Here is a 55,018-nt window from a genome sequence, read left to right on the forward strand (position 1 = left end):
CGACGCCGGTGCCGGATGACGACCCGGCGGGTGTCCCGGACGACTGGGCGGGGGGCGACGACGCGGCCGAAACCGGCCGGGACGGCCCGTTCGTCACGACGAGCGAGGGCGTCGCCGTGCCGGACGAGGGGACGGTGGACCGCGTTCAAGACGCACTCCGGGCCGCCGAACGGGGCCTCATCGTCGCCGGGCCGGCCGACCAGGGACTCAGTGCCGACTCATTGGAACGACTGGCATCTGCCACTGGTTTTCCGGTCCTGGCGGACCCGCTGTCGGACCTGCGGTTCGGTCCCCACGTCGACCGACTCGACGTGCCGGTCTGTGGCGGCTACGACGGCTATCTCGGCAGCGATAGCGTTGAGCAGTGGGGTGACCCTGATGTCGTCGTCCGCTTCGGCGCGTCGCCGACCTCGAAGCCGCTGCGGCAGTACCTCCGGGACGCCGACTGCCGGCAGTTCCTCGTCGACCCGACCGGCGGCTGGTCGGAGGCCGAATTCACGGCGACGGACCTGCTCGTTGCCGACCCCGACGCCACCGCGGATGCGCTCGCGGGCGAGACACTGGATGGCGTTGCAGCGTCGTGGCGCGAACAGTTCGCCAGGGCGGAACGAGTTCACTGGGACGCCGTTGACGATACCACCGCGGAAACCTACTGGGAAGGCGGCGTCCTCTCTGACGTGGCCGCGCTGGCCCCGGACCCGGCCACGCTGTTTGTCTCCAACAGTATGCCGATACGGGACATGGACCGGTTCGGCCGGCCCCGTGACGCCGACCTGACCGTGCTTGGAAACCGCGGGGCGAGCGGGATCGACGGCATCACCTCGACGGCGCTCGGGGCCGGCAGCGCGACGGCGGACCCGCTCGTGCTCGTCACCGGCGACCTGGCGTACTACCACGACATGAACGGCCTCCTCGCGCTCGGTCGCTGTGCGGTGGACGCGACGGTCGTCCTCATCAACAACGACGGCGGCGGCATCTTCCACATGCTCCCAATCGATGACCACCCCACCTTCGAGGACCAGTTCCGAACGCCACACGGGCTCGATTTCGAGCCGACGGAGGCGCTCTACTCGCTGGAGTTCGAGCGGGTGGCCGACCGCCGGCAGTTCCGCGAGCGGTTCGCCGAGTCGGTCCGGGCCGATGGAACACAAGTCATCGAGGTCCAGTTCGACGCGGGCGACAGCCACGCGGTCAGAGACCGGCTTGCCGAACAGGTCGCCGAAACCCTCGCTGGCGACTGATTTTCAGAGCCGCAACACGGACGCCGTCAACAGCGACAGTCCGAACGGGAGCCACGTCCCAGACAGCGCGAGCGCCCCGATGAGCGAGAACGCGCTGATGTTCAGCGTGACCAGCAGCACCGTCGTCGTCAGGCTCCAGCTCCCGAATACCATGATCGCGATAGTGGGCTCGGACTGGAGATAGCCGATCATGAAAAGGGTACAGACCCCGATTGTCAGGTTGACCCACAGCGGGAACGCCGGGAGCAGCGCGCTGAACAGCATCACCGGATAGAGCGCAAAGGTAATGGCAAATAGTGTCAGCCCCCGGCCGGTTGGCTTCTCCAAAAGCGATCCGCGGGAGGGAGTGTCGGTCTGGCGGACAGAGTACGCGGACGACGAACTCCAGGTGGCACCGCCGCCGGCGTTGTCGCTGAAGCCACTGGTCGCGGTGGTTCCGGATTGCCAGCCCGAATCTGACTCAGACGCTGTCGCCGTCTCGCTGGTCGTTTCGCTCGATTTGTCGTCGCTCGACGACGCCTCGGTGTCGTCCGTCGAGCGCTCGTGTCTGTCCTCTGCGACGCGGTCCCTGGCGGCCCGTTCGCGGCGTGCCCGCTCCCGGGCGCTCGTCCGAGATGTACTGCGGTCAGTGCTCGCTTCGGCCCGGTCGCCGGCCGACGCAGACCCGTCGTAGCCCGCGCGCCGTGCCGCTTCGGCCGCGTCACTGCCGCCGCCGTCCGCTATATCGCTCTCGCCCGCGACGTAGGCGTCGTGACCCACCCGGTCGTATCGCGCCCGCTCGTCCTCGTCGGTGAGTACGTCGCGGGCTTCGATGAGTCGCTGTGTCGCCTCGCCGGCGTCGGCCGCGTCGCTCACGTCGGGATGGGTTTCCTTCAGCCGCTCCCGGTACGCCGCTTCGATAGCCGCCGTCGAGGCGTCGGTTGAAACGCCCAGTACCTCGTAGAACGTCTCCGTCATGCCGGGCGTAACACCTGTAAGCGCGCGACCGACGTTCGCTGCCAGCTACCGCACTCAATCACTCGTTCTCGACGCCCCCTTCGGTCTCCGTACCGCGTTCGTACGACTCGGACGGTCGCTGGTAGTCTCCAGCGGATCCAGACCCAGCCGACTCCGACTCACGGGCGCGCGCTGTCGCAAGTCGTTCCAACGCCGTCGCGATCCGTTCAAGCGTGAGAATGAACCGTACGACCAGATACAGGAGCCAGGGGACCACAGCCACGATCAGTCCGAGCAGAATCTGCTGGACGATGATGAGACTGTACAGGACAACAACGATGGAGAGGCCCGCGAGTATCCCCACCATTGCTTTCTTGTTCGATGTGGAGGGCATCGCTAGTCGGTTCAGGTGCGCGACACCAAAGGGTTTCCTCCGCTGTGGTAGCACGTACGAGGAATCTTTTTGCGAGGGCCGTCCCGAGCCACGGTATGGTCTCTGAAATATTCGACCCGGAGCGGTGGACGGCCATCGACCGGTTCGACTTCGCCGACATCACCTATCACCGCTCGACCGACACGGGCGCGGTGCGTATCGCCTTCGACCGACCGGGGAAGCGCAACGCCTTCCGCCCGGAGACGGTCGACGAACTCGCGACGGCACTGGATCACGCCAAGCGCCAGACTGACGTGGGCTGTGTCCTCCTGACCGGGAACGGCCCCTCAGAGAAGGACGGCGGCTGGGCGTTCTGTGCCGGCGGGGACCAGAGCATTCGGGGTGAAAGTGGCTACGAGTACAGCGGGTCCGAAGAAACAGATGAGAGCGACGGCGTGGCAGACGACGCGCCAGAGAACGTCGGCCGCCTCCACATTCTCGAAGTCCAGCGTCAGATCCGCCACATCCCAAAGCCCGTCGTCGCCGTCGTCCCGGGGTGGGCCGTCGGCGGCGGCCACTCGCTGCACGTCGTCTGTGACCTCACGCTCGCCAGCGAGGAGCACGCGAAGTTCCTCCAGACGGACCCCGACGTGGGGAGCTTCGACGGCGGCTTCGGCTCGGCGTATCTCGCTCGGCAAGTCGGCCAAAAGAAGGCCCGGGAAGTGTTCTTCCTCGGCAAGACCTACGATGCCGACGAAGCCGCTGACATGGGAATGGTCAACGACGTGGTGCCCCACGAGGACCTGGAAGACACCGCCATCGAATGGGCCAAGCGGATGAACGAGAAGTCACCGACGGCGATGCGGATGCTGAAATACGCGTTCAATCTCGACTCCGACGGGATGGTCGGCCAGCAGGTGTTCGCCGGCGAGGCGACGCGGTTGGCGTACATGACCGACGAGGCCCAGGAAGGACGGGACGCGTTCAACGAAGGGCGCAAGCCGGATTTCGACGACGTGCCGTGGCACTACTAACGGGCGCGGGCAGTTTCGGGACGATACCGCCAGCGACGGTCAGTCCTCGTAGGCGAGGGTCATGACCCACTGCGAGAAGGTGTCGTCGTGGGGGTCCACCTCTTCGTCGCCGATGAACGGCGAGAGCTGGTCACCGGCCATCAGAAGCGAGAAGTCGAGGTCGCGGGCCGCGGGCGTCAGGTAGTACGTGTTGTGCCCCTCGTACACCGTCTCCTCGCGCTGGATGAGGTCCTTCTCGAACAGGGACTCGACGATGCGACTCCCCTTCCGCGAGGAGACGTCGAGTTCCTTCCAGAAGTCGCTCTGGTGGATGCCACCGGACTCCCGAATCAGTTCGAGCCCGGCCCGCTCGCCGTCAGAAAGGTCCGCCTCCGACGCTGCTGAACTCATGTATTGTGTACACCGTGAGTCGGCCGCTTAAATCTGACCTTCGACCGGGCGGTAGGGCGTCCGGCACGGTGGCCCATCTGCGTACCGGTACTCCCTGTCGGCACCCAGCGTGATGAGCGACGACGACCGCGTCCCAAATCCGTCACCGTGGACGCAGACGCCGTACTCGTGGTCGCTGATGGTTTCGCCTGCCCGGTCAATCCATTCGCCGGCGGATTCACAGGGCTCCGGAACCAGCGCCTCGCGCAACCGCGTCGCGTTGTTCGCTTGCTCCTCGCCCGCGTCGGGCCGATGGGCCGGAATCCGGTAGTCGCCGTCCGCCCCGACGTTGACGACGACGTGGACGCCGGGCTGGAAGTTCCGGACTGCGAGTTGGCCGTCCCATTCTAGCAGGACGGCGGCGTTCTCGTCGGCTAGCAGGAGATTGAAACCCGAATACTCGGCGTCCCTGGTCGCCTGTTCGACGGCGCGGGCAGCGGACTCCGCGCTCTCGTGACTCAGCGTGTCCCGGACGAGGAGCCCGCGCGAGCGCTCGCCGGCCAGGTCGGCGTCGACCCAGCGGTTCGTCACCGCCGCCAGCAGCCCCTGCTCGTTGTAGCCGATCCACGTCCCGTCGGCCTCCTCGTCGGCCGGCGCGACGACGTGACTCCCCCAGTGGCGCTGTTGTGGCGGCTGCGATGGCCTTTCAAGCCGCTCGTCGCGGTTCGCCGCGACCGCGACCGGCGTGCCGTCGAAGACCTGCCACGCGAGGACGATTGTACACACGGGACTGCATAAACTGCGGACGTAGAAAACCGCTTGGCTCGGCATCCCGAACTACCGGATCGAGTCGCTCGGTTCGTCATCCTCGGAAAGAAGCGACCGAACGGCGGACCGGTCGACAGTCCCGGACGCCGTCCGCGGAAGCGCGTCGGCAATCCGAACCGTCTTCGGGACTTCGTACGGCGCGAGTCGCTCGGCGCAGTGGTCGCGAACCGCCGCGGGCGAGATGTCCCCGACGACCAGCGCGGCGACGCGCTGGCCCCATTCCTCGTCGGAGAGCCCCACGACGGCAGCTTCGGCAACTGCTGAATGGTCACGAATCGCCGCGGCGACCGTGCTCGCGTCGACGTTCTCCCCGCCGGTCACGATCTGGTCGTCGACGCGGCCCTCGACCCAGAGGTGGCCGTCCGCGTCCCGGTAACCGATGTCGCCGGTCCGGAAGCCGTGGTCGCCGAACGCGCCGCCGTCGCCGTTCAGGTAGCCCGGTGTCACCGTCGGGCCGTCGACGACGATTTCTCCTCGCTCGCCGGAGTCGCAGGGTTCGCCGTCCGCGACGACCGTTACGTCAGTGAAAACGAGCGGCTGGCCGACGGTTCCGGACCGCTCGAATGCTGTTTCAGGCCGTGCTGTCGCTATCTGGGACGCCGTCTCGGTCATCCCGTAGGTCGGACAGACAGGAACGCCCCGCTCCCGACATCGCTCGATGAGGCTCTCGCTGGCCGGCCCGCCACCGAGCAGGACGAAGCGGAGCGAAGACGGCGGTTCCCAGCCAGCGTCCAGCAGCCGCGAGAGCATCGTCGGCACCAGCGAGACGCCCGTTACCGCCCGGTCGGCGATGACCTGCTGTGTCGTTTCGGCGTCGAACGACCGCTGAACGACAACGGCGGTGCCATACAGCGCGCTTCGGACGAACGGAGCCAGCCCGCCCATGTGGTAGGTCGGTAAGCAGACCAGCCAGCGGTCATCCGGAAGCACGCCGAGGCGGTACGACGACGCGACGGCGCTAGCGACGAGGTTGCCGACGGTCAGTCGGACGCCTTTCGGCTCGCTGGTCGTCCCCGAGGTGAAGATGACCAGCTGGGTGTCCGTGCGGGAGAGGGGTGCCGGGGTCACGTCGGTGGCTGTTTCACCAGCCGAACCCGCCGCTGCTGTCTCGTCGGCGACGGCAGCCGCTGACAGTTCCCTGTCGACCGAAACGGTGGGACAGCCGTCGATGTCGGCCGCCAGCGACGCGGTGCCGTCTCCACAGACCAGCAGGTCCGCGTCAACTGTCGAGAGCTGGCTTTGGAGCGTCGCCGCGTCGAGTTCGACGTTCAGCGGCGCGAGTGTCGCCCCCAGTCGCATCGCCGCAAACAGGAGCGTCCCGACTGCGGCCGTGTCGGCAGGAGCGTCGCGACGGTGGCGTCCGGGGCGTCGACCCGCCGGTCGAGTTCGGCAGCCACCGCATCGACGGCAGCATCGAGTTTCCGGTAGGTGACCGCGTTCCCGGAGGCCGCCGCGACCATCGCCGTTCGGTCGGGTGTCGTGTCGGCGCGGTGCGTTACGAGGTCCTGTGTCGGCCAATTGAGGGGGTCACGCATCGGTCCCCACCTCTGTCGGATCGATTCCCAGACCGGTCGACTGGGGGACCGACATCGCACCATCCGTTACTGTCGTCGGGTCCGTCGCGAGGTCGGCCGCCAGTCGGTCGCCGGTCGCCAGACCGCACGCGGCCACGTCGGGAATCGCGGCGGCGACGTGCAGCGCCGCAAGGCGGGCAACGACGGCGTCGATGGTCGTCGTGACGACCGGCTCGACACCCTGTTCGCGTGCCCGGAGTGCCAGCGTGTGGGCGTTGCCGGGGCCGCCCAGCACCATCGGCTTCAGTATCAGCACGTCGGCTGCGTCGGCATCGAGGACGCTGTCGACCCGGCGGTCGACGAGGGACTCGTCGAGCGCAACGCCGACCCCGTTGCCTCGAAGCCCGGCGTGTCCCGTGAGGTCATCGGCCGGGAGTGGCTGTTCAACGTAGGCCACGTCCAGCGGTGCGAGCCGGTCGAAGGCGTTAGCGGCCTCCTTGCGGGACCACGCGCCGTTGGCGTCGGCGCGAAGCGTCACGTCGTCGCCCACGCGCTCACGGACGGCCCGAACGCGCGCGACATCTTCATCAACGGTGTGCTTTCCCACTTTGAGCTTACAGCAGTCGTAGCCGGCCTCGACCGCCTGCTCGACGGCGTCGGCTGTCTCGGCCGGTGACCCGTCGCCGACCGTCGCGTTGACCGGGACCCGGTCGCATCGCCTGTCGGGCTCGAACCACTGGTACAGCGGCACGCCGTCGGCTCTGGCGTCGGCGTCCAGTAGCGCGGTCGCAAAGCCGTGTCGGGCGGCGGGGACGGACGCGGCGTCCAGCGACAGGAGAATGTCGGTGTGGCCGCCGTCAATTGCAACCGTGGCAGCGTCGTTGAGCCCGCGCCGACAGTCGTCGACGGACTCAGTCCAGCCCGGAAGCGGCGTGGCTTCGCCGACGCCGGTTTCGCCGCGGTGGTCGTAGCGGACGACGAACCCCGAGCGCTGGCTGATGGTCTCGCGGGCGGTGGCGAGCGGACTCGACAGCGGGAGCGAGAACGGGTCGACCTTCATAGTAGCTGTGGGACGGCGAGTCCCAGCGCGAACAGGACGGAGTGGACAAAGAGTGTCTGCCCGACCCGTTCGAGTGTCGGATTCAGTGCCTCGCCGTCGGTCTGTGTGAGGACTGTCTTCGAAATAGTCGCCGCCAGTGGGAGGGTCAGCAGCGGGGCCAGTGCGGGCAGACCGTATCGGCTGTCGAGGGCGAACACGACCGGGACGACGTAGGCCATCCCGACCATCAGGAGGAACTCGACGCGGCTCCACCCGTAGCCCAGATAGACGGCCAGCGTCTTCTTGCCCGTGGCGCGGTCCGTCTCCCGGTCGCGGATGTTGTTGACGACGAGAATCGCGGTCGACAGGCCGGCCGCCGGGAGACTCGCTGTAATGGCGGCGGCAGTGACCGACCCCGCCGGAAGCGTCATCGGGAACGTGCCGACGCCGCTTGCGCTCGCAACGGCCTGCACGTAGTACGTGCCGGTAACAGCGACGAGGCCGAAGTAGACGAACACGAACAGATCACCCAGACCGCGGTAGCCGTAGGGGAACGGACCGCCGGTGTAGAGAATCCCGGCGGCGATACCCGAGAGGCCGACGACGACGATGGGAAGGCCGCCGACGGCGACGAGATAAACACCGATGACGACGGCGAGCCCGTAGGTCGCGATCATCGCTCGTTTGACTTCGTCGGCGTCGATGAGACCGCCAGCGGTCACGCGGGTAAACCCCTCGCGCTCGTCGGTGTCGGCCCCCTTCACCGCGTCGTAGTAGTCGTTCGCGAAGTTCGTACCTATCTGGATGAGCAGCGCGCCCACCAGCGCTGCGACCGCCGGCAATGGAGCGAAGACGCCGGCGTGGACTGCCAGCCCCATCCCGACGATGACCGGCGCGGCCCCGGCAGGTAGTGTCTGTGGCCGCGCGGCCATCACCCACGCCTGCCGCTTCGAGACGTCCGCCGTCGCTGTACTCATTGGTGAAATCTGGGGACGCTATCCCCAAAGCGACTGCGGTTCGACCGATACCCGAAATATGACCCGTCGCGTGACAGCAAGATCAGGGGTGTATCACAACCACTTTATCATGATTAACCATACGATAGTCTGAGATGCATAAGCCACTGCTGACCACGGATTTTCTCGACCGTGCGCGGGAATACTACGGGGACAAAGAGGCTGTCGTCGCCACGACCGGTGAACGCTTCACGTACGACGAGTTCGGGGAGCGAGCCGACGGGTTCTCGGCGGCGATGGCCGCCCGTGGCATCGAGAAGGGGGACCGGGTGGCCGTGCTGGACCCGAACACGCACTACCAGCTCGAAGCGGCCTACGGGACCATGCAACTGGGTGCGGTCCACACGCCGCTGAACTATCGGCTCGTGCCGGACGACTTCGAATATATCCTCTCGGACGCCGAAGTCGACGCCGTTTACGCGGACTACGAGTACGCGGACAAGATCGAGCCGATCCGTGACGAGGTGCCCACCGACATCTTCGTTACTAACGACACGGATGCCGTCGACGCGACTGGGAGTCCTTCGACGAAATCATCGAGGAGGCGGGAACCGACTACGAGCGGCCCGAGATGGACGAGGACGACCTCATCACCATCAACTACACCTCGGGGACCACCGGCGACCCGAAGGGCGTCTGCCGGACCCACCGGACGGAGACGCTCCACGCGTACATTGTCGCGCTCCATCAGGAGATCTCGGACGACGACGTGTACCTCTGGACGCTGCCGATGTTCCACGTCAACGGCTGGGGCCACATCTTCTCGGTTACCGGCATGGGCGCGAAACACGTCTGTACCCGCGGCGTTGACGCCGAGGGCATCTTCGACGCCGTCAGGACCGAGGACGTCTCCTATCTCTGTGGCGCGCCGACGGTGCTGAACATCCTTGCGGACCGCTACGAGGACCATGACGGGGAGATCGAGACGACCGGTGCCAACGACGTGCGCATCGCGACGGCCGGCAGCGCGCCGCCGGAGGCCGTCATCCGAACCGTCGAGGACGACTTCGGCTGGTACCTGAAACACGTCTACGGCGCGACCGAAACCGGCCCGCTCGTCACGACCTCGGACGCTCGCCGCTTCTTCGAGGACGGCAGCGACGCCCGCTTCAGCGTCAAGAAGCGCCAGGGCATCGGCTACCTCGGGACCGATGTCCGGGTCGTCGACGAGGACGGCAACGACGTGCCACATGACGACGAGACGCTCGGGGAAGTCGTCGTCCGCGGCAATCAGGTGATGGACCGCTACTGGAACAAGCCCGAACAGACGGAGGAGGCCTTCTCCGACCGCGTCGAGGGCTACTACCACATGGGAGACCTGGCGACAGTCGACGAGGACGGGATGATCGCCATCCGCGACCGCAAGAAGGACATCATCATCTCCGGCGGCGAGAACATCTCCAGCATCGAACTGGAGGACACCCTCTACGAACACGACGCCGTCAGCGATGTCGCAGTTATCCCCGCGCCGAGCGACGAGTGGGGCGAGACGCCGAAGGCCTTCGTCGTCCCGAACTCCGGTGACCCCGACAACCCGGGCGTGACGGCCGAGGATCTCCGGAACTTCACCCGAGAGGAACTGGCAACCTACAAAGTCGTCCGCCGCGTCGAGTTCGTCGAGGAACTACCCACGACAGCGACCGGGAAAGTCCAGAAGTACGAACTCCGCGAACAGGAGTGGGAAGACGAGGACGAGATGGTCGGCCAGGGATAGAAACAGCCAACAGACGGAAAAACATCAGAAAGGTGTAATATTCTTCGGGACGAGATATAGTCCAGACTGACCATTAACGGCGTCGATATGTCACCTTCTGAGTACAGAGACGGTCTTTTAATTCGGCGTCCTGTAATGTGTGACTACTGGGCAAAGTTATGACTGATATCGCTGGGACGATGCGTATTCTCCACGTCGACGACGAGCCGGGATTCGCCGACATGACGGCGACGTTTCTCGAACGCGAGGACGACCGGCTGGACGTGCAGGCCGCGACGAGCGTCGCGGCGGGACTGGAAATCCTGACCGACACCGACATCGACTGCGTCGTCTCCGACTACGACATGCCTGACCGGAACGGGATCCAGTTCCTCGAAACCGTTCGCGAGGAGTACGGTTCGCTCCCCTTCATTCTCTACACCGGCAAAGGCTCGGAGGAGATCGCCAGCGATGCGATTTCGGCCGGTGTCACCGACTATCTACAGAAACAAAGCGGCACCGACCAGTACGCGGTGCTCGCGAACAGAATCACGAACGCTGTGGAGTCACAGCGCGTCAAACGCGAGCGCAACCGCCAACTCGACGCCATCGAGACCGCACAGGAAGGAATCAGCATTCTCGACGAAGACGGGACGTTCATTTTCGTCAACGAAGCCTACGCCGACCTCTACGGCTACGAACCGGACGAGATGGTCGGTGAGCACTGGGAGCTACTGTATCAGGCGGAGGACATCCCGCGAATCTACGACGAGATCGTCCCGACTGTCGATGAAACTGGGTACTGGAGTGGGACGACGACCGGGCTCCGTGCCGACGGGAGCACGTTCACGGAAGACCACGTACTCGCCCGGACCGACCGCGGTGAACTGGTCTGTACTGTCCGGGATATCTCCGACCAGCGAGACGGCGAAGAGGAACTTTCCCGGATCAAACGTGCCATGGACGAGGCACCGGTCGGGATCACGATTACCAGCCCCGAACAAGATGATAACCCGATCACCTACGCCAACAGGCAGTTTCTGGAACTGACCGGCTACACGGAGTCGGAGGTGTACGGCCGTAACTGCCGGTTCCTGCAGGGTGAGGAGACCGAGTCAGAGCCAGTCGACGCGATGCGAGCGGCCATCGACGCGGACGAACCCGTGTCGGTCGAACTCCGGAACTACCGGAAGGACGGAACGATGTTCTGGAATCAGGTGACTATCGCCCCAGTCCGCGACGACGACGGAACAGTCGTCAACTACGTCGGGTTCCAGCAGGACATTACTGAACGGAAGGAACACGAACACCGCCTCAGAGCTCTCAGTGAGTCTGTACAGAACCTCCTTCAGGCAGACACACGCGAGGAAGTCGCCGAGATCGGCGTCGACACGGCGTGCACTGTGCTCGGGCTCGAAGCGAACACGATCCACCTCTACGACGAGGGCGACCGGACCCTCGAACCGGTCGCCGCGTCCGACGCGATATACGACCTGCTAGACGATTTGCCGACCTTCACGCCCGGAGGCAGCATCGCGTGGCGTGTCTACGAGTCCGGCGACGCGCTCGCCGTCGATGACGTCCATGCCGACCCCGACATCTACAACCCGGACACGCCGATCAAGAGCGAGCTATATCTCCCGCTCGGCGAGCACGGAATCCTGCTGGCCGGTTCGGAGACGGCCGCGGCGTTCGACCAGCGGGACGTCGTCCTCGGTGAGATCCTGGCCGGACACGTCACCAGCGCGCTCAAGCAGGTCGAAGGGACCGAACAGTTGCGCGACCACCAGCAGGAACTCGAACAGCACAACGACCGGCTCGAAGCGTTTACCAGCGTCGTCTCCCACGACCTGCGGAATCCGCTGACCGTCGCCGAGGGACGACTGGAACTAGCACGCGAGGAGTGCGAGAGCGAGCATCTGGCCGCTGTCGAGCGGGCACACGAGCGGATGGACACGCTGATAACGGACCTGCTCACGCTGGCACAGGACGGGGAGACGGTGACCGACCGCGAACCGGTCGCGCTCGCATCGCTCGTGGAAGATTGCTGGACGAACGTCGAGACAGCCGATGCCACGCTCGTCACCGACATCGACCGGACCGTCCTGGCAAACGAGAGCCGTCTGAAACAGCTATTCGAGAACCTCGTTCGGAACGCGGTCGAGCACGCCGGGGCGGACGTAACCGTGACGGTCGGGGCGGTAGACGACGGGTTCTACGTCGCGGATGACGGCCCCGGCATCCCCGAAGCCGACCGAGACACCGTGTTCGAAGTCGGCTACTCGACGAGCACGGAGGGGACCGGGTTCGGGCTGAGTATCGCCCGGAAGGTCGCGGAGGCCCACGGCTGGGAAATCAACGTTCGCGATAGCGCGGACGGTGGTGCACGCTTCGAGGTTACCGGTGTCTCGTTTGACGAGATGTAGCGACTGGCGGGGAGTCCTGTCGGGATCTTGCTGGCACCCACTGGGAGCCGGTCGTCGCCCCGCCACTGTTCGACGGTGGGGTGACGCTATCTATCTTGAGGAGATGTCACTGCCCCGTTCGTCCGCAAAAACGTCGGCAAGTCGTGTTCCGTTAGTCTTCGAGCGCGTCGGCGATGCGGTCGAGCGAGCGTCGCATGTCGTGGACTTCGTCCCGGAGCTTTCGCATCTCACGGGTAAGTTCCTCGTTGTCGTTGCCGCCCGATTCCTCGTGCTGCCCTGGCGGGCCGCCGCCCATGCCGCCGGGGCCGCCCGGACCGGGACCGCCGGGGCCGCCGCCCATCATGCCGCCCATCATCTGCGCGAAGGGGTTGCCCCGCCCATACCGCCGGGGCCGCCGCCACCGCCCATCATTTCTTCCATGCGCTCTTCGCGGCTCATCTCGTCGCCGTCGCCCTCGCCTTCTTCGCGCTCCTCGGCGCGCTGCTGTCGGATCTCCTCGACCCGCTCGCGGAAGGACTTCTCCTCGCCGCCGTCCTCGGTCGCGTCCGCCGATTCGTCAGCGTTTTCGGGTTCATCGTCTGCCATACGCCCGGTTTTGGTTGGCCCGCTGAAAAGGGTTGTCGTCCGAAGACAGGCCGCGTAAACGGCCGGCCAGCGGGGGACGCTGGTCCGGAGAATCGCGCTGTCTTCGGGGGGTTCGTCGCCCCGATACAGTTAGCCGGACTCATATCAGCGATGGCGCTGCAACTCGCCTGAGACCTCGGAACACTGAAACGGCGACTGCGGGCGCTTGATATGGGCGGTGCCGGCTCAGGCGAGCCGTCGGACCAGTACCGAGAGGCCGAGGCCACAGGCGAGCACCACGGCGAGGTTGAACGCCGCGTTGAAAAGCGGTCGATACCGGTCAGTGACGAACGTATCAATCGCCGACGACGCGGAGAAGTAGAACTGCAGTGTCGCGATGAGCGCAACGAGCGTGAGAATAGCGAACACTGCCCACTGCGCGTAGACAGCTATTGCCGGACCGGAGTCGTCGTCCGACTCGTCAACAGTATCGCCGGTCTCCGCGTCGATATCCTGTGCCACTGTGTCGGTATTGGAGGTATCACTCATTGGTCTGTCTCCGTGCGATGAGGAGCGCGCTTGCGAGGACCGCAATCAGTCCGATCAGCGCCGTGAAGCCGGGACCTTCCCCGGCCGCGGTCTGCTGTGGTCCGTCCATCTCTCGTTCTTCGGGGCGGTCCTGCTCGAAGTCGCTGGACTGGAAGCCGACTTCCTGTCGGGTTTCGTTCTCCTGGAGACGCTCCGTCGGATGGAGGTTCGCCGGGGAGCTCTCCGTCCCGACGATGACGCTGTCGGAGAGCAGCATACCGTCGAGCCAGTAGTTGTAGCCGTCAGGCACCGTCAGTTGGGTTCTGACGATCTCAGTCCGACCGGGTCGAATCTGGCCGACCCGCACGGTCGACTCGTCGGCGATGACGTTCGAGTCGGCCTGCCGCGCTCGGAGCCGGAGCGAGAGGTCATCAGACGGGTCGTTGCCGGCGTTCGTGACGTACACTGAGACGTTCAGTGTCGTCCGGTTGTCCGAGACGCCGTCGATTCGGTAGGTGATGGAATCGAGCGGGACGCCGGCGTTCTCGAACCGCTGGAAGGTCACGGTACTGCGGGCGTACGCCGGCGTGAGCGCGTCGACGTTCTGAACCGACTGCTGACCGGTCTCGACGCGGTTCCCGTCCTCGTAGACGATTGTGTCGATGCGATAGCCGCCCGCGCGCTCGACCGTGATGTTCGACCGCACCGATACCTCTCGTTCCCCTTCGATTGTGCCGACCGACTGCCGCGTCGTCGTCGCGACGAGGCCAGTGTCCGCGTCGATGGCCCGCGTCTCGACGGTGACGTTCTCGGCGGGACCGCCGCGGTGCGAGAGCCGAGCGTCGATAGAGAGCGTCACTGTCTGGCCGTCGACCGACGCCGGTTCGATGGTCGTCTCGCGGAGGTCGAGATAGCTCTCGCGAACGTCGTCCTGTGGTTCGGAGAGCGCGCCGGGGACCGCTGTTGCACCGATGAGCATGGTCAGGACGACCACGACCACGCCACCGGTCAGGAGGGTTTCACGTCGCACACGAGGATGGGCAACAGCCGCCACTAAATGTCTTCTGCACGGACAAGTACGGATTACAGCGACGCCAGTCTCGCGTGTTACCTGAACGCACCGAGACTCGACTGGAGGTTGCGGTCCGTTCCGCCGTCTGTGAGTTCGTAGCCGACGAGCTGTCGGAGGTCGACGGCGTAGACGCTGCTGTTGTTCTCAAGCACAGCGACTCGCCCCTTCGTCCCCCGGACAGTCCCCGTCGCCAGGGTTTCGGCCATCGGACGGTCCGAAAGGGACAGGTCGTACTCGAAGTCGTAGGTCGCCAGCGGGTCGTAGCGCTCACAGAGCGACGCCCACCAGTCCGTGTCGACGGACTGGTCGAATCCCGATATCTTCGTGGGAACTCTGACCCGGTCTCCCAACTCAACGGCGATGTCGGCCTCGACTTGCCGGGCGATACGGCCGTCGGCGACGGTCCGGAGGTGGGCGGCCCTGTCAGCCCCCTGCTCACGGAGCCGTGTTTCCAGCCGCCAGGAGCGGGTGACGCCGACCTTGATGACATCCGGCGCGAACGCCGCCAGATACACCGCGTGTTCCTCGTCGCAGGTGTCGAGGGGCTTGTTGCAGTCACCGGTACAGCGGGCACACGGCCAGATGTCGGTGTGTTCCGGGCAGTACGGCGCAGAGTCATTGTCGCAGTGAAAATGTCGGTCGCCGTCGACCGCGCCGGCGCAGTGGCGCTCCCCGAGCGTATAGGAGAGTTCGGTTCCCGGGTCAAGTCGCTCAGTAGTGACGCTCCCGCCCTCGGCTAACAGGAGCGCGGCGTGTTCGTCGACCCGCGCATGGTAGCCCACGACCTGCACGTCCGGCGGTTCGGTGCGGAGCCGCAAATGGCTGCCGGGACGACGTTTTTGTGTTTGTCTGTCATATCTCCCGACATGGCAGACCTACAGCTCCGAAGTCCGGCCTTCGACGACGGCGAGCGCATCCCCGAGGAACACGGCTACTCGGCAGCGAACACGAACCCCCCGCTGGAAGTCGAGAACGTCCCGTCAGCCGCGTCGTCGCTCCTCCTCATCGTCGACGACCCGGACGCCGAGGAGCCGGCCGGGAAGGTGTGGGACCACTGGCTCATCTGGAACATCCCGCCGGATATCGACCGGATTCCAGAGGGATGGGCACCCGACGAGGCCACAGAGGGACAGAACGACTTCGGCGAGGTCGGCTGGGGCGGTCCGAGCCCGCCGGACCGGGAGCACACGTACCGTTTCCTGCTGTACGCGCTAGACACGACGCTCGACCTCTCCCCGGCAGCGGACAAGGACGACGTGTACGACGCGGCCAGCGGCCACGTCGTCGAAAAAGCACAATTAAACGGTACGTACCCGGCCTGACGCCGCGCTCAGAGTTCTTCGAGTAGTTCGCGGGTCGACTGCCGCACCGCGTCGTCGCTCGACTGTTCGGGCTCCCAGCCCAGCGCCGAGAGCTTGTCGACGGAGAGGCGCATTCGCGGCACGTCACCCGTCCAGCCGCGGTCACCGCCGGTGTACTCGTACTCGGGGTTGATGCCCATCTCGTCGGCGACGATGCTGGCGATGCGGTCGACTGACGTGGTGGTCCGCGTCCCGAGATTGAACACGTTGTGGTCCTTGTCGGCGTGTTCGACGGCGAACAGCATCGCGTCGATGCACTCGGAGATGTGCATATAGGACTTCTCTTGACGGCCGTCACCGAGAATCGTCAGCGTCGACGGGTCCTCGGTGAGCTTCTCGATGAAATCAGGAATGACCGCGCCGCGCAGGCGGGGGCCGACGATGTTGGCGAAGCGGAACACCCACGACTGGATGTCGTGGCTGTGGGCGTACGTCGAGACGAGCGACTCCTCGGCGAGTTTCGTCGCGCCGTAGACGCTGATTGGTTCGAGCGGCGCGTAATCCTCCGGAGTCGGCCGCGGCGCTTCGCCGTATACAGTAGATGACGACGTAAACACGAGGTTCTCGACGCCGACTTCCTGCATCCGTTCGAGGATGTTGTAGGTGATGTCGCTGTTGTCCTCGAACTGTCGGCGGGGCGTGTCCGTGTCGACCAGTTTCGACGCCGCGAGGTGGACGACGAGGTCGACATCGCTCGTGATGGCCTCGGCGACGACGTCGGGGTCGGTGAGGTCACCATCCAGATAGGTCGCGTCCTCATGGACCCACTCGGATTGCCCGTTCGCTTCGTTGTCGACGACCACTACGTCGTTGTCCGGACCGAGGCGCTCGACCAGATGCGACCCGATAAAGCCCGCCCCGCCGGTGACGACTATTCGCTTCTCTGATACGTCCATAGGTGCGATGCTTCCCATGCGAGAAAAAACGTTGTGGTCGCGGCCGATTCCAGGGGAATCCGTACCCCAGTAACGGATGACAACGTCGTTTTATAGCTTCCCCTGTGAGAGTCGGCTATGACTCGATTCACTCGTCGCGGGCTGCTGGCGGCCACCGTCGGCACTGTCGGCGCGATGGCCGGCTGTGCCGGCGGTAGCTCGGAGTCGGAATCAGCCGGGACAACGGAGACGCCGACGCCCCTCCCGGGCCAACCGCTCTCAACGCCGGTTGCGGGCGACCCCGGGGCCGACGTGACCGTTGCGGTGTACGAGGACTACGCCTGTCCACATTGTGCGACCTACTCGGAATCCGTTTTCCCGCAACTCCGCGACGACTACCTCGCTGACGGAACCGTCCGCTACGAGCACCACGACTTCCCGATTCCGGTCGACGAGGAAGTCTCGTGGCAGGCCGCAAGCGCCGCGCGCGCCGTGCAGGACAACGTCGGCGCGGCGGCCTTCTTCACGTATTCCAAGCGCCTATTCGCGAACCAGAACCAGCTGGGCCCGGACACCTACGCCGAACTGACGGAGGGACTGGACGTCGACGGCGAAACGGTTCGAGCGGCCGCGACGGGGGAACTGTACCGCCCGACAGTCTCCGGCGACCGCGATGCCGGTATCGACCGTGGCGTCCAGGGGACGCCGACCGTGTTCGTCAACGACGAGCGGGTCGAGTGGAGCGAAATCGCCTACGAGCCGGTTCGGTCGGCTATCGAAGCGGCACGGAGCGACGGATGAAAGAGTCGCCGCAGGTGACGGTGCTTCGACTGGGCCACCGGCCCGGCCGGGACGAGCGGATGACGACCCACGTCGGTCTCACCGCACGCGCGCTCGGGGCTGACAAAGTCGTGCTGGCCAACGCCGCTCGCAATCAGGCCGACACGGTGATAGACATCACCGACCGCTTTGGCGGCCCCTTCGACGTGGCCTCGACAGAGAAACCGAAGCGGCTCATCCGTGATTTCGAGGGCCGCGTGGTCCACCTGACGATGTACGGCGAACCGGTGCAAGATATCGAGGGTGATGTCCGCGAGGCCCACGCCGAGGAACCGCTGCTGGTCGTCGTTGGCGCAGAGAAGGTCCCGTTCGAAGTGTACGAACACGCCGACTGGAACGTCGGCGTCACCAACCAGCCACACTCCGAGGTCGCTTCCCTGGCCGTCTTCCTCGACCGCCTCTTCGAGGGCCGGGAACTGGACCGCGAGTGGGAGAACCCCGAGAGAGTCGTCGTCCCGCAGGAAACCGGCAAACGAGTCGTCGACCCCGACGAGTAGCGATACCCACGCAGTTGTGCCGCGGGCCTTTTATCGCTCGACGCTAACTGTGGTGCAGATGTCGCGTCATAACGTGTTGCTCGTCGTCGCTGACAGTCTCCGCGCCCAGAGCACCTCCGTACTGGGCTATCGCCGGGAGACGACGCCCTTTCTTGACGCCTTTGCCGAGGAGGCGACGGTGTACACGCAGGCTCGCAGCCCGAGCAACTGGACCGTCCCCAGCCACGTCAGCATGTTCACGGGCCACGAGACCCACGAACACGGCGTCGACCACACCGCTAGACTCGACGCCGGCCACACAATCTTCGAAGAACTGGCTGAAGCGGGCTATGACACGGGGTTGTTCTCCGACAATCCGTTCCTGACCGACCACGAGTCAGGGCTCGACGAGGTGTTCCAGACGGCGGTCGGCTCGCCCGAGCAGTATGACTCGGCCTACGAGACGAACGGCTCGCTGGGCGACTGGCCAAACGGCTTCTGGTACGCCGACCGAACGCTGGAGTGGATTGACGAGCGTGAGAACGAGTGGGCCGCCTGCATCAATCTGATGGACACCCACCGCCCGTACGAACCGCTCGCCGACTACGACGAGTGGAGCGACGAGCGCTCCCGCGAACTCCAGGAGTCGATGGGGTTCAAGTGGCACTGGGAGTTCCTCTCCGGGAACCTGTCGCTTGGCTTTGCCGGCATTCTCGAACAGATATACGACGGCGCGGTCCGGCAGGCCGACGCCATCTTCGAGACACTGATCCGCGGACTGGACGAACAGGGCGTCCTCGACGACACGCTGGTCGTCTTCGCCGGTGACCACGGCGAGGGCTTCGGCGAGCCAACGGCAATCCTCGAGGAACCGCCGGCCGTCAGCCACCGCATCGGGACTCACGACAGTATGTATCACGTCCCACTCGTCGTCCGTGCCCCCGGCCAGCGGGAGGGACACCGCGTCACCGATCTGGCGACGCTCAGCCGGTTCCCCGACGCCGTCCGCGCGATGGCACTCGGCGACGGCAACGCGGACGGCCCGGCGTTCGCCTCGCCGAACGGAACCGTCGTCGCGTCCCAGGCCCCCATCGGCCCGGCGATGCGCGAGGAGGCCGAACGGGTCTGTGGCGACGCCGCACCCTTTGCGAAGCACGCCCGACTGGTCTACCACGACCGGCCCGGCGACGAGGTCCGAAAGCGGGCGGCGTGGGGCGACAGCGCTCACGAATCCGTCATCAAGGGCTGTGGCGGCACGGCCGAGGACAGCGATATCGCCGCCGCCGTCGTCCGGAACCACTTCGACAGCGACCGGTACGCCGACGTGGATATCGCGACGCTACTCGATGGCTACACCGAGTTCGAGGACGCGTCCGACACACAGTTTGCCGGGGCGCTCGACGACCGGCTGGAGGCACTTGGTTACAAATGACAGCACCCCACACCGAACTAGTCCTCGTAGTCGCAGCCGACGAGAACAACGTCATCGGCCTGGACGGCGGCGTCCCCTGGCACTATCCCGAGGACGTGCGCCAGTACAAGGACCGCATCGCGGGTCACCCGGTCATCCTCGGCCGCCGGACGTTCGATTCGATGGACCCGCTAACTGACTGCTACACTGTCGTTCTGACGACCGATGATAGCCGGAGCGCCGACTCCGAGACGGTCGAGTACGCCACGACGCCGCAGATAGCCGTCGATGCCGCCGCCCGCGCTGGCGCAACCGAAGCGTTCGCTGGCGACGACTCAGCCGAACCGAGCGACTCGCCACCCGTCACCTACGTCATCGGTGGCGAGGCGGTGTACGACCTGTTTCTCCCGTTTGCCGGCCGGATTTTTCTCAGCCGCATCCACGAGCGAAACGAGGGGGACCGCTACTTCCCGGACCTGGGAGCGGAATGGACGGAATTGTCCCGGGAGTTCCACGACGGGTTCGACGTTATCGAATACGAACAGGCGTCGCCGCGACCGCTCGACGACCTCTGACTGTTCATCAGGGGAAAACCGACTAGAGTTGTCACTGTCTGGGAAATCACAGCTATTAAAGTAATACAAGTGACTAGTATATTGTAACAACTCGCGATGCTAGACAAAATCAAAAAATCCGTATCGGACGTACTCTCGGGTGGGAAACGGCAGTCGGACAGCGGACCACAGGCCGGAGCAGTGACGGAGAAACGAGTCAAGGCCAGTTCTGCCGGGGATAGCGGTACGGACGCGGCCGACGGACCTGAATCGAATCTCTACGAGTGCCCCTCCTGTGACTCCGTCTTCGTCGCTATCGACAAAGAGACCTGTTCCTCCTGCCGGACCTCGGTCGAGAAAATCGAATAGCGGGGTTGTCGAGGTCGTCGCAACGGGTTCCAGTGCTGGTGGTATTACAAAGGGACTGCTGTCCGTCGTTGTGGCCCGTTTGCGGGCACATCGGGAACTCCCCGACAGCATCATGGCCCCGGCCTCTGCGTCAGCGTTCGAGAGAGGACGACCCGATGGTTTTAACCACATGACTCCCGGATGTGCGGGTAATGGCTTTTGAGGAACTCTTGGAGGACCCCGTCATACAGAAGTACCTCCACGAGCTGGTCGGACCGAAAGGGATGCCGGTCGCCGCCGCGCCGCCGGACGGCGAAGTGACCGACGAGGAACTGGCCGAGGAGCTCGGGCTCGAACTGAACGACGTGCGCAGAGCGCTGTTTATCCTCTACGAGAACGACCTCGCGACCTATCGTCGGCTCCGCGACGAGGACTCCGGGTGGCTCACGTACCTCTGGACGTTCCAGTACGAGAAGATCCCCGAACAACTGCAAGAGGAGATGCACCGCCTGCTCGACGGCCTCGAAGAGCGCCGCGAGTACGAGCGGGAAAACGAGTTCTACCTCTGTGAACACTGCGGCATCCGCTTCGAGTTCGGCGAGGCGATGGAGTTCGGCTTCGAGTGCCCCGAATGTGGCAACCAGGTCGAGACGATGGAGAACACCCGTCTCGTCACCGCGATGGAGAACCGCATCGAGGAGCTCAGAGACGAACTGAACGCTGACGTGGACGTGGAAGCCTGATGGTCGTCCTCGGTACAAAAGTGTACGTCGCCGGCGACGCCCGGGACCGTACGCTCGACGGCCTGCGCTCGATGGTCGGCAACGAACTCGGTGACCTCGACGTGGCGTACGACATCGGCCTCCGGGACGACGAGTTCCCGTCAGTGACCGTCGACGGCCCCGACGAGACGGTCGCGAAGAACCTGCTGCGCGAGGAGTTCGGCGAGATGGTCGCCGACCACGAGGACGGCGAGACGTACGTCGGAACGCTCGATAGCTGGGACGAGGACGGCTTCGTCCTCGATGTCGGCTTCGGGCAGACGGTCCGAATTCCGGCCGATCAGCTCGGTCTCGGGCAGGGGACGCCCAGCCAGATCCGGAAGCGGTTCGGACTGGTCCAGCACCTTCCGCTCCGGTTCGTCGCCGGCGACCCAGCACGCCTCGCGGAGGTCGAACAGGACCGACTCTACGAGTGGACCCGTGGCGACAACGGTCGTATCAACGCGAACAGCGTCACGCGCTCCGAGGCGCGTGCAACAGTTAACCGTGCCGGCCACGCACAGGACATCGTCACTGTCGAACGCATCGGCCTGTTAGAACAGAGCATCATCTGCAACCCGGACACCGACCCGCCGGGGCTGCTCGCCGACATCGGGCAGTACATGCCGTCGGAGCTGCTGGCAATCGTGCCCTGACTTTCGAGCTATGAAACGCCGCCATCTCCTGTTGGTCGCCGTTCTCGCACTGGTCGCCCTTTCGGGGTGTAGCGGCTTCTTCGGCTCCGAAGAGGTCGACCCGGAGCGGCTGAACGAGAACGCGAGCTACGACTGGAATACCTCGGCAGACGGAACAATCGTCATCGAGGAATCGAGATACACCGCCGTCTACGCCGTGGAGAACGAGACCTCATTTGACGTGTACACCGTCGACGGCCTCGGGCGCGAGCGGAGTGTCCCTATCAGTGCGCTTCGGTTCCGGTACGCGAACGGGACGGTCGTTAGCGCCGCAAACTCCTCGCTGAGCGCTTCGGAGAGTCGCCAGCGAACGACAGTCAATCTCTCCGGGAACGTCTCCGGAAAGGTGGGCTACTCGGTCGCTCGGACCGGCAAGCGCTTCGCTTCCCCCACGCTCGTCGAGGACGGCTCGTACACGGTCGTGCTCCCGCCCAACACTGGGGCCGGGATTCCGTTCCTCTCGCGAATCAGCCCGGGAGGCTACGAGTCGGAGACCGTCGACGGCCAGCAGGTCATCCGCTGGGACGAGGTGACCTCCGACCAGATTGTCGTCCGGTACTATCTTGACCGCGACCTGTGGCTGTTCGGCGGCCTGTCGGCCATCGCCATCGTCATCGGCGTCGTGGGGACGCTGTACTACTATCGGCAGTTGCAGGAAGTGATTCGCCGACGCAAGGAGGCCGGTATCGACCTCGAAGAAGAGGACGGTGACGACGACCCGCGGGACCGTGGTCCGCCGCCAGGGATGCGTTGAGGCCGGATCGAAAGCGAGATCCGACGCGTTTCGCAGGCGCTAACCGGGTCACTTTTTCGCGTCGGGCGTACACACACGGCTATGAGCAACGGGTGGTTCGCCGGGCTGGACCCGGACGACGACGCGGCCGCTGTCGAACAGATAGAGGCCGGGCGAGCCGACACGCCGGAGGACTGGCCACAGCAGGCAGTCGAGGCGGGGTTCGCAGACGACGAAGCGGACTACTACGACCGTCTGCACGAGGTGACGATGGCGGCCACCAGCGCGGCGGTCGCCGAACGAGAGGGCGCTGACGACCAGCAGCTCGTCCACGCGGTCCGGGCGATGGCCGACTGCGAGCGCACGGCAAACGAACTCGCCGAACGGGTCGCCGAGTGGGGCGGGAGCCGGCACGGTGATAGCGGGAGCGGCGTCGAGTACGCTCGCTCGCTGGCCGACCGAGACGACGAGGACGAGGGAGACACTGCCCTCCGGTCGCTCGCCGGGCAGACGGCCGAGCTGGCCGACGAAGCGGACTCGCTTCGGGCATACATCGAACGGACCGCGCCCGCCGTCGCGCCGAACCTCTCGATGCTGGCCGGGCCGGTGCTTGCGGCCCGCCTGATTTCACTGGCTGGCGGCCTCGAAGCGCTGGCGAAGAAACCGAGCGGGACGGTACAGGTCCTCGGCGCGGAAGACGCGCTGTTCGCACACCTCAAAGGGAACGCGCCGTCCCCGAAACACGGCGTCATCTTCACCCACGAGTACGTGCGCGGGACCCGTCGTGCGGACCGCGGGTCTGCCGCGCGGGCGCTGGCCGGGAAGCTCTCAATCGCCGCTCGCGTCGACCACTACAGCGGCGACCGTCGGCCGGACCTGCAGGCGGAACTCGACGGGCGTATCGAGCGGATTCAGGCCCGGGCCGAGGAGGGCGACGAATGACGCTCCCGACTGGCGTCGAGCGCCACGACTTCGACGGCGAGACGAGCCTCGCCACGCAGGGTCAGCCGGTGTACGGCGAGCGGACCGACGGCGACTGGCGGCGGTGGGACCCGCACCGCTCGAAGCTCGGCGCGATGCTCGAACAGGGGATGGACACCGGTCTGGAGGGCGGTGAGACCGTCCTGTACCTCGGTGCGGCGGCCGGGACGACCGTGAGTCACGTTGCCGATTTCGGCGGCCCGACCTACGCCGTCGAGTTCGCGCCCCGGCCCGTGCGGGAACTGCTGGACGCCGCGGAGAGCCGGCGGAATCTCTTCCCGCTGCTCAAGGACGCACGCAAGCCTGAGAGCTACGCCCACGTCTCGAACCGGTCGACGTCGTCGTGCAGGACGTGGCGACCAGGGGGCAGGCTCGGGTGGCGACGCTCAACAAACAGTTCTTGACTGACGACGGGCGGCTCCTCGCGGCTATCAAGGCCAGAAGCGAAGACGTGACCGCCGACCCCGACGCCGTGTTCGACAGTGTGCGTACGGAACTCAGCGCTGAGTACGAACTGCTTGAGACGGCGCGTCTGGACCCGTTCCACGAGGACCACCTCGGTATCGTTGCCCGGCCGCGAGAGGACTAGTTGGGATTGGTACTGCCCGCGATAATCGTCCGAGACGGAATCCAGTTGTGCGGGCTGAGCGGGCGGGGACGGAAGGCTTTACCGGGTCGATTCCGATGTGCTGAGTAATGGACGCGACGGGATCTGCCGAGCATTTTACCCGGATGGGGACGCTCGGCATCGAAGAAGAGTTCTACGTCGTCGACGAGTTCGGTCGCCCGACGTCTGGCACGGACGAACTCGTCTACGAGACGGAGCCGCCTGCGGTTCTCGACGGCCGGCTCGACCACGAACTGTTCAAGTGCGTTATCGAGACGCAGACGCCGCGTATCGACGACCCGGCGGACGCCGGGAAGCACCTTCGGTCAGTCCGGGATGCGCTGGTCGACCACGCCGAAGCGAACGGGTTCGGTATCGCCGCTGCTGGACTGCACCCGCTGGCGAAGTGGCGCGAACTCGAACACGCCGAGAAGCCCCGGTACAAGTCCCAGCTAGACCGAATCCAGTACCCACAGCACCGCAACACGACCGCAGGCCTGCACGTCCACGTCGGCGTCGACGACGCCGACAAGGCCGTCTGGGTGGCGAACGAACTCCGCTGGCATCTCCCGCTGATGCTTGCACTGTCGGCGAACTCGCCGTACTGGAACGGCTTCGACACCGGGCTGCAGTCCGCCCGCGGGAAGATATTCGAGGGCCTGCCCAACACCGGGATGCCGACAGCGTTCGACGACTACGACGCCTTCGAGACCTACGAACGGCGGATGCTCGAAACTGGTAGTATCGACGACCGCGGCGAACTGTGGTTCGACGTGCGACCGCATTCGGGCCACGGCACCGTCGAGGTACGTGCTCCGGACGGGCAAGCCGACCCGGACCGGGTGCTGGCCTTCGTCGAGTACGTCCGCGAACTCGTCGTCGATCTCGCCGAGCGCTACGAAGACGGGGAGTCCGGCCGGCGACTCCGCCGGGAGTTCCTCGACGAGAACAAGTGGCGTGCAATCCGCCACGGCCAGTCCGCAGAACTGATATCGCGTGACATCTCGACGACACGCTCGGTCGAGGAACTGGTCGAGATGGAGAGCGACCGGCTGGGTATCGACGGACTGTGGGAGCTGTACGACCGCGAAAGCGGGGCCGAGCGACAGCGCCGGCTTCGTGCGGAGGAGGGGGTCATGGCGCTCGCTGACTCGCTTCGCCTGTCCTGATCTGGGCTGTCGTCCGCGGCCGGACTTGCCTGCTCGATACTGCGGAGCGACAGGAGAGTCTGAGCCAAGGGTTTTTATCCAGCTGTAGCTTTTGTCCTCACAGAGACAACGCATGTCTGCAGACGACAACGATCACGACGACCTCGAGGACACAGGCGATGTCCGTGAACGAATCGAACAGGAGGCGGACCGCGCGGTCGAGCAGTTCGACGAAGGGATCGTCGACCTGCTGGCGTGGGTGCTCGACACGGAGACGCGGGCGCGGATCTACGTCCACCTAAGACAGCATCCCGAGAGCACCAGCGAGGAGATAGCCGAGGGGACCGGTCTGTATCCGAGCACGGTCCGCGAGGCTCTGGCGGCGCTCACCGAGGAGGAAGTCGTGACCCGCCAGAAGCGTGAGAGCGACGGCGCGGGCAACAACCCCTACGAGTACAGCGCTATTCCGCCGAGCGACCTCGTCAACACCATCGTCGGAGACATCCAGTCGGAACTGAACACGGTGTTCAACCTCGACGACCATATCGGCGGCGGCGAGACGACGCTGGAACCCGACGACGAGCCGGTAACGATTTCGGTCGAGGATGCGAACGACGGCACGAACGACACCGACGCAGCGAGGACACTGGCGACGAAGGAAACGGGTCCGAGGGCGGCGACGACGACGCCGACGTGTAGTCAAAACGGGTTCCTGCAAGCCGTTTCGCGAGTCGATATTACTAAACCTACCCGCGCCGTTGCCCGGGATATGAATGTCGCGCTGGGGGGAACGTTCGACCCGATTCACGACGGACACCGCGCGCTGTTCGAACGCGCATTCGAACTCGGGGACGTGACAGTTGGCCTCACCAGCGACGACCTCGCGCCGAAGACGCGCCACGACCAGCGCCACGTTCGGCCGTTCAGCGAACGGAAATCTGCACTCGCCGACGAACTCGCGACGCTCGCCGCCGACCAGGGCCGCGAATGGGCGGTCCGGGAACTCACCGAGCCGACCGGTATCGCCACGGAGCCGCAGTTCGACACGCTCGTCGTCTCGCCCGAGACGGAGACCGGCGGCCGCCGCATCAACGAGATCCGCGAGGAGCGGGGCCACGACCCGCTCGAAATCGAAGTCGTCCCGCACGTCCGCGCCGAGGACGGCGACATCATCTCTTCGACCCGGATCGTCGAGGGCGAAATCGACGAACACGGGAACCTCACGCCGAACCGCACCGGCCGTCAGAACATTTCGTAGCTACCAGCCCGGCGCTTCCAGCCCGGCCGTCTCCAGCAAGTCCTTCCAGCGCTGTTGAATCGTCAACCGGGAGACGCCAGTCGCCTCCGCGACAGCGGACTGGGACCGCTCCTCACCAGCGACCAGCGCGGCGACGTACACGCTGGCAGCCATTGTCGCCTGTTTCGAGCGGTCTTCGTCCGGAACTGTCGAGAGAAACAGGTCGACCGCGTGGGACCGCGCCTCCGTCCCGAGGTCGAGCCTATCCGACGCGGCTTCGATGTCGGAGAGCCACTCGTCGTGCTCGATTCGGTCGCTGGCGCGGTACATACGAGTTCGTTGTTCCCCATCCTACCTAAACCTTCGTCGCCCGCAAGCGAAGGGTTCTTGATGCCAACGCGGATACCGACTGGTGCGCGCGGGTTGCCGAGCCAGGCCAAAGGCGTAGCGCTTAGGACGCTATCCCGTAGGGGTCCGCCGGTTCGAATCCGGTCCCGCGCATTCTTGCTGCGAGCAAACCGCGAGCAGCAGAATCGCCAGCGGATTCGAACCACGGAACGAGCGAACGAAGAGAGCGACGTTCAGGCGGTTCGAATCCGGTCCCGCGCAGTCATACTACAAACTCAAGCGATAGCATCCACCGCCTCTACCGACTGATTCTCACACCGCAGGAATCACAACTGCCGCTTATGAGGAGTGTCCGCGTCGTTCCAAACGAGGGACTGACGATGTCGGTGTATGACCCACTCCGTGACCCGTCTGCTCGCCCCGCGGGATCGACTCGGTTTGAGTATGCGGTCGACGATGCGGACAATCCGACCGAGCTCACCGTCTTCAGCGATCAGGACGATGAGCTCCCCACCCACTGGATTTCGGTCGACATCGAGCACGCCGTCGCGCTCGACGAGATGCGGTGAGCGAGGAGTGGGCTCGCTCAGGGTCGTGTCTGTTTGTTTTTGACGACAGAAGGGACAGCGAACGCTCTGGAAGCGTTGTGTCCGAAGTAAGTTTGCGTGGGTGCAGTCCCAAGGGAATGCACCTGCACTCTGAGAGTGCGTGGGACCGGATTCGAACCGGAGCAAGAAATGCTCGCTCACAGCAGTTCGCTGTGCGTTCCTTGCAGGGTTCGAATCCGCTCTGTTCGATTAGCAGAGCGCTCACGATTTGTTCGCGCTCAAAGAAATGCGTGGGACCGGATTCGAACCGGCGGACCCCTACGGGACAGCGCCCTCAACGCTGCGCCGTTGGCCTGGCTTGGCTACCCACGCGCGCTCTTGCTGAGTGCATTCAATCGTTCCCGGTGGGATAATAAAAGCGCTTTCGTTTGGACCCGCCCCGGGAGGGTGTGTCACTCGCGCGAACCGGACGTTTGAAATATCACGAAACCGCTACGGGGGGCATGGCCAAATACTCGACCGGCAGTAGTGGCGATAGCGCCGGCGGGAGCTGTGAGCTCTGCGGTAGCGACGGCGGCGACCTCCAGACCGCGAACGTCGCTGGTGCGACCCTCCAGGTGTGTGACAGCTGTGCGCGTGACCACGGGGAAAACGAGCGAACGACGGGCAGTGACAGCTCGCGCGACGAGCAGAACCGGAAACGCAAAGCCGCGCAGAACGCGGCGAAGATGCAAGACGCACAGCAGGCCGATGCCTCCCACTGGGAGGACGGCGCTGATTACGACGACGACCAGCTCCCGTATCTGGTCAGCAAGTACGGCGAGCGCGTGACGGAGGCGCGTCAGGGCGAGGGCCTCCAGACAGGTGAGTTGGCCGAGGAGCTCGATCTTGACGAAGCGGACATCCTCGCTGTCGAGCAGGGGCGCGCGACGCAGGCGAACGTCGGTGGGTCGACGATCAAGGCGCTCGAACAGTACCTCGACATCGACCTCGTCGAGTCCAACTGACCCCGAATATTTTCGTGACTCCGCTGTAACGGTCGGTATGGATCTCTCCGCTGCACAGCGAGCCATCCGAGACACCGTTCGAGAGTTCGCGGTCGAGGACATCCGTCCGAAAGCCGCCGATGCCGACCGCGAGCAGTCCTTTCCCGAAGAGTGCTGGGACGGGCTCGCGGATATCGACATCACTGGGCTGACGACACCGGCCGAATACGGCGGCTTCGACGCCGACAAGCCGACGTACGCGCTGGTCAACGAGGAACTCGCGTACGGGTCGCTCGCGGTCGCGACGGCGCTGTCGGTCCACTGCCTCGCGACATCGTGTATCGCACAGTTCGGCTCCGAAGCCGTTCAGGACGACTGGCTCCCCGACATGGCCGACGGCCGCCCGGTCGGCGCGTTCGCGCTCTCGGAGCCACAGGCCGGGTCGAATCCGCGGGAGATGTCGACCACCGCCCGGCGCGACGGCGACGAGTACGTCATCGACGGCGAGAAGCAGTGGATTACCAACGGCAAGCGGTCGGGCGTCGTCATCGTCTTCGCGAAGACCGACCCCGACGACCCGGACTCGATAACGCAGTTTCTGGTGCCGAAAGACACCGACGGGCTCACCGTCGGCGAGAAAGAGGACAAACTCGGCCTCCGCGCGAGCGACACGACTCCGCTCCAGTTCGACGGCGTCCGCGTGCCCGAGCGCTACCAACTGACCGAGGAGGGCAAGGGACTGGCCGCGGCGCTGTCGATTCTGACGACCGGTCGGGTCGCCATCGCCGCGCAGGCCGTCGGACTCGCACAGTCCGCGCTCGACGAGGCCCTCGACTACGCGCAGGAGCGCGAGCAGTTCGACCAGCCGATCAGCGAGTTCCAGACGATTCAGCACAAGCTCGCGGACATGGCGACGAACGTGCAGGCGGCGCGGCTGTTGACGTGGGACGCCGCAAAGCAACTGGAACGCGGCGAGCGAGCGAGAGCGGCGGCGAGCATGGCGAAGTACTTCGCGAGCGAGACGGCGGTGGACGTAGCCAACGAGGCGATTCAGATCCACGGCGGCTACGGCTACACGACGGACTACCCCGTCGAGCGCTTCTACCGCGATGCGAAGGTGACGACCATCTATGAGGGGACCAGCGAAATCCAGCAGAACATTATCGCACAGGACTTGCTGGAGTAGGCTCGACGGGGCGAAGCGGTTTTGCGGGCGTCGGCCCTATCGCTTGGTGTGACACACGACGCCGTCATCTACGACCTCGACGGGACGCTCGTCAGGCTGGCCGTCGACTGGGCTACGGTGACCAGCGACGTCGCGACGGTCCTGCGGGAACGAAACGTCGACCCCGAGAACCGCGACCTCTGGGAGATGCTGACGCTGTCCTCGGAGACCGGCCACCGTGACGCCGTCGAGGCGGCGATCACCGACCACGAGCGGACCGGGGCGCACGAGTCGGAGCGACTGACCCTCGCCGACGGCCTCCCACACAGCGTCCCCGTCGGCGTGTGCTCGCTCAACGCCGAGGAGGCGTGTCGGGCCGCGCTGGATGTCCATGGCCTCGACAGTCACGTTGGGCCGGTCGTCGGCCGTGACACCGTCGAGTCACCGAAACCTGACCCGGAGGGTCTGCTGGCGATTGCCGAAGAAATCGGGGTCGACCCTGGCGCGGCCGTGTTCGTCGGCGATTCAGAGAGCGACGCGACGGCCGCCCGGCGGGCCGGGATGGCGTTCGAGTGGGCGAGCGAGTTCGATCAAGCCCGGTATCGCGCGTAGAGGTAGACGCAGACGGCCGTCAGGAACCAGATGAGCGCGCCGACGCGGACCGCGAACATCGCCCGCGCGGTCCAGGTCTGGAGCGTGACCGCGGTCGACGCGAGCACAACGAGTGGCGAGCCGACCAATATCGTCGTCACGAACGTGACCTGCATCACCCACCCGAAGTCCACGCCGTCCGGGTCCGTCTTCTCGACTGTTGGCACGACCTGTGGTACAGCTAGGTGCGGCAAGCACCTTGCGGTTTCCTGTGCGAACTGCGCAACCCGAACAGGTAAGGCGCAGGCGCGCCCCCGCTCGGATATGCCAACTGTCCGGGATCTGCAGGCGATGGCTGGTGAGGAGCCGATCACGATGCTGACAGCGTACGACGCCGTGACCGCGAGCATCGTTGACGACACCGGCGTGGACGTCATTCTCGTCGGCGACAGCATGGGGAACGCCGTCCTCGGCCACGACGACACGCTCCCGGTCACGCTCGACGAGATGGCCTCACGGGTCGGCGCGGTCGCACGCGGTGCGGACGACGCGCTGGTCGTCGCCGATATGCCGTTTCTCTCCTTCGGCACGGACGAGAGCGAGAGCATCCAGAACTGCGGGCGGATGCTGAAAGAAGAGGGCGCAAACGCGGTCAAGCTCGAATCAGGGCCACATACGGTCGAACTGACCGAGCGGCTGACGGAGCTGGGCATCCCGACGATGGCCCACCTCGGACTCACGCCACAGAGCGTGAACCAGACCGGCTACACCAGACAGGCGACCGGCCGCGAGGAGGCAGAGGAGATCCTCGACCTCGCGCGGGAACACGAGGCCGCCGGCGCGTTCGCGCTGGTGCTCGAACACATCCCGGCCAACCTCGCCGCCCAGGTCACCGAGGCCGTCGACATCCCGACTATCGGCATCGGAGCCGGCGGCGACTGTGACGGGCAAGTGCTCGTGTTCACCGATGTGGTCGGCCTCTCCGAGTCCAGCCCGCCTTTCGCCGAGCAGTTCGGCGACGTTCGCGGCGAAGTCGCCGACGCTGTCGACGAGTACATCGACGCCGTCGAATCCGGCGAGTTCCCGGCTGAGTCCCACAGCCACACCGAGGGCGAACTCGACGACCTATACTGACGCTTTTCACGCCTACTCAGCAGTCCGCTAGTCGGCCGAAGCCGTCTGATTCTCCATCCAGGCGTCGTAGGCGGACTGATTCTTGACGACGACGGTGGCGTTCATCTTGCTGTGGCCGGACCCGCACATCTCAGCGCAGTACAGCCGGTACTCGCCGGGTTCGGTCGCGTGCGTTCGGGCCGTTATCGTCCGGCTGGGGAAGACGTCCTGTTTGACGCCTAGTTGCGGGATGTAGATGGCGTGGATCACGTCCGTCGTCCGCAGCCTGAACGTGACGTTCCTGTCCGCTGGAAGGACCAGCCGTTCCTCCGTCGTGACGTTCGCTTCGGCGTAGGAGAACTCCCATCCCCACTGGTAGGCAAGCACGTCTATCTCCGTATCCTCCGCGAAGGCGTCGCCTCCGCCGGCGGATGCCTCGGCCGCTGCAGGCGTGATGTAGGGGTTAGCCATCACCACGAACGCCGAGATCCCGACAAAGACAAGTATTGCGCCCGTCGCGGCCGTCCAGGTCACCTCTAGCGCCGGGTCGTCGACCGTCGGTTGCGGGTCGTCGTTGTTCCGGAACCGGTAGATCACGTACACGAGCGTGAGTTCGACGAACAACGTCAACGGCAGAGCGACGTACAGGAGCTGTTCGTTGAGGTCGTCGATAGCCGCCCTGTTGACCGACTGCGCTGTGGCCGGGGCAGCAAGTAGCGAGAGCCCGACCACGACAAGGCCCGCCTGAATCACGCGTCGTCGGAGACGCATTGTCACACTGTACCAATCGCCGTGTCAAATAACTTGCCCAAGGTGATGACAGCTGACCGGTGACCCGTACTGGTGTCGGGTTCCCAGCGTAGTTTTATGAATGTGGGCGTGTCAATTATTGGTAACGTGTGGCATGACGAGACGAGCAATCGTTCCGGGACGGCACGTTACACACAGATGCTAAACAGGGCTATCGTTGAGGGAACTGCCCTGGCCGTGCTGGCGCTGTCGGTGCTTCTTCTGTGGCTCCGGGAGCGGCAGAAAGCACGACCGGAGAGCGACGGCGGCTACACGACCCGAGAGGAGATCGAATTCGAAATCGGTCGACTCCAGTCTGAAGTGTCCCGCTGGCTGACGACGACGGACCACCGGGACATCGGTCTGCTCTACATCGCTTTCGGCACCGCCGCCGGTCTGTGGGGTGGCGTCGACGCGATGATGCTCCGGACGGAACTGCTGACGCCGCCGGCGGACATCTGGACGCCGGAGACGTACAACGCGCTGTTTACAACGCACGGGCTGACGATGCTGATATTCTTCGTCCTGCCCGTGTTCTTCGGCATCGGGAACTACGTCCTGCCGCTCCTCATCGGAGCCGACGACATGGCGTTCCCGCGGGTCAACGCTATCGGGTTCTGGCTCCTGCCGCCGGCACTCATTATGGTCCGGATGGGACTCATGATCCAGGTCCTCGGCCAGGTTCTGAATCTGGTGCTCCCGGCGAACGCTATCCGGTTTTTCCTCACGATGCGCGAAGTGAGCATCGGCTGGACACTGTACGCACCACTGTCCGTGCAACAGCCCAATCCGCAGATAGACCTGCTGTTGCTCGGGTTGCACCTGAGCGGCATCGCCACGACGGTCGGTGCTATCAACTTCATCACCACAATCGTCTACGAACGTGGCGAGGGCGTCACCTGGGCGAACCTCGACATCTTCTCGTGGAACATGCTCGTCACGAGCGGGATTGCACTGTTCGCGTTCCCGCTGCTGGGGAGCGCGCTCGTGATGCTCCTGCTAGACCGGAACCTCGCGACGACGTTCTTTGCGACGGAAGGCGGTGGTGCTATCCTCTGGCAACACCTGTTCTGGTTCTGGGGCCACCCGGAGGTGTACATCCTCTTCCTCCCGGCGACGGGGCTGATGAGCCTTATCTTGCCGAAGTTCGTCGGCCGGAAACTCTTCGGCTACCAGTTCATCGTCTACTCGACGCTGGGGCTGGGCGTCCTCTCCTTCGGCGTCTGGGCGCATCATATGTTCACGACGAGCGCGGACCCGCGGGTCAAGCTGTCGTTCATGGCGGTTTCCATCGCTATCGCCGTTCCGAGCGCGATCAAGGTGTTCAACTGGATCACGACGATGTGGGAAGGGAACATCCGCCTGACTGCGCCGTTTATCCTCTGTGCTGGCGGGATAGGGACGTTCATCATCGGTGGCGTCACCGGCGTGTTCCTCGCAGTTATCCCGATCGACATCCTCTATCACGGCACCTACTACGTCGTCGGCCACTTCCATCTCATCGTCGTCGGCATCATCCCGTTCCTGATGATCGCCGCGAGCTACTACTGGTACCCGCTCATCACTGGTCGGTGGTACGACACGCGGATGGCGAGATTCCAGGCGCTGCTGATCGTCTTCGGCTCGTTCGTGACGTTCATGACGTTGCTGGTCATCGGCGGGCTTGGGCTGCCGCGACGACAGGCCATCTACCCACCGGAGTACCAGTTCGCCCAGCAAATCGCGACCGTGGGCGGCTACATCATCGGCCTGAGCGCCCTGCTGTGGCTGTACAACATGCTCGTCTCTTACTGGCGGGGGACGCCCGTGTCGACGACGGACCCGTGGGGCCTGAAGGCGACGAGCCAGTTCACCCGCGAGTGGCAGTGGTTCGAACAGCACATGATGAACAAGTACGATATGGAGCCGACCGAGCCCGAGACGACACGGCGCTCCTACGCCCCTGAAGCCGAGCCGACCGGACTGGCCGGCGGCGTCGGTACCGTCGCCGAGACCGTCTCACGAAACGCCTGGATGGCCGCGGCTGGCGGGTTTGTCGGCACAGTCCTGATGAGCGGCGGGCTCATCACAGCGATACTCATCGGCGTCCTCGACCCGGTTTCCTTCAGTGAAATCGCCGAACTGGTCGGGCTGCCCGCGAGCCCGGCTATCGGGGCCGTGCTCTTCCTCGTCGGTGGGACCGTCACCTGGCCGCTCCTGTTCCTTGCGTTCTCCGACTACCTCCCCGGTCGCTTGCTGTTCGAGACCGGCTGGTGTTCGCAACGCTGATATCCAGCGGGTTTGCTATCGCGTTCTACACCGGACAGAGCGGGCTCGCGTTTGTCGGGTACCTCACCTTCGTACTCGTCTCTCACTGGGCCTACGGCATCGGGCTAACCGTGACCTTCCAGTACCTCAAGTCGGACGAGACGCTTCGGACCCAGACCGACGGGGGCGGCTGACAGATGAGCGACGGCGCTGATTCGTTCGTCTTTCAGTATCTCGCGCCCTTCGTCGGCGTCTTGCTCATCGCGGTCGGTATCGCCGGAGCCGTGCCCGGCGGCTACGCGATTATCGAGCCGGACCTGGAGAACTGCGGGAACCCGACCATCGGTGTCGAATCACCCGAAGCAACGGCGGAGCGGTTCGGCGGGGACGAGCCGGGACCGCGGCTTCCGCAGTTGGCCTTCGACGACCTCTCCTCGGACGAACAGACGGCGTTCCTGACGGTCGTAGACGACCCGGTCGGTGAGGAGCAGGTCGTGGGTGACGTGCCCAACGCCGACGCCTTCCGCCGCGGGGCTCTCGTCACCTACGAGGGCGAGCAGTACTACGTGACCCTCGTCGCCGAGAACACCTGCTTTGCGGCCGCGCCGCTACAGTTCCCGCTGGGGGTGTTCGCCATCGCGCTCGGGTTCCTCGGCGTCCTGGCCCCGCCGCTGTACCGGCGGCTGGTGCGGTTGGAACAGCGGGCCGGCCGGTCAGAGTAGCGGTCCCTCGCTCGGTGTTCGCTCAGAGCGCAGCGCCGACGTACAGCACGACGACGAGGAACACCCACACGAGGTCGACGAAGTGCCAGTACAGCGACGTGGTCCGGATGGCGGTGTCGCGTTCGGGTGCGTAATGGCCCCGGAGCGCACGAGCGAAGGCGATAGCGAGCAGGAGCACGCCGAGGGCGACGTGGAGGCCGTGGAGGCCGGTCAGGCCGTAGAACGCGCTCCCGAACGCGCCGGAGCCGATGCTGAATCCATCGACGGCGACGAACTCGTAGTACTCGTACACCTGTCCGGCGAGGAAGACGACGCCGAGCGCGAGCGTCACCCCGAGCAGGCCCAGGAACCGCCGCCGGTTCCCGCCTTCGAGCGCCTCGTGCCCGTAGTGGAGCGTCACGCTGCTGGCGAGCAGTAGCACCGTATTGATGACCACCAGCGAGCCAAGCAACGGTGGGAGGTGGGCTGGCGGCCACGAGCCGGTCCGGATGAAGGCGTAGTAGACGAAGCCCGCCGAGAACGTCGCCACGTCTGAGACGAGAAACAGAATCATCGTCGTGGCGTACAGGTCGGAATCGCTGTCCCTGCGGTTCCGGACGTAATCGGCGATGAACGCCTCGTTGGCCCATCCGGCGAGTCCGGCCAGCAAGCCAACCGCACCAGCGCCGCCGAGTACAACTGGGACCACGGACGGGACCAGGTCGAGCCCGACAAACACCAATCCGACGCCCAGGTACAGCGACGCAGCACCGATTGCAGCTATTAGGGGCCACCGACTCCGGTGTTCGTGGCCATCGTCGGTGGCGTGTTCAGTTGCTGTCTCCGTCGAGCCAGCCATGTGAACGCGTAGCAGTGGGTCCGGTAAAACGGTACCCCCGCGATCTGTGTGTCGGTTGCGGGACCCACCCGAATCTTTATCAGACCGTCAACCGACAGCGAGAATGTGGTTTACGAGACGGGCAACCAAACGGTAGACGACGCTGTCGCACGCGTGCTGGACGGCGAACGCCTCGACCGACGGGACGGACTGGCTCTCATCGCACAGCCGGTCGACGACCTGGCGGCCGGGGCCGACTACGTGCGCACGCAACTGGGTGACGACACCGTCGACGCGTGTTCGATCGTAAACGCCAAAGCCGGGAACTGCGCGGAGGACTGTGGCTTCTGTGCCCAGTCAGTCCACTTCGACACCGGCATCGACAACTACGGCTTTCTCGGCCCCGAGAAGATACTGGAGGCCGCAAAGCGCGCCGAACGCGACGGTGCACAGCGGTTCGGTATCGTCGTCGCCGAGAAGGGCGTCTCGAAGGAGAACCGCCCCGAGGAGTGGGAGGAAGTCCTCGAAGCCATCCGCCTCGTCCGCGACGAGACGGACGTGGAGGTCGACGCGAGCCTCGGCATTCTGACCGAGGAGGAGGCCGCGATTCTGGCTGATGAAGGACTCAACCACTACAATCACAATATCGAGACCTCTCCCCGGTATTTCCCGGAGGTCGTCCAGACCCACACCTTCGAGAAGCGGGTCGAGACGCTCCGGGTCGCCAAGGACGCCGGTATGGACCTCTGTGCCGGTGTCATCCTGGGGATGGGCGAGTCCCCGACCGATAGAGTCGACGCGGCGATGGCCCTGCAGGACATCGGCATCTCCTCGCTCCCGGTCAACATCCTGAATCCGGTCGCTGGGACCCCCATGGCCGAACAGGGGCTGCCCGATATCACGACCGAGGAGGTCGTCAAGACCATCGCGGTGTACCGCCTGCTCCACCCCGAGTCCCGGGTGCGCCTCACCGGCGGACGCGAGGTCAATCTCGACACAGATGGACAGGTGGCCGCGCTGGAGGCCGGTGCTGACGGCATCCTCACTGGTGATTATCTCACTACCGAGGGACAGACGGCGGCCGACGACCTCGAAATCATGGCGGAGGCTGGGCTTGAACCAAACACCGAAGCAAACGAGTTCGACCCCGAGGCGGTCAAAGAACGCGCGGCCGACGAGACGGAAACCGAGACGGCGGCAGGGACAGCACAGACCAAATCAGAGCTCAAATCCGACGACTGACAATGGACGACATACACTTTGCAGTGCTTGGAACCGGTGGTATCGGACGGCGGACGCTCGAAGTCTCACAGCACAAGGACGGCCTCACCGCCGTCGCGGCCTGTGACCGCAACGGCGTGGCTCTCGACCACGATGGCCTCGACGTAGACGAACTGCTGGCGGCGACGGAAGGCAATATCGCGAGTGGGCCGGCGGAACACGCATCCGACTCGACCCCCGCGGCACCCACGGACGACTACGCCTCGGACGGCGGGGCGGCCGCAGTCGAGGGTGGCGGCGTCAAACAACATGGCGATCAGTCCGGTATCGTCGCCAGCGAACAGGGCGAACCCACGGAGACACCTATCGACGACATCATCGCCGAGAGCGACGCTATCGACGCCGTGCTGTTGGCGCTCCCGAACCTCGAACACGACTTCATCCCGCGCGTGGCTGAGCGCTTCGCCGAGGCCGACTACGAGGGCGTCATGATCGACGTGCTCAAACGCTCCCGAGTCATCGGCATGCTCGACGACCGCGAGGACCTGCTGAAAGAGTCCGGCATCACGTTCGTCTGCGGGGCCGGCGCGACCCCCGGCTTCCTCACCGGCGCGGCGGCACTCGCCGCCCAGTCCTTCGTCGAAGTCGAGGAGGTCGAGATCTGGTGGGGCGTCGGCCTCAAGTCCGGCTACGAGGACAACCGGGGGACGGTCCGGGAAGACATCGCCCATCTCGACGGCTACGACATCGAGACGGCCAGGGAGATGAGCGAAGCCGAAATCGAGGCACTCATCGACGAGCACGACGGCGTGCTGGAGTTCCACGACATGGAACACGCCGACGACGTGCTGCTGGAGCGGGCCGGCATCTGTGACGCCGAGGACGTCCACGTCGGCGGCGTCCTCGACGTTCGCTCCGACGAGAAACCGACCACCACGACGGTCAGCGTGACTGGCACGACATTCGACGGGGAGACGGGGACGAACACCTTCGAACTGGACGACGTGACCAGCATGGAGGCCAACGTCAACGGCCCGGCGCTTGGCTACCTGAAAGCCGGCGTCCGGAACAACCGCGCCGGGCACTACGGCGTGTTCGGCCCCGCCGATCTGATGCCCGGCTTCTGAGACCGTCTGATTCCCCTTTTCATGACACACGGCTTCGATTTGAACGACCGACTCGAACAGCGTGACGCACAGAACCTCCGCCGGCATCTGGAAGTCGCCGAATCCGTCTCGGCTCGGACCCGCTTTGCCGACGACCCGAAAGGCGAACCACCGGAGTTCGGCGACGAAGCCGTCGTCTTCGCCTCGAACAACTACCTCGGGCTGGCCGACGACAGCCGGGTCCAGCGAGCGGCGGAACTGGGCGCACGGACCGTCGGCACCGGCGCGGGGGCTTCGCGGCTGGTCACCGGCGACACGCAGGTCCACCGGGCGCTGGAACGCGACCTCGCAGCCTCGAAAGGGGCCGAGCGAGCGTTGGTGTTCTCGTCAGGCTACGCGGCCAACATCGGGACTATCGACGCGCTGTCACCAGACATTGTCTTTTCAGACGAGCTGAACCACGCCTCGATTATCGACGGCTGTCGCGTCGGAGCCAGCGAGACAGTCGTCTACGACCACTGTGACCCGGACGACTTGCGAGCAAAGATGGACACGCGAGCGGCCGATGTCGGCGGAGACGAACAGTGGCTCGTCGTCACAGACTCCGTGTTCTCGATGGACGGAGACATCGCGCCGCTATCGGCCATCTGTGACGCCGTCGACGAGTACGGCGCGTGGTTGATGATCGACGAGGCGCACGCGACCGGGCTGTTCGGCGACACCGGCGGCGGTGTCGTCCAGCGCGAGGGGCTGAGCGACCGCGTCGATGTGCAGTTGGGTACGCTCTCGAAGGCATTGGCGAGCCAGGGCGGCTATATCGCTGGCGACGAGGTGCTTATCGAGTATCTGCTGAACGCCGCGCGGTCGTTCGTCTTCTCGACGGGGCTATCCCCACCGAACGCCGCGGCGGCCCGCGAAGCGCTGCGAATCGCTCGCGAGACCGACCGCGCGGCGGAACTCTGGGACACTGTGGCCACGCTCCGGGACGGACTGGAGACGATGGGCTACGAGGTGCTCGGCGAGACGCATATCCTCCCAGTCGTCGTCGGTGACCGCGGGGACGCGCTGGAACTGGCCGACAGACTCCGCGACCACGGTATCGTCGCGCCTGCGATCCGACCGCCGACAGTGCCCGAGGGCACCTCTCGTATCCGGGTCGCGCCGATGGCGACACACACCGCCGACGACATCGCGCAGTGTCTCGACGCCTTCCGAACCGCCGGTACAGAGGTGGGCGTGCTATGAGCGATACGAGCGAGGATTCGGGCCTTGACCGCGGGACTGGCCGCATCGCGGAGGACGGCGTGTTTGTCGTCGGCACCGACACCGGCGTCGGCAAGACGGTCGTGACTGCCGGGCTGACGGGCTGGCTACGGGACGCGGGTACGGAGGCAGTCGCCGTCAAGCCCTGCCAGACCGGATATCCGCCGGACGACGACGCGGCGTTCGTCGAGTCCGTCTGCGGTGCGACCGAGGCCGCGGTCTGTCTGAAGCGGTTGTCGCCACCGCTGGCACCGGAAGTGGCCGCAAGAGAAGCAGATGACGATGTCACGCTTTCTTACGAGTCGATCCGCGACGGAGTCGCCGATGTCGTGGCAGGAAGCGAGACGGCTGTCGTCGAGGGTATCGGTGGCCTGCGCGTCCCACTCGCGGACGGTCGGGAGATCATCGACCTCGTTTCGGATATCGGGCTTCCCGCGCTGGTCGTCGCCCGCTCGGGCCTCGGGACGCTCAATCACACGGCGTTGACGGTCCGAGCGCTCCGCCAGAGAGATGTGCCAGTCGTCGGTGTCGTTCTCAACGAGTACGAAGGCGCGACGACCGCAGAGCGGACGAATCCGTCGGTCATCGAACGGATGACCGGGTGCTCCGTCTGGCCCGTTCCGCCGCTGGACGTCGAGTCGTCAGACAGCGTGATTTCGGGGATCAGCACAGATCTCCCGCGGTCGGTGGTACGGCCAGCTATCGACCAGTAGCTGTCCATACGTGGCCGAGCAAAGGGGATAGAACGGGGGCAAAACCCCGTCGTGTGACACTACGGAGCCGGTAAGGCTCCATCTGATACTTGACTACCAACCACTAAAATAGTAAGGCACGTTTCATGTGGAGGTTTCGCCCTAGCGCGGGGCCATGTTCCGTTAGGAACGGACTAACGCCCAGCCGAAACGACGGTACTACAGATCGATTGACAGCAGCGCCTCGATATCGACACCGTCGTCCAGTAGCGACTGCATACGGTCGACTGTTGCCTCGTTGCGTGTCTGGCCGGTCCGGAGCACCTCCTCGACCCTGTCTATCGTCGTCCGCGTGTCCGATTGGACTGACAGCACTGGGACGTTTTTCTCGGCCGCCTGTCCGATGACCGCACTGGGGGGCTGGAACCCACCCGTGAGGAGTAGCGCCTTGATACCGGACGCTTCGAGAGCAGCGGTCTGGACCTCCGAGCGGTCGCCGCCGGTGACGACGACGGCATCGCGCGTCCGCCGGAAGCGTTCGAGTGCGCTGCTCCCGCTCATCGCGCCGACGCTGAACCGCTCGACGTGGACGTCGGTGTTGGCATCGCCAGTGAGGATGTCCGCGCCGAGGTTCCGGGCGAGGTCGGCAACGGTGACGCCGGCGAGCGAGCGGTCACGCGGCAGAATGCCGTGGACTGGAATCCCCTCGCCTTCGAGGAACGGAACCACGTCGTCGGCGAGTTCGTCCACCGTCGCGTCGGTGACGCCGTTGAACAGGACGCCGTCGAGTCGATCACCGATCGCCCGGGCCGCGGACAAAATCTCGTCCGTATCACTGGGCGTATCGTAGCCGGTGACTAACAGCACGCGGGCGTCGAGCAGTTCCGCGATATCGATGTCTGTGAGGTCGACGATACTGCCGGTCGTCAGGTCGCTACTCCCCTCGACGAGGAGCAGGTCGGTCCCGTCAGAACACGTCTCGATGCCCTCTTGCAGTCGCTTGCGGAGGTCATCCGGGTCCTCACGCCCGCGGATGGCTTCCTGGATGAACGTCGGCGAGTAGACGATGGGTTCCATGTCGTGGAGGTCGGTCTCCAGATCGAGCAGTTCGCGGGCGAGCATCGGGTCCTCGTCTCGCGTCTTGCCGACCGCGCTCCGCAGGCGCGTCCCCTTGGGCTTCATGTAGCCGACGTCGTAGCCCGCGTCGTGGGCACGCGTCGCTAGCGCGAGCGTGATAGCCGTCTTGCCGATACCTTCCTCCAGTGACGTGACGAGTAGCGTGTTCGTGTCGGTCATAGTTTCTCCTGGTCGAGGGTGAGTCGCAGGTCGACCGCCTGCACCCCGTCGGGCGTCGCGACGAGGGGGTTGATGTCCAGTTCGACGATAGCGGGGAAGTCAGTGACGAGCTGCGAGAGCCGCTGGATGGTTTCGACCAGCGTCGCTTCGTCGACGGGGTCGCGGCCTCTCGCACCGCGCAACAGCGGTGCGGAGTCGATGTCGTCGAGCATCCCTTTCGCCTCGGTCTCGCTGACGGGGGCGACACTGACAGTGTTGTCTTCGAGCACCTCGACGAAAATCCCGCCGAGGCCGAACAACAGCAGCGGCCCGAACTGCGGGTCGCGGTTCATCCCGAGGATCGTCTCGACGCCGTTGTCGAGGTCGACCATCTCCTGTACCTGAACGCCGAGAATTGTCGCATCCTCCTGATAGTTGCGCGCTCTGACGACGAGGTCCTCGTAGGTGTCCCGGACGTCTTCGACGGGGACACCGACCTCGACACCGCCGATGTCTGACTTGTGCAGGATGTCCGGGCTGACGATTTTCATCACCACGTCGTCGCCGATTTCCTCGGCGATAGCCTCCGCTTCGACGGGCGAGGAGACGACATCGCCCTGCGGTGTCGGAATCCCGTACGCGTCGAGCAGTTCCATCGCTTCCACGCCGAGCCGGTTCGACCCGCGCCGGGCACCGGATTCGAGTATCTCGCGGGCCCGCTCGCGGTCCACGTCGAACGTCGTCGGCTCCTCGTACTCGGTCGTCCTGATCTCCCGATAGCGTCTGAGAGCGTCCAGACTCCCGACGGCGCGGGCCGGATCGAAGTAGTTCGGCACGCCGGCTTCGCTCAGGACGTTCGCACCGGCGTCGACGGACTTCCCACCCATCAGCGTCGCCGCGACGGGTTTTTTGAACCGCTCTTGCTGTTCGACGACGCGTTCCGAGAGTTCCTCGAAGGAAAGCACTGCGGTCGGACAGGCGACGACGACGGCCATCGAAACGTTGTCGTCCGCAAGGACTGTTTCGAGGGCTGTCTCGAAGCGCTCGGCGGGAGCATCGCCGATAATGTCGACCGGGTTGTAGATGTTGGCCTCATCAGGCATCTCTTCGCGGAGTCGGGAGAACGTCTCGTCGCCGAACTGCGCGAGTTGCAGGTCCGAGTCGCCGACGGCGTCGGTCGTCATCACGCCGGGGCCGCCGGCGTTCGTGACGATAGCGATTTCGTCTCCGTCCGGGAGCGGCTGGCCGGCGAGAATCTGGGCGTAGTCGAACAGTTCCTGTACGGATTCGACGCGGAGCGTTCCGGCCTTGTCGAGGCCGGCCTCGTAGGCCCGCTCCGACCCGGCCATCGCACCGGTGTGGGAGGCCGCCGCGCTCGCACCCGCGTCCGTGCGGCCGGACTTGACCAGAACAATCGGCGTGTCCTGTGTCACTTCACGGGCTGTCTGTACGAACGACGACCCGTCGTTGATGTCCTCCAGATAGCCCAGAATGACGTCGGTATCGGGGTCGTCGCCCCACTCGGCGACGAAATCGCTCTCGTCTAGCACCGCTTTGTTCCCGAGTGAGACGATGTCTTTGAAGCCGACATCGCGCTCGGCGGCCCAGTCCAGCACGGCGGTGATGAACGCGCCCGACTGGCTCATAAAGGAGATGTCGCCATCGCTGGCCATCTCATTGCCGAAGGTGGCATTGAGCCCAACAGGGGTCGACATTACGCCGAGGCTGTTCGGGCCGACCAGATTCAGGTCGTATTTGCGGGCCGCCTCGCGGAGCCGCTGCTCGCGTTCGGCCCCATCACTGCCGGTCTCACCGAAGCCAGCGGTGATGACGACCACGTTTTCGATACCCGCTTCCCCGGCGTTCTCGATAACGTCGACCGCCACCGTCGGCGGCACGACGACGACAGCCACGTCGACCGACCCGGGGTCTTCCAGGCCGGCGAGGTTGTCGTAACACGGCAATCCAAGCACTGTCTCTTTGTTCGGGTTTACGGCCACGACCTCCCCTGCAAACGAATCGAGCAGGTTCGTGGTGACCGCGTGACCGACGGACCCCTCCGAATCGGTCGCCCCGACCACTGCGACACGTTCCGGCGCAAACAACGTCGATAATCGTCCCATGCCTCTACCTGGTGGTTACAGGGGGGCCCGAATATAGGTGTGGGGAACTCCCAGCGAGCGGGAATCTAGACGATTCATTACCGCGATTTCGGTGTGACGGTGTTTTTGTTCGTCACCCCCGTAGCGGCGTCCGATGACTGACGCAGCGCTCTTAGCACCGTTCGACGACGAAGTGGTCCGTGGAGTCGCAAGAGCAAACAGCGTCGACGAGGAACAGTTGCGAACCGCGCTCGCTGACCACCAGCAAACGATGCGTGACAATCCCGGTGTCGAGGACCTCGTTTACGAGTGGCGAAAGCGATTCGACGACGCAGTGCTACGTCGCACGCCCGAGACGTTCTTTATGGCGGTCAGAGAAACTGTCTGGGAAGAGTACGGCGCACATCTCGGTCTGGACGACTACCTCCTCGCCGCAGTCGTCGCGGTCCATCAGGAGCAAGTCCTCCGTGAAACAGCGGTCGACAGCAGCGGTATCGACGAGGACGCCGTTGCACTCGTCGTTTCCCGGCCGTTGTCGGAGTAGTCCTATCCCTTTTGTTTCAAGCGCAGAGTGCTGACTCGAGCGAGGGTTGGTATCAGCGGATAATATTTCTGTTCAGGTAACCAGCCATTCTATCTTAGAACATATTTTTTGGGTTCCCGAAAACATATTTTCACAAAACAATCTTTAAGTGGCTTCCCCCTGTACAATAAGATGACTATGGCAACACAAGAGCACGTCCGACGCGAGTTCGGGGAAGTCGAAGAGAACGAACTCCGCCTCGACAAGGAGAAGTCCGAGCAGGTAATCAACGCGCTGAATCAGGACTTGGCGGACACGTACACGCTGTACCATCAGGTCAAGAAGCACCACTGGAACGTCGAGGGTGCAGAGTTCCGCGACCTCCACCTGTTCCTCGGCGACGCCGCCGGCAACGCCGAAGAGGCAGCCGACGAACTCGCGGAGCGGGCTCAGGCCCTCGGTGGCACGCCCGTCGCTGGCGGCAAGGCACAGGAAGAGCACGCGTCGGTAGAACCGGAAGGGCAGGACGTGTACGACATCCGGACGTCGCTCGAAAACGACCTCGAGATGTACGGCGACATCATCGAGTCGCTCCGTGATCACATCGACCTCGCGGAGAACCTCGGTGACCACGCGACGGCGCAGATCCTCCGGGAAATCATCGTGCAGACCGAGGAAGACGCACACCACATCGAGCACTACCTCGAAGACGACACGCTCGTCTTGGACTAACGTCGGCCCACCGCCTTCTGCCGAATTTTCTGTTACTGGTAGCGTCGCTACCCAGTTCAGATCGTGGAGAGACCCGCCTGTGAAGAAGGTAACTCAGGAGTCAGAGGAAAGAGAAACGCGGCGCGGACGAACGGACTACCGTCGAAGGTCGACGGTGACGTCGGTCGAAATCCAACCGTCTCGGTTCCCGTCTTCGGTAAACACGGTTCTGTCAGCACCGCTGTCCAGTGCTGCAACGTCCGGGCGGTCCTCGGAGGTCTCGACATCGTCCGTCTGTGATGGCATTACCTGAGTTAGGCACCCCTAAAGCTAAAAGGATTTTGGTTGGCCTAATCATCTGTGGCTGCCAGCCCCCACACCGGGGGCAGAGACGACACGAAACCGGCCGGCCACACGGCGCGGCCTTTAGTACCCGAGGCGACAAGAGAGAGGTATGAGCTCGGACGACGACCTTTCCGCCCTGATTACGGACCTCGTTACGACGCTGCAGGAGCTAGAGACGGAGGTCGAGCCTACGACCGACAGCGGCCTGCCGCGGCCGCCGACACCGAGCGAACTCCTCCGGTTCACCAGCGACGTGACCATTCCTGCGGTCATTCTGGTGTTGAAGACCAACATCGAGGCGCTGAAGATACTCCGTCGAGCCCTCCGAATGGCCGAAGGGCGGCCGACATCGACCGGGTCCGCCTCGGATGAGGTGCGACAGCGTGCGAGTGATCTGAGTCGGGCCACGCTCTCTCGCCTCGACGGTGCGTTGACCGACCTCCAGCAGGCTGTCGAAGGGACACCGGAAGATGAAGAGGCCCGCGAGCTTATTCAGGAAGCCCAACAATTGCGTGGCCAGATCCAGGATAGATTAGCCAATGAACCAGGGGTGAGCGAGGAGGTCGACTCCGACCAGGTTACTGACGTCCCAGTGGACGTAGACGCCGAACTACGGTCGATAAAGGACGATATCGAAGGTCCAGACAGGGACGACACCGGTCCCGAAGACGGAGAGGGGAGCGACGAGGAGTAAAGAACTTCAGCGTAGTGTGAGATTTTCACTCCTGGAAACATAATGATTTATTATGTCACAGAGCTAGGTACGAATACCGATGTCCAGCTCTACTGCTCCGGGCAGTCGTCGGGCGACCCTGTTCGTCCGGTCTGACCTCCCAGCGCTGTCACAGAAACGCTGTACCGCTATCGAACGTGAGCTACAGGAGCTGGTGTGCCGTGGCGTACTCGACGACGTCGACACAGTCGAGTGGGAGAAGCGCGTGCCGCTGCAGGGCTCCGGTAACGGACCTGAGCGGGACCTGTACAACGAGTTTGCGGAGTGGGCCCGCGAGGCTGGTGTCTGCCTCGCGCCGTTTTTCGACACCCGGCTCTGTTACAGTTCGACGACGGGCGAGAAGCGCCGCGAACTCGTCATGCCGGCCGTCTGCCTCGCAGTCTACGAGAGCGGTGACCTCGTACAGGTTGCCCCCTTCGCCGACAGAGGCCGAACTGAGTCCGTCGAAGAGTGTATCGCCGAGCTGGCTGAGACGGGGGCCCTTCCCGACACCTATTCGACAACGGTTTCGACCGTATAGCGCACTCACGTTCTGTTCGCGGCTTCTACGTCGTCTTCGGCGGCGCCGACGGGTACAGCATGCTCAGCGACGCAACTGTCCTCGTCTCGTCGAACGAGGACGCACTCCTCTCCGACCTCGTCAGCAACACTATCGAGGAACAGGGGACGATTTCGCCGACGACAGACGGTCGGATTATCCGACAGGGTGAGGAGAGCTGATCAGACCGGGTCCCAGCGGTAGCCGTCCCAGTCCTGACTCTCGGGCACTTTGATGCCCGCGTCGGGGTCGCGGAGTTCCTCGACGTAGACGGGTTCGACCGTGTCACCTGTTTCGACCTCGTCCGTGGTCACCTGCCCGAGCGCGCGGACGAACTCGTCGCTCGCATCGGAGACGTCCGTTATGTCGAACTCAACGATAGCCAGCGTGTTTGGCTCGCGGACGCCCGGCGGCGTCGCCGTCGAGTGGGTCCAAGTGACCACTTCGCCGGTCCGGTCCGCGAGGTCGAACGTCGCGTCCTGTGGTTCGCCACACTCCGGACACAGCGGATGGGTGGGGTACGAGACGTGACCGTTTGCGCACATGCCTGCTTCCAGCGTCATTCTGCGGCCTCCATGATGGTGGTGATGACACAGTTGCCAAAGCCGCCGACGTTACACGCCAGTGCGGTGTCGGCGTCGACCTGTCGCGGCCCGGCCTCGCCGACGAGCTGTTCGTAGATTTCGACGCCCTGCGCGACACCGCTTGCCCCCAGCGGATGGCCCTTGGACTTGAGCCCCCCGGAGGTGTTGATCGGCAGGTCGCCGTCCTTGGCAGTGGCACCGTCCATCGCCAGCTCCCAGGCCGTCCCTTGCTCGGCGACGCCGATACCCTCTAGCTGGAGGAACTCAAGAATGGTGAACATGTCGTGTAGCTCCGCCACATCCAGATCCTCGGGAGTGAGCCCCGACATCTCGTAGGCTTGTTTGCTCGACTCGACGACCCCGCCCATGACCGTCGGGTCGTCGCGCTCGTGGACGACGTGGGTGTCGGTCGCCCCACCGATGCCGGAGACGAGGGCGTACTCGTCGGTTATCTCTTTGGCGCGCTCCTCTGTGGTGAACATGAGCGCGGCGCTGCCGTCCGTGATCGGACAGAAGTCATACAGACGCAGCGGGTCCGCGATGATGGGTGACTCGAGCGCTTTCTCCATCGTGATCTCCGTCTGGAACTGCGCCTTGGGGTTGTCCACGCCGTTTCGATGGTTCTTGACCGCGACCCGGGCGAGCGACTCCCGAGGAGCGTCGAACCGCTCCAGATAGTGCCGGGCGGTCATCCCGGCAAAGGACGGGAGCGTCACGCCGTGCTTGTACTCGTCGGGGTGGGTAATCGAGGCGATGATGTCGGTCGCCTGGCCCGTCGTCTTGTGAGTCATTTTCTCCCCGCCGACTAACAGCGTCATATCGCTGGCCCCGCTGGCGACGGACTGCCAGGCCTCGTAGATGCCTGCTCCGCCCGAGGAAGAGGTCTGGTCGACCCGTTCGCTGTAGGCCGGAAGCACTCCCAGGTCGTGGGCCAGCAGATTCATGATTCCCGTCTGCCCTTCGAACTCGCCACTGGCCATGTTCGAGACGTACAGGTGCTCTACGTCGTCGGGTGCAACGCCGGCGTCCGTGAGGCATTCCTCGCCCGCCTGCGAGAGCAACTCGCGGATCCAGGCGTCGCGTTGCCCGAATTTCGTCATTGACGCGCCGATTACTGCGACTCCCATACCTGTGCCGTCACAGGGGTCTCGTGTATGTATTACGGTCCGACCTATAGAGCGAGTGGAATGTTCACGCAGTCGTCGTGACGACCGACAGCCCTTCGGCGGGTTGGTCACCGGCCAGTGAGACGAGCAGGCGCCAGCCGTCCGGGGTTCGCTCGGCTTCGGCCATCTGTGGCGTGATACTCGTCCGGCGCAGCAGTTCGACGGCAATCGGCAACACTGGGCAGCGGAGGTCCGACAGCGTCGGGCGATAGTTCTGTAATGTAATATATCTGGAACAGCGGCCGGGACCGACCGCGGCGGGTTCGATTGCTGTCTCGTCGACCAGCCCCGCTGTTTCGAGGTCGGCGACGGCGTCCCGGACCGGCTCAGGCCCGCTTGGCTTCCTCGGTAACTGGCCGGCGGCTTCGCGGAGGGTGTCCGCCTGTACTTCCGGGTCGAGATTGTCGGCGATCGCCGTGGCCATACTTTCGAGCATCGCCAGACAGAGGCGCTCGCGGTTCTCCGTCTCCTCGGCCGCTTCGAGGTAGCTGTCGATGACTGCCTGCTCGACGGAGCGATGACGGCCTGACAACACCTCGAACAGCGACCCGGCGACCGTGTGACAGTACTCCGGGAGCGATGACGGGCCAGTCCTGACGGCGTCGGTCCCCCACGGCGCTTCACAGACGATGAGGCCGTGGACGGTGACACGGGGGTCGTAGCGGCGGAGGGCACTCCGGTAGGCGGTCGCGACGCTGGCCGCTTCGGCAGCCGTCTCGCGGTCCGGGAACTGCATTCCCGACACCGGGAACGGCGGCGTTCCTGTCCGGGCGCTGACGACGCGATACGGCCCGACAGCCACGCTGAGTTCCGAGAGCCTGTCACGGATGTCCGCGAGTGTTCGTCCGACCATGGTGCCCTACAGCTCTCCGGCGACGATATCGGCGACACGCTGACGGTCGAACAGGTTCCGGTCCACGTCGTACACCTGCGACGCGGCCCGTTCCGTGAGGACCAGGCTCGTTATCGGCCCCTGGTACAGCGGGCCACCGCGATACACGTTCCCGTTCTGTACCGCCGTCAGTTCGCTTCCGCTCTGGTCCGATTTGAGGAAGCTGACGACCGTGTCCTCGAACTCCGAGCGCGTTTTGTTCTCCTGTCCGCGCAGGAGCAGGTACTCCGGATCGATGTCGAGCAGGGTCTCGAAGTCGACCTTGCTGCGGTCTGCGTGGAAGTCCCTGACATCGGTCTTCGCGAAGGCATCGCGTACCCCGAGGTCTCGCCACTGTTTGAAGCTGGTCCCGTCCTCGATGAGGTACGGTGAGAAGCTGGTGGGCTCGTCGCTGCCGGCCCACATGATGGCTACCTCCGGCCGGTCGGACTCCGAGTCCGGCACGAGGTCTTCCAGGCTCGTCTGGAATTCTTCGTGGAGAGTCCGGAACGCCTCGAACCGGTCGGTCCGCTGGAACGCCTGGGACAGTTTCTCGAAAGCTTCGTACAGCGTGTAGTAGGTGTAGTCGTGCCACTCGTAGCCGGTCGAGAAGATGCTGTTCCCGAAGAAGGGACCGACCTGGGTTTCGATTTCGTCGATATCCGACTGTTCCCAGGACCCGCGGCTCTGCAGGAAGTTCGGGTCCATGACGTGGATGTCGGCGTCTATCTCGTAGAACTGCTCTTTCCCGACACCGCTGTCCCCCCACAGCTTCTGGATCGAACTCCCGTCGACGCTGACGCCCGGGATCTCGTCGTAGTACTGAGTGTGGTATCGGGAGGGGAGCCAGACGCCCTCTGGTGCGTCGAGGCCGAGCGCGATCCCCATGTCGGCCCAGCTCCCGTTGTTCGCGACCCAGCCCTCCGGAACTGCCTCGAACGTGACCTCGCCCACCGGTTCCATCGCGACGGAGTAGCCCGACTCCGTCGGTTCCGTGGTCGCTGTCGCGGTCGTCGTACCGGAATCCGTCGCGTCATCAGTCGCGCCGTCACCACCGCTCCCGGCCTCGGACTGACCCGAGCAGCCGGCGACGGCACCTGCCAGGCCGACACCGGTCGCAACGATGTACTCTCGTCGGTTCATATCTTTTTAGGCTTGCCTAAATGGTTTAAATCTTCCCATATTTAGGTAGCCCAAAAACGCCATGAATCGACAAACAGCACCATAGCCCCCGACAGTGAGAATCCACACAAAGTATATCCGTGTGTGCTAACCACACACGAAATATGCAGGAGGCCTGGCTCCAACTACAATGTCCGGCGTGTTCAGTTGCCTGGGAAGAGCAAGTGTCCGACCTCCCGGCCCCGGAGACACAGTTCGTCTGTGACGACTGCGGGGCCGAACGGGCGCTGTCGGAGTTCATGCGGACCACCCGCGACCTCGAAGTGCTGCAGGAGTTTACGGACTCTTAGTATCGCGCTCGCGCCGCCGCCTTCCACTCCTCGCCCCGCTTGACGTCGTTCGGGGGGCGGCGCTTGCCCACGCTCGCCAGCCGTCCGGCCAGCGTCCACTCGTCCACGTACTCGACGGTCGAGCGCTGCGATGACGCTTTAGCAGCGCGCCGGCGGTCGGTCAGGTGAGCGCTGATCGCAGCGGCGATAGCCGCTGCTTCTGCCTGTGACGCGTCCGCCGGTATCGACAGCGACAGGTCCTCGGGGCCCTCGATATCGGTAAGCGGCGGCGTCTCCGCGTCCGACTGTGGTGTGTTGCGAGTCGCCATATTACAGCGGGATATTGCCGTGGTCTTTCGGCGGCGTGTCCTCGCGCTTGCGCTGCAGGAGGTCGAGGTCCTGAATGAGGCGCTTGCGCGTCTCTTTCGGTTCGATGACGTCGTCGAGGTAGCCCCGTTTCGCCGGCCCGTACGGATTGGCGAACTCGTCGCGGAACTCGTCCATCAGTTCCTGGCGCTTGGCGTCCGGGTCGTCGGCGTCTGCGATTTCGTTCCGGTAGAGGATGTTGACCGCGCCCCGCGGACCGAGCACTGCCATCTCCGAACCGGGCCAGGCGTAGTTCACGTCGCTGCCCAGGAACTTCGAGGACATGACGATGTACGCGCCGCCGTAGGCTTCCGTACGACGACCGACAGCAGCGGGACCGTCGCCTCGGCGTAGGCGTAGATCAGCTTCGCACCCCGCCGGATGATGCCGTTGTGCTCCTGGTCGGTGCCGGGCATGAACCCGGGCACGTCGACGAGCGTGAGGATGGGGATATTAAACGAGTCACAGAAGCGGACGAAACGGGCCGCTTTCTCCGCCGCGTCGATGTCGAGTGTCCCCGCGCTCACGCGTGGCTGATTGGCGACGACGCCGACCGACTGGCCGTCCATCCGCGAGAAGCCCACGACGACGTTGCGCGCCCAGTTGCCGTGAACCTCGAAGAAGGAGTCCTCGTCGACGATGGCGTCGATGACCTTCGTCATGTCGTAGGGCTTGCGCGGGGCCGACGGGACGATATCGGTCACGCCGGGAATTTCCCGGTCGGGGTCGTCCCACGGCTTGACCCGCGGCGGGTCCTCCATGTTGTTCGCCGGCAGGTACGACAGGAGGCGGCGGATGTTTTCGAGGGCCTCCTCCTCTGACGGGTACGAGAAGTGAGCGACGCCGGACTTGGTAGAGTGAGAGCCCGCACCGCCGAGTTCCTCCTTCGACACCTGTTCGCCGGTCACCGTCTCGATGACGTCCGGCCCGGTGATGAACATGTGGCTGGTGTCCTGCACCATGAAGGTAAAGTCAGTCAGTGCCGGACTGTAGGTGGCTCCACCGGCACACGGACCCATAATCGCGGAAATCTGGGGAATGAGGCCGCTGGCCTTGGTGTTGCGCTCGAATATCTTGGCGAAACCCACCAGCGAGTCGACGCCTTCCTGAATGCGCGCGCCGCCGGAGTCGTTGAGGCCGATGACCGGGACGCCGTTCTCGATGGCCCGGTCCATCACCTTGCAGATCTTGTCGGCGACGACCTCGCCGACCGAGCCGCCGAGCACGGTGAAGTCGTGGGCGAACAGGAACACCTTCCGACCGTCGACCTCGCCGTAGCCGGTGACGACCGCGTCGCCGGCGAAGCGCTTCTCCTCCATGCCGAAGTTCGTCGACCGGTGCTCGACGAACGGATCGACCTCGTTGAACGTGCCGTCGTCGACGAGGAAGTCGATGCGCTCGCGGGCGGTCATCTTGCCCTTCTCGTGCTGGGATTCGATACGGGCCTCGCCACCACCGAGTTCGGCTTCGGCTCGTTTCTGTCGCAACTCCTCGACCGCGTCGTCGGGCGCGGTCTCGTCTTCTGGTTCTTCCTGCTGACTCATGCTACCACTCCATCCCGCCGTTGACGCCAAGTACCTGTCCAGTCATATAACTCGATTCTTCGCTCGCGACGAACCTGACGATGCCGGCGATGTCTTCGACGCGTGCGAACCGGTCGAGCGGAATCTCCCGCAAAATCTTCTCTTGAACGCGTTCGGGCACCTCCTCTAACATATCGGTCTTGACAAAGCCCGGCGCGACGCAGTTCGCGGTCGAGCCCGTGTGTGCTAGTTCGAGCGCTAGGGTCCGCGTAAAGCCGAACAGTCCGGACTTCGTCGTCGCGTAGTTGGCCTGTCCGATGTTTCCCTGCTGGCCGACGACGCTAGAGATATTTATCAGTCGGCCGTGCTCGGCGTCGCGGATGTCGTCGTAGAACGCCTTCGTCCCGTTGAACACGCCGCCCAGGTTGACGTCGATAACCGTCTCCCAGTCTTCACGGGTCATGTTCTCGAATTTCTTGTCGATGGTGATACCAGCGTTGTTGACGAGCACGTCCGTGGGACCGAACTCGTCGGCCACCCTCTCACGCATCGCCCGGACTTCATCGAGTTTCGCCACGTCGGCCTGCGCCGCGATAGCATTGCCACCGCTTTCGCGGATATCCTCGACGACGGCACGGGCTTCCGCTTCCGAGGACCGGTAATTTACGACGACGTTGGCCCCGTGAGCACCGAGGTCTTTGGCGATTCCGCGGCCGATACCGCGCGAGGACCCGGTGACGACACAGGTCTGATTATCCAGGTTCATTTGTGGTTGATCGGAGCCCTGTTGCTTCGTACGCTCATCACCTAATCTGGCAAAGCACAGCCAGATAATAGTTCTCCTAATACAACATTAAACGTCAGATTTAGAATATAATGATGTTCCGGTTTCGGGACACATGATGTCTGGAAAACAGATCTACGAGGGCAGCAAAGTGAGAACGCCAAATCTTTTAGGATGGCCTAAAGAGGTGGGGTCAGTACATGACAGCCGACATCTGCGTGATGGTGCCGACGATTCGAAACCACGAATGTATGCGAACGTACTTCCAGAACGCCCGGGACCACGGGTTCGATCTGGATCGACTGTTCGTCGTGCTCATCACCGAGGACTTCTGTGACACCGACGCGATGGAACAGATGCTCGACGAAGAAGGCGTCGACGGGGCCGTCTACGACGGGACTGCTCGCGAAACCTGGTTTGAGAACCACGGCGCGAGCGAGTATTCGCACCTTATCCCCGAAGCGAGCCACGCGCAGACGTCGTTTGGCCTCCTCTACATGTGGGCCAACGACTACGAGTACGGTGTGTTTATCGACGATGACACGCTGCCACACGAGGACGCAGACTTCTTCGGGACCCACATGTCGAACCTGTCCTTCGAGGGCGAGATAGAGACGGTCAGCTCCGACGAGCAGTGGGTCAACGTGCTCTACCAGAACGAGGACGAGCACGGTCTCTACCCGCGCGGCTACCCCTACGCCGCGATGGACGAGGAAATTTCGACGGAAGCGACGCAGGTCGACGATGTGGTCGCCTCTCAAGGCCTCTGGACGAACGTACCGGACCTCGACGCCGTTCGTATCCTGATGGACGGCGACCTCCAGGGACAGGCCCAGACCCGGACGAGCGAGGCGGACTTCGGCGAGGACTTCGTCGCCGCCAAGGGCCAGTACCTCACCGTCTGCTCGATGAACCTCGCGTTCCGCCGGGAAGTGATTCCGGCGTTCTACCAGCTCCCGATGGACGACAACGAGTGGGACGTGGGCCGCTTCGACGACATCTGGTCGGGCGTGTTCCTCAAGCGGGCCTGTGACGTGCTCGGCAAGCAGATCTACAACGGCGACCCCCTCTGTGAGCACAACAAAGCGCCCCGCTCGACGTTCTCGGACCTGACCAACGAGGTCCACGGGCTCGAACTCAACGAGCACGTCTGGGAGATCGTTGACGAGGCCGGCGCGGACGCCGACTCCTACGCCGAAGTGTTCGACGCAATCGGGACAGCGATGGCCGACGGCGATTTCAGCGACTGGGAAAACGGTGCCTTCCTTAACTACTGCGGGGAGTTCATGCTCGACTGGCTGGAATGTCTCGACGAACTGGACGCCGCCGCGACGGAACAGGTCCCCGCGACCGCCGACGACTAGAAAGGCCTAAGTTGTTTAGGCAACCCTAAATCAAACAATGAGTGATTCTAACGATCTGACTGGACGTAACGCGACGCAGTCTCGACGGCGCTTCCTCGCTCTCGGCGGCGCGACTGCCGCAACAGCGCTTGCCGGCTGTTCCGGCATTCTCGGTGGTGGCGATGGCGGTGAGGGTGGAAGCAACGGTGGAACTGATACCGGCGTCGGGCAGATTTCCCTTTCGGACTTCCGTGGGTCCGGCCCACTGGTGGAACAGCGGGACGCTCCCGGCGGCACCTCCATCGAGGAGTTGCCGGACCTCAGCGGCGAACTGACGCTGTATCTCGGCGGTGGCGAGGGTGGACTGTATCTCGACCTCATCAACCTGCTCGAACAGCTGTATCCGGACTTCACGGCGAACCACCGGCTCGAAGC

At 64.5% G+C, this 55,018-nt stretch carries 55 protein-coding genes, 2 tRNA genes and 8 pseudogenes (1 of these 65 cut by a window edge); 38 read left to right on the plus strand and 27 right to left on the minus strand.

What is annotated here, in order from left to right:
- The coding region (menD, locus tag GJ630_RS05270) for a 2-succinyl-5-enolpyruvyl-6-hydroxy-3-cyclohexene-1-carboxylate synthase (protein WP_191449510.1) at positions 1-1,241 on the plus strand (1,241 nt) is incomplete at its 5' end.
- A 3-nt stretch (positions 1,242-1,244) separates the two neighbouring features.
- Here menD and GJ630_RS05275 read toward each other — a convergent pair.
- Both GJ630_RS05275 and GJ630_RS05280 read right to left on the minus strand, forming a co-directional pair.
- Complete coding sequence (locus tag GJ630_RS05275; RefSeq protein WP_064288033.1) at positions 1,245-2,198, minus strand: J domain-containing protein; 954 nt, start codon at positions 2,196-2,198, stop codon at positions 1,245-1,247.
- A 58-nt stretch (positions 2,199-2,256) separates the two neighbouring features.
- A complete protein-coding gene (locus tag GJ630_RS05280; RefSeq protein WP_044951827.1) occupies positions 2,257-2,571 on the minus strand; it encodes a hypothetical protein in 315 nt (104 codons plus the stop codon).
- 95 nt (positions 2,572-2,666) lie between these two features.
- On the opposite strand from GJ630_RS05280, the gene GJ630_RS05285 reads away from it, so the two are divergent.
- Positions 2,667-3,584: a 1,4-dihydroxy-2-naphthoyl-CoA synthase gene (locus GJ630_RS05285; RefSeq protein WP_191449511.1), complete on the plus strand. Its 918-nt coding sequence runs from the start codon at positions 2,667-2,669 to the stop codon at positions 3,582-3,584.
- A gap of 39 nt (positions 3,585-3,623) precedes the next feature.
- On the opposite strand, the gene GJ630_RS05290 is transcribed toward GJ630_RS05285, so the two are convergent.
- The 5 genes and pseudogenes from GJ630_RS05290 to GJ630_RS05310 form a co-directional block, all read right to left on the minus strand.
- Positions 3,624-3,974, minus strand: coding sequence for a hypothetical protein (locus tag GJ630_RS05290; RefSeq protein ID WP_004517952.1), 351 nt, complete (start codon positions 3,972-3,974; stop codon positions 3,624-3,626).
- Between the two features lie 27 nt (positions 3,975-4,001).
- Positions 4,002-4,739: an NRDE family protein gene (locus GJ630_RS05295; protein WP_371727018.1), complete on the minus strand. Its 738-nt coding sequence runs from the start codon at positions 4,737-4,739 to the stop codon at positions 4,002-4,004.
- 51 nt (positions 4,740-4,790) lie between these two features.
- A pseudogene (locus tag GJ630_RS05300) lies at positions 4,791-6,316 on the minus strand (AMP-binding protein).
- Positions 6,309-7,355, minus strand: coding sequence for a mandelate racemase/muconate lactonizing enzyme family protein (locus tag GJ630_RS05305; RefSeq protein WP_191449513.1), 1,047 nt, complete (start codon positions 7,353-7,355; stop codon positions 6,309-6,311). Before GJ630_RS05305 ends, GJ630_RS05300 begins: the two are co-directional and overlap by 8 nt.
- On the minus strand, positions 7,352-8,311 hold the full coding sequence (locus tag GJ630_RS05310) for a 1,4-dihydroxy-2-naphthoate polyprenyltransferase (protein WP_064288037.1): 960 nt from the start codon (positions 8,309-8,311) through the stop codon (positions 7,352-7,354). The genes GJ630_RS05305 and GJ630_RS05310 overlap by 4 nt, the downstream gene beginning before the upstream one ends.
- Positions 8,312-8,445: 134 nt before the next feature.
- On the opposite strand from GJ630_RS05310, the pseudogene GJ630_RS05315 reads away from it, so the two are divergent.
- Both GJ630_RS05315 and GJ630_RS05320 read left to right on the plus strand, forming a co-directional pair.
- A pseudogene (locus tag GJ630_RS05315) lies at positions 8,446-10,064 on the plus strand (long-chain-fatty-acid--CoA ligase).
- A gap of 158 nt (positions 10,065-10,222) precedes the next feature.
- Positions 10,223-12,469, plus strand: a complete 2,247-nt coding sequence (locus GJ630_RS05320) for a PAS domain S-box protein (protein ID WP_191449514.1) — start codon at positions 10,223-10,225, stop codon at positions 12,467-12,469.
- A 151-nt stretch (positions 12,470-12,620) separates the two neighbouring features.
- Here the strand turns inward: GJ630_RS05320 and GJ630_RS05325 are convergent.
- The 4 genes and pseudogenes from GJ630_RS05325 to GJ630_RS05340 form a co-directional block, all read right to left on the minus strand.
- A pseudogene (locus GJ630_RS05325) lies at positions 12,621-13,054 on the minus strand (hypothetical protein).
- Positions 13,055-13,279: 225 nt separating this feature from the next.
- Positions 13,280-13,582: a hypothetical protein gene (locus GJ630_RS05330; RefSeq protein WP_008309221.1), complete on the minus strand. Its 303-nt coding sequence runs from the start codon at positions 13,580-13,582 to the stop codon at positions 13,280-13,282.
- Positions 13,575-14,591 carry a PGF-CTERM sorting domain-containing protein gene (locus GJ630_RS05335; protein WP_371727021.1) on the minus strand — a complete coding sequence of 339 codons (1,017 nt, stop codon included), beginning with the start codon at positions 14,589-14,591 and terminating at the stop codon, positions 13,575-13,577. The genes GJ630_RS05330 and GJ630_RS05335 overlap by 8 nt, the downstream gene beginning before the upstream one ends.
- A 77-nt stretch (positions 14,592-14,668) precedes the next feature.
- Positions 14,669-15,451 (minus strand): DUF2797 domain-containing protein, encoded by a 783-nt coding sequence (locus GJ630_RS05340; protein WP_191449515.1) that lies wholly within the window; start codon positions 15,449-15,451, stop codon positions 14,669-14,671.
- Between the two features lie 48 nt (positions 15,452-15,499).
- Between GJ630_RS05340 and GJ630_RS05345 the strand changes: the two genes are divergently transcribed.
- Positions 15,500-15,955 carry a YbhB/YbcL family Raf kinase inhibitor-like protein gene (locus tag GJ630_RS05345; RefSeq protein ID WP_023843259.1) on the plus strand — a complete coding sequence of 152 codons (456 nt, stop codon included), beginning with the start codon at positions 15,500-15,502 and terminating at the stop codon, positions 15,953-15,955.
- Positions 15,956-15,963: 8 nt separating this feature from the next.
- On the opposite strand, the gene GJ630_RS05350 is transcribed toward GJ630_RS05345, so the two are convergent.
- Entirely contained in the window at positions 15,964-16,890 is a 927-nt protein-coding gene (locus GJ630_RS05350; RefSeq protein WP_191449516.1) for an NAD-dependent epimerase/dehydratase family protein, read from the minus strand.
- Between the two features lie 117 nt (positions 16,891-17,007).
- Between GJ630_RS05350 and GJ630_RS05355 the strand changes: the two genes are divergently transcribed.
- The 13 genes and pseudogenes from GJ630_RS05355 to GJ630_RS05415 all read left to right on the plus strand — a co-directional run bounded on the left by GJ630_RS05355 (position 17,008) and on the right by GJ630_RS05415 (position 26,681).
- Positions 17,008-17,670, plus strand: a complete 663-nt coding sequence (locus GJ630_RS05355) for a thioredoxin domain-containing protein (protein WP_151146302.1) — start codon at positions 17,008-17,010, stop codon at positions 17,668-17,670.
- The gene (locus GJ630_RS05360) at positions 17,667-18,206 is read left to right on the plus strand and encodes a tRNA (cytidine(56)-2'-O)-methyltransferase (RefSeq protein WP_050007209.1); all 540 of its coding nucleotides are present in this window, start codon (positions 17,667-17,669) and stop codon (positions 18,204-18,206) included. The genes GJ630_RS05355 and GJ630_RS05360 overlap by 4 nt, the downstream gene beginning before the upstream one ends.
- Positions 18,207-18,264: 58 nt before the next feature.
- Positions 18,265-19,617, plus strand: coding sequence for a sulfatase (locus GJ630_RS05365; protein ID WP_191449517.1), 1,353 nt, complete (start codon positions 18,265-18,267; stop codon positions 19,615-19,617).
- Positions 19,614-20,171 carry a dihydrofolate reductase gene (locus tag GJ630_RS05370; protein ID WP_050007210.1) on the plus strand — a complete coding sequence of 186 codons (558 nt, stop codon included), beginning with the start codon at positions 19,614-19,616 and terminating at the stop codon, positions 20,169-20,171. The genes GJ630_RS05365 and GJ630_RS05370 overlap by 4 nt, the downstream gene beginning before the upstream one ends.
- Before the next feature lie 96 nt (positions 20,172-20,267).
- On the plus strand, positions 20,268-20,519 hold the full coding sequence (locus tag GJ630_RS05375; RefSeq protein WP_014040333.1) for a hypothetical protein: 252 nt from the start codon (positions 20,268-20,270) through the stop codon (positions 20,517-20,519).
- Between the two features lie 191 nt (positions 20,520-20,710).
- The gene (gene tfe / locus GJ630_RS05380) at positions 20,711-21,241 is read left to right on the plus strand and encodes a transcription factor E (RefSeq protein WP_004592762.1); all 531 of its coding nucleotides are present in this window, start codon (positions 20,711-20,713) and stop codon (positions 21,239-21,241) included.
- On the plus strand, positions 21,241-21,915 hold the full coding sequence (locus tag GJ630_RS05385; RefSeq protein WP_014040334.1) for a DUF2110 family protein: 675 nt from the start codon (positions 21,241-21,243) through the stop codon (positions 21,913-21,915). Before tfe ends, GJ630_RS05385 begins: the two co-directional genes overlap by 1 nt.
- Before the next feature lie 10 nt (positions 21,916-21,925).
- Positions 21,926-22,708 (plus strand): DUF5803 family protein, encoded by a 783-nt coding sequence (locus GJ630_RS05390; RefSeq protein ID WP_014040335.1) that lies wholly within the window; start codon positions 21,926-21,928, stop codon positions 22,706-22,708.
- 81 nt (positions 22,709-22,789) lie between these two features.
- Positions 22,790-23,629, plus strand: coding sequence for an NOP5/NOP56 family protein (locus GJ630_RS05395; RefSeq protein WP_014040336.1), 840 nt, complete (start codon positions 22,790-22,792; stop codon positions 23,627-23,629).
- A pseudogene (locus GJ630_RS05400) lies at positions 23,626-24,257 on the plus strand (fibrillarin-like rRNA/tRNA 2'-O-methyltransferase). Before GJ630_RS05395 ends, GJ630_RS05400 begins: the two are co-directional and overlap by 4 nt.
- Positions 24,258-24,364: 107 nt before the next feature.
- A complete protein-coding gene (locus GJ630_RS05405; RefSeq protein WP_146417233.1) occupies positions 24,365-25,444 on the plus strand; it encodes a glutamate--cysteine ligase in 1,080 nt (359 codons plus the stop codon).
- A 112-nt stretch (positions 25,445-25,556) separates the two neighbouring features.
- A pseudogene (locus GJ630_RS05410) lies at positions 25,557-26,122 on the plus strand (helix-turn-helix domain-containing protein).
- Between the two features lie 70 nt (positions 26,123-26,192).
- Positions 26,193-26,681, plus strand: coding sequence for a phosphopantetheine adenylyltransferase (locus GJ630_RS05415; protein WP_014040340.1), 489 nt, complete (start codon positions 26,193-26,195; stop codon positions 26,679-26,681).
- On the opposite strand, the gene GJ630_RS05420 is transcribed toward GJ630_RS05415, so the two are convergent.
- The gene (locus GJ630_RS05420) at positions 26,682-26,990 is read right to left on the minus strand and encodes a cyclin (RefSeq protein WP_014040341.1); all 309 of its coding nucleotides are present in this window, start codon (positions 26,988-26,990) and stop codon (positions 26,682-26,684) included.
- A gap of 86 nt (positions 26,991-27,076) precedes the next feature.
- Between GJ630_RS05420 and GJ630_RS05425 the strand changes: the two genes are divergently transcribed.
- Together GJ630_RS05425 and GJ630_RS05430 are read left to right on the plus strand one after the other, a co-directional pair.
- Positions 27,077-27,161: transfer RNA gene (locus tag GJ630_RS05425), tRNA-Leu, on the plus strand.
- Between the two features lie 188 nt (positions 27,162-27,349).
- Positions 27,350-27,577, plus strand: a complete 228-nt coding sequence (locus tag GJ630_RS05430) for a hypothetical protein (RefSeq protein WP_014040342.1) — start codon at positions 27,350-27,352, stop codon at positions 27,575-27,577.
- 266 nt (positions 27,578-27,843) lie between these two features.
- On the opposite strand, the gene GJ630_RS05435 is transcribed toward GJ630_RS05430, so the two are convergent.
- Positions 27,844-27,928: transfer RNA gene (locus tag GJ630_RS05435), tRNA-Leu, on the minus strand.
- Positions 27,929-28,059: 131 nt separating this feature from the next.
- Between GJ630_RS05435 and GJ630_RS05440 the strand changes: the two genes are divergently transcribed.
- Genes GJ630_RS05440 through GJ630_RS05450 form a run of 3 tightly spaced genes read left to right on the plus strand, consistent with a single transcriptional unit; the run spans position 28,060 to position 30,319 of the window.
- Positions 28,060-28,563, plus strand: a complete 504-nt coding sequence (locus tag GJ630_RS05440) for a multiprotein-bridging factor 1 family protein (protein WP_014040343.1) — start codon at positions 28,060-28,062, stop codon at positions 28,561-28,563.
- A 37-nt stretch (positions 28,564-28,600) separates the two neighbouring features.
- Positions 28,601-29,728: an acyl-CoA dehydrogenase family protein gene (locus GJ630_RS05445; protein ID WP_191449518.1), complete on the plus strand. Its 1,128-nt coding sequence runs from the start codon at positions 28,601-28,603 to the stop codon at positions 29,726-29,728.
- A gap of 48 nt (positions 29,729-29,776) precedes the next feature.
- A complete protein-coding gene (locus tag GJ630_RS05450; protein ID WP_050038057.1) occupies positions 29,777-30,319 on the plus strand; it encodes an HAD family hydrolase in 543 nt (180 codons plus the stop codon).
- Here the strand turns inward: GJ630_RS05450 and GJ630_RS05455 are convergent.
- Positions 30,298-30,525, minus strand: a complete 228-nt coding sequence (locus tag GJ630_RS05455; protein WP_005534398.1) for a DUF5822 domain-containing protein — start codon at positions 30,523-30,525, stop codon at positions 30,298-30,300. The genes GJ630_RS05450 and GJ630_RS05455 overlap by 22 nt on opposite strands.
- Positions 30,526-30,622: 97 nt before the next feature.
- Between GJ630_RS05455 and panB the strand changes: the two genes are divergently transcribed.
- Entirely contained in the window at positions 30,623-31,432 is an 810-nt protein-coding gene (panB, locus tag GJ630_RS05460) for a 3-methyl-2-oxobutanoate hydroxymethyltransferase (protein ID WP_014040346.1), read from the plus strand.
- A gap of 27 nt (positions 31,433-31,459) precedes the next feature.
- Here the strand turns inward: panB and coxB are convergent, their stop codons facing one another.
- Complete coding sequence (gene coxB, locus GJ630_RS05465; protein ID WP_014040347.1) at positions 31,460-32,182, minus strand: cytochrome c oxidase subunit II; 723 nt, start codon at positions 32,180-32,182, stop codon at positions 31,460-31,462.
- A 177-nt stretch (positions 32,183-32,359) separates the two neighbouring features.
- On the opposite strand from coxB, the pseudogene GJ630_RS05470 reads away from it, so the two are divergent.
- Positions 32,360-34,641: pseudogene (locus GJ630_RS05470) on the plus strand (DUF6789 family protein).
- 3 nt (positions 34,642-34,644) lie between these two features.
- Positions 34,645-35,169, plus strand: coding sequence for a hypothetical protein (locus GJ630_RS05475; RefSeq protein ID WP_191449520.1), 525 nt, complete (start codon positions 34,645-34,647; stop codon positions 35,167-35,169).
- Between the two features lie 22 nt (positions 35,170-35,191).
- On the opposite strand, the gene GJ630_RS05480 is transcribed toward GJ630_RS05475, so the two are convergent.
- Positions 35,192-36,007: a heme-copper oxidase subunit III gene (locus GJ630_RS05480; protein ID WP_050038061.1), complete on the minus strand. Its 816-nt coding sequence runs from the start codon at positions 36,005-36,007 to the stop codon at positions 35,192-35,194.
- Between the two features lie 105 nt (positions 36,008-36,112).
- On the opposite strand from GJ630_RS05480, the gene bioB reads away from it, so the two are divergent.
- The 4 genes from bioB to bioD are packed head-to-tail and all read left to right on the plus strand — an operon-like array spanning position 36,113 to position 40,289.
- Positions 36,113-37,228, plus strand: a complete 1,116-nt coding sequence (gene bioB / locus GJ630_RS05485; RefSeq protein ID WP_371727030.1) for a biotin synthase BioB — start codon at positions 36,113-36,115, stop codon at positions 37,226-37,228.
- Positions 37,229-37,230: 2 nt separating this feature from the next.
- Positions 37,231-38,334, plus strand: a complete 1,104-nt coding sequence (locus tag GJ630_RS05490) for a hypothetical protein (protein ID WP_064288057.1) — start codon at positions 37,231-37,233, stop codon at positions 38,332-38,334.
- 21 nt (positions 38,335-38,355) lie between these two features.
- Complete coding sequence (locus GJ630_RS05495; protein ID WP_014040353.1) at positions 38,356-39,558, plus strand: 8-amino-7-oxononanoate synthase; 1,203 nt, start codon at positions 38,356-38,358, stop codon at positions 39,556-39,558.
- A complete protein-coding gene (gene bioD, locus GJ630_RS05500) occupies positions 39,555-40,289 on the plus strand; it encodes a dethiobiotin synthase (protein ID WP_014040354.1) in 735 nt (244 codons plus the stop codon). The genes GJ630_RS05495 and bioD overlap by 4 nt, the downstream gene beginning before the upstream one ends.
- A gap of 198 nt (positions 40,290-40,487) precedes the next feature.
- Here the strand turns inward: bioD and GJ630_RS05505 are convergent, their stop codons facing one another.
- Positions 40,488-41,564, minus strand: coding sequence for a phosphotransacetylase family protein (locus tag GJ630_RS05505; RefSeq protein ID WP_014040355.1), 1,077 nt, complete (start codon positions 41,562-41,564; stop codon positions 40,488-40,490).
- Positions 41,561-43,666, minus strand: a complete 2,106-nt coding sequence (gene acs / locus GJ630_RS05510; RefSeq protein WP_191449521.1) for an acetate--CoA ligase alpha subunit — start codon at positions 43,664-43,666, stop codon at positions 41,561-41,563. The genes GJ630_RS05505 and acs overlap by 4 nt, the downstream gene beginning before the upstream one ends.
- Before the next feature lie 133 nt (positions 43,667-43,799).
- Between acs and GJ630_RS05515 the strand changes: the two genes are divergently transcribed.
- Both GJ630_RS05515 and dpsA read left to right on the plus strand, forming a co-directional pair.
- Positions 43,800-44,189, plus strand: coding sequence for a hypothetical protein (locus GJ630_RS05515; RefSeq protein ID WP_014040357.1), 390 nt, complete (start codon positions 43,800-43,802; stop codon positions 44,187-44,189).
- 177 nt (positions 44,190-44,366) lie between these two features.
- Positions 44,367-44,900 (plus strand): DNA starvation/stationary phase protection protein DpsA, encoded by a 534-nt coding sequence (dpsA, locus tag GJ630_RS05520; protein WP_008309164.1) that lies wholly within the window; start codon positions 44,367-44,369, stop codon positions 44,898-44,900.
- A gap of 135 nt (positions 44,901-45,035) precedes the next feature.
- Here the strand turns inward: dpsA and GJ630_RS19455 are convergent, their stop codons facing one another.
- The gene (locus GJ630_RS19455; RefSeq protein ID WP_004961340.1) at positions 45,036-45,185 is read right to left on the minus strand and encodes a hypothetical protein; all 150 of its coding nucleotides are present in this window, start codon (positions 45,183-45,185) and stop codon (positions 45,036-45,038) included.
- A 148-nt stretch (positions 45,186-45,333) separates the two neighbouring features.
- On the opposite strand from GJ630_RS19455, the gene GJ630_RS05525 reads away from it, so the two are divergent.
- The 3 genes from GJ630_RS05525 (at position 45,334) to GJ630_RS05535 (ending at position 46,677) form a co-directional block, all read left to right on the plus strand.
- Positions 45,334-45,918, plus strand: a complete 585-nt coding sequence (locus tag GJ630_RS05525) for a hypothetical protein (protein WP_014040359.1) — start codon at positions 45,334-45,336, stop codon at positions 45,916-45,918.
- A gap of 79 nt (positions 45,919-45,997) precedes the next feature.
- Entirely contained in the window at positions 45,998-46,477 is a 480-nt protein-coding gene (locus tag GJ630_RS05530) for an HTH domain-containing protein (RefSeq protein WP_064288060.1), read from the plus strand.
- 59 nt (positions 46,478-46,536) lie between these two features.
- Positions 46,537-46,677, plus strand: coding sequence for a hypothetical protein (locus GJ630_RS05535; protein ID WP_014040361.1), 141 nt, complete (start codon positions 46,537-46,539; stop codon positions 46,675-46,677).
- On the opposite strand, the gene GJ630_RS05540 is transcribed toward GJ630_RS05535, so the two are convergent.
- From GJ630_RS05540 to GJ630_RS05555, 4 genes are all read right to left on the minus strand, one after another.
- Positions 46,678-47,058 carry a Zn-ribbon domain-containing OB-fold protein gene (locus tag GJ630_RS05540; RefSeq protein ID WP_023843261.1) on the minus strand — a complete coding sequence of 127 codons (381 nt, stop codon included), beginning with the start codon at positions 47,056-47,058 and terminating at the stop codon, positions 46,678-46,680. It lies immediately after the preceding gene.
- A complete protein-coding gene (locus GJ630_RS05545) occupies positions 47,055-48,206 on the minus strand; it encodes a thiolase family protein (RefSeq protein ID WP_191449522.1) in 1,152 nt (383 codons plus the stop codon). The genes GJ630_RS05540 and GJ630_RS05545 overlap by 4 nt, the downstream gene beginning before the upstream one ends.
- 64 nt (positions 48,207-48,270) lie before the next feature.
- Entirely contained in the window at positions 48,271-49,098 is an 828-nt protein-coding gene (locus GJ630_RS05550; RefSeq protein ID WP_014040364.1) for a hypothetical protein, read from the minus strand.
- A gap of 6 nt (positions 49,099-49,104) precedes the next feature.
- The gene (locus tag GJ630_RS05555; RefSeq protein ID WP_146417224.1) at positions 49,105-50,259 is read right to left on the minus strand and encodes an ABC transporter substrate-binding protein; all 1,155 of its coding nucleotides are present in this window, start codon (positions 50,257-50,259) and stop codon (positions 49,105-49,107) included.
- A gap of 143 nt (positions 50,260-50,402) precedes the next feature.
- Here GJ630_RS05555 and GJ630_RS05560 point away from each other — a divergent pair, with 143 nt between their 5' ends.
- The gene (locus GJ630_RS05560) at positions 50,403-50,588 is read left to right on the plus strand and encodes a hypothetical protein (RefSeq protein WP_008309156.1); all 186 of its coding nucleotides are present in this window, start codon (positions 50,403-50,405) and stop codon (positions 50,586-50,588) included.
- On the opposite strand, the gene GJ630_RS05565 is transcribed toward GJ630_RS05560, so the two are convergent.
- The 3 genes and pseudogenes from GJ630_RS05565 to GJ630_RS05575 all read right to left on the minus strand — a co-directional run bounded on the left by GJ630_RS05565 (position 50,585) and on the right by GJ630_RS05575 (position 53,222).
- Positions 50,585-50,896 carry a hypothetical protein gene (locus tag GJ630_RS05565; protein WP_050007214.1) on the minus strand — a complete coding sequence of 104 codons (312 nt, stop codon included), beginning with the start codon at positions 50,894-50,896 and terminating at the stop codon, positions 50,585-50,587. The two genes, GJ630_RS05560 and GJ630_RS05565, sit on opposite strands and share 4 nt — an antisense overlap.
- 1 nt (position 50,897) lies before the next feature.
- Positions 50,898-52,477: pseudogene (locus GJ630_RS05570) on the minus strand (acyl-CoA carboxylase subunit beta).
- Between the two features lies 1 nt (position 52,478).
- Entirely contained in the window at positions 52,479-53,222 is a 744-nt protein-coding gene (locus GJ630_RS05575) for a beta-ketoacyl-ACP reductase (RefSeq protein WP_014040367.1), read from the minus strand.
- Positions 53,223-53,440: 218 nt separating this feature from the next.
- Between GJ630_RS05575 and GJ630_RS05580 the strand changes: the two genes are divergently transcribed.
- Together GJ630_RS05580 and GJ630_RS05585 are read left to right on the plus strand one after the other, a co-directional pair.
- Positions 53,441-54,604, plus strand: coding sequence for an alpha-1 4-glucan-protein synthase (locus GJ630_RS05580; protein ID WP_191449523.1), 1,164 nt, complete (start codon positions 53,441-53,443; stop codon positions 54,602-54,604).
- 37 nt (positions 54,605-54,641) lie between these two features.
- Positions 54,642-55,018: pseudogene (locus GJ630_RS05585) on the plus strand (extracellular solute-binding protein) (it continues 825 nt past the right edge of the window).

Origin of the sequence: Haloarcula sp. CBA1122, from assembly GCF_009741785.1 — an archaeon.
Classification (GTDB): Archaea; Halobacteriota; Halobacteria; order Halobacteriales; family Haloarculaceae; genus Haloarcula; species Haloarcula hispanica.

What these genes read in the sequence shown, in the direction of transcription:
- coxB (WP_014040347.1), bottom strand. Translation starts at nt 32,182, where the DNA reads ATGCGTCTCCGACGACGCGTGATTCAGGCGGGCCTTGTCGTGGTCGGG.
- GJ630_RS05365 (WP_191449517.1), top strand. Translation starts at nt 18,265, where the DNA reads ATGTCGCGTCATAACGTGTTGCTCGTCGTCGCTGACAGTCTCCGCGCC.
- GJ630_RS05430 (WP_014040342.1), top strand. Translation starts at nt 27,350, where the DNA reads ATGAGGAGTGTCCGCGTCGTTCCAAACGAGGGACTGACGATGTCGGTG.
- GJ630_RS05420 (WP_014040341.1), bottom strand. Translation starts at nt 26,990, where the DNA reads ATGTACCGCGCCAGCGACCGAATCGAGCACGACGAGTGGCTCTCCGAC.
- GJ630_RS05515 (WP_014040357.1), top strand. Translation starts at nt 43,800, where the DNA reads ATGACTGACGCAGCGCTCTTAGCACCGTTCGACGACGAAGTGGTCCGT.
- GJ630_RS05575 (WP_014040367.1), bottom strand. Translation starts at nt 53,222, where the DNA reads ATGAACCTGGATAATCAGACCTGTGTCGTCACCGGGTCCTCGCGCGGT.
- GJ630_RS05345 (WP_023843259.1), top strand. Translation starts at nt 15,500, where the DNA reads ATGGCAGACCTACAGCTCCGAAGTCCGGCCTTCGACGACGGCGAGCGC.
- GJ630_RS05405 (WP_146417233.1), top strand. Translation starts at nt 24,365, where the DNA reads ATGGACGCGACGGGATCTGCCGAGCATTTTACCCGGATGGGGACGCTC.
- GJ630_RS05535 (WP_014040361.1), top strand. Translation starts at nt 46,537, where the DNA reads ATGCTCAGCGACGCAACTGTCCTCGTCTCGTCGAACGAGGACGCACTC.
- GJ630_RS05305 (WP_191449513.1), bottom strand. Translation starts at nt 7,355, where the DNA reads ATGAAGGTCGACCCGTTCTCGCTCCCGCTGTCGAGTCCGCTCGCCACC.
- dpsA (WP_008309164.1), top strand. Translation starts at nt 44,367, where the DNA reads ATGGCAACACAAGAGCACGTCCGACGCGAGTTCGGGGAAGTCGAAGAG.
- GJ630_RS05540 (WP_023843261.1), bottom strand. Translation starts at nt 47,058, where the DNA reads ATGACGCTGGAAGCAGGCATGTGCGCAAACGGTCACGTCTCGTACCCC.
- GJ630_RS05390 (WP_014040335.1), top strand. Translation starts at nt 21,926, where the DNA reads ATGAAACGCCGCCATCTCCTGTTGGTCGCCGTTCTCGCACTGGTCGCC.
- GJ630_RS05385 (WP_014040334.1), top strand. Translation starts at nt 21,241, where the DNA reads ATGGTCGTCCTCGGTACAAAAGTGTACGTCGCCGGCGACGCCCGGGAC.
- GJ630_RS05355 (WP_151146302.1), top strand. Translation starts at nt 17,008, where the DNA reads ATGACTCGATTCACTCGTCGCGGGCTGCTGGCGGCCACCGTCGGCACT.
- GJ630_RS05530 (WP_064288060.1), top strand. Translation starts at nt 45,998, where the DNA reads ATGTCCAGCTCTACTGCTCCGGGCAGTCGTCGGGCGACCCTGTTCGTC.
- GJ630_RS05440 (WP_014040343.1), top strand. Translation starts at nt 28,060, where the DNA reads ATGGCCAAATACTCGACCGGCAGTAGTGGCGATAGCGCCGGCGGGAGC.
- GJ630_RS05505 (WP_014040355.1), bottom strand. Translation starts at nt 41,564, where the DNA reads ATGACCGACACGAACACGCTACTCGTCACGTCACTGGAGGAAGGTATC.
- GJ630_RS05310 (WP_064288037.1), bottom strand. Translation starts at nt 8,311, where the DNA reads ATGAGTACAGCGACGGCGGACGTCTCGAAGCGGCAGGCGTGGGTGATG.
- GJ630_RS05545 (WP_191449522.1), bottom strand. Translation starts at nt 48,206, where the DNA reads ATGGGAGTCGCAGTAATCGGCGCGTCAATGACGAAATTCGGGCAACGC.
- GJ630_RS05275 (WP_064288033.1), bottom strand. Translation starts at nt 2,198, where the DNA reads ATGACGGAGACGTTCTACGAGGTACTGGGCGTTTCAACCGACGCCTCG.
- GJ630_RS05445 (WP_191449518.1), top strand. Translation starts at nt 28,601, where the DNA reads ATGGATCTCTCCGCTGCACAGCGAGCCATCCGAGACACCGTTCGAGAG.
- GJ630_RS05480 (WP_050038061.1), bottom strand. Translation starts at nt 36,007, where the DNA reads ATGGCTGGCTCGACGGAGACAGCAACTGAACACGCCACCGACGATGGC.
- GJ630_RS05415 (WP_014040340.1), top strand. Translation starts at nt 26,193, where the DNA reads ATGAATGTCGCGCTGGGGGGAACGTTCGACCCGATTCACGACGGACAC.
- GJ630_RS05395 (WP_014040336.1), top strand. Translation starts at nt 22,790, where the DNA reads ATGAGCAACGGGTGGTTCGCCGGGCTGGACCCGGACGACGACGCGGCC.
- GJ630_RS05525 (WP_014040359.1), top strand. Translation starts at nt 45,334, where the DNA reads ATGAGCTCGGACGACGACCTTTCCGCCCTGATTACGGACCTCGTTACG.
- GJ630_RS05555 (WP_146417224.1), bottom strand. Translation starts at nt 50,259, where the DNA reads ATGAACCGACGAGAGTACATCGTTGCGACCGGTGTCGGCCTGGCAGGT.
- GJ630_RS05285 (WP_191449511.1), top strand. Translation starts at nt 2,667, where the DNA reads ATGGTCTCTGAAATATTCGACCCGGAGCGGTGGACGGCCATCGACCGG.
- GJ630_RS05375 (WP_014040333.1), top strand. Translation starts at nt 20,268, where the DNA reads ATGCTAGACAAAATCAAAAAATCCGTATCGGACGTACTCTCGGGTGGG.
- panB (WP_014040346.1), top strand. Translation starts at nt 30,623, where the DNA reads ATGCCAACTGTCCGGGATCTGCAGGCGATGGCTGGTGAGGAGCCGATC.
- GJ630_RS05330 (WP_008309221.1), bottom strand. Translation starts at nt 13,582, where the DNA reads ATGAGTGATACCTCCAATACCGACACAGTGGCACAGGATATCGACGCG.
- GJ630_RS05360 (WP_050007209.1), top strand. Translation starts at nt 17,667, where the DNA reads ATGAAAGAGTCGCCGCAGGTGACGGTGCTTCGACTGGGCCACCGGCCC.
- GJ630_RS05370 (WP_050007210.1), top strand. Translation starts at nt 19,614, where the DNA reads ATGACAGCACCCCACACCGAACTAGTCCTCGTAGTCGCAGCCGACGAG.
- tfe (WP_004592762.1), top strand. Translation starts at nt 20,711, where the DNA reads ATGGCTTTTGAGGAACTCTTGGAGGACCCCGTCATACAGAAGTACCTC.
- GJ630_RS05290 (WP_004517952.1), bottom strand. Translation starts at nt 3,974, where the DNA reads ATGAGTTCAGCAGCGTCGGAGGCGGACCTTTCTGACGGCGAGCGGGCC.
- GJ630_RS05475 (WP_191449520.1), top strand. Translation starts at nt 34,645, where the DNA reads ATGAGCGACGGCGCTGATTCGTTCGTCTTTCAGTATCTCGCGCCCTTC.
- GJ630_RS05495 (WP_014040353.1), top strand. Translation starts at nt 38,356, where the DNA reads ATGACACACGGCTTCGATTTGAACGACCGACTCGAACAGCGTGACGCA.
- GJ630_RS05560 (WP_008309156.1), top strand. Translation starts at nt 50,403, where the DNA reads ATGCAGGAGGCCTGGCTCCAACTACAATGTCCGGCGTGTTCAGTTGCC.
- GJ630_RS05490 (WP_064288057.1), top strand. Translation starts at nt 37,231, where the DNA reads ATGGACGACATACACTTTGCAGTGCTTGGAACCGGTGGTATCGGACGG.
- GJ630_RS05565 (WP_050007214.1), bottom strand. Translation starts at nt 50,896, where the DNA reads ATGGCGACTCGCAACACACCACAGTCGGACGCGGAGACGCCGCCGCTT.
- acs (WP_191449521.1), bottom strand. Translation starts at nt 43,666, where the DNA reads ATGGGACGATTATCGACGTTGTTTGCGCCGGAACGTGTCGCAGTGGTC.
- GJ630_RS05580 (WP_191449523.1), top strand. Translation starts at nt 53,441, where the DNA reads ATGACAGCCGACATCTGCGTGATGGTGCCGACGATTCGAAACCACGAA.
- GJ630_RS05280 (WP_044951827.1), bottom strand. Translation starts at nt 2,571, where the DNA reads ATGCCCTCCACATCGAACAAGAAAGCAATGGTGGGGATACTCGCGGGC.
- GJ630_RS05320 (WP_191449514.1), top strand. Translation starts at nt 10,223, where the DNA reads ATGACTGATATCGCTGGGACGATGCGTATTCTCCACGTCGACGACGAG.
- GJ630_RS05550 (WP_014040364.1), bottom strand. Translation starts at nt 49,098, where the DNA reads ATGGTCGGACGAACACTCGCGGACATCCGTGACAGGCTCTCGGAACTC.
- GJ630_RS05350 (WP_191449516.1), bottom strand. Translation starts at nt 16,890, where the DNA reads ATGGACGTATCAGAGAAGCGAATAGTCGTCACCGGCGGGGCGGGCTTT.
- bioD (WP_014040354.1), top strand. Translation starts at nt 39,555, where the DNA reads ATGAGCGATACGAGCGAGGATTCGGGCCTTGACCGCGGGACTGGCCGC.
- GJ630_RS19455 (WP_004961340.1), bottom strand. Translation starts at nt 45,185, where the DNA reads ATGCCATCACAGACGGACGATGTCGAGACCTCCGAGGACCGCCCGGAC.